The organism is Xanthobacter sp. DMC12 (genome assembly GCF_056314105.1).
On sequence record NZ_JBQUYZ010000002.1, the window covers coordinates 905,243 to 962,290 of the forward strand.

The window sequence follows — 57,048 nt, forward strand, 5'->3', positions numbered from 1 at the left end:
TGCCCGAACGGGTGATGGCGGTGGCCGACGTGTTCGAGGCGCTCACCGCCTCGGATCGCCCCTACAAGCCGGCGAAGAGCCTGTCGGAAGCCATGCGAATCCTCGTCTCCATGGGCAGGGAGGGACATCTCGATCCGGAGGTGGTGGCCTATTTCCTCAGGTCCCGGCTGTGGGAGACCTATGCCGGCCGCTTCCTGCGCGCCGACCAGAACGATGCGGTGGATGTGGCGGCCCTGTGCGGCCAGCTTCAGGCGGTCGCCTGAAGCGCCCCAGCGCAGCCTTTGCAATAGAGCTGGCGCGGGCGGTGCGCGGCAGCCATGATCGGGGCATGATCGAGACGGTGAATCAGGCTTCCTCCCGCCCCTTCAACCTTGCCCGCTTCTGCCTCGCGTCCGCCGGTGCTGACGCGGCTAAGCCCGCCTTGCTGGTGGCCGAGGGGCCGAAGGGGCGCATCATCGAGCGGTGGAGCTACGGCGATCTCACCGCCGCAGTGCTGCGCGTGGCCGGCGGCTTCGCGGAATACGGCCTGCCGCGCGGATCGCGGGTGCTGCTCCGGGTGGGGAACACCTCCGAGTTTCCGATCATGTTCTTCGGCGCCATTGCCGCGGGGCTGGCGCCCATCCCCACTTCCACCCAGCTCACGGGGCACGAGGTGGAGATGATCCTCGACGATTCCGGCGCGGTCCTGGTGGTGGGCGACGGATCGGGCGTGATGCCGGCGCCGCGCGCGGGGGTGCATGTGATCGATGCCGCCGGCATGGCGCGGCTCGGCGCCGCAACGGCCATCGATTTCGTCGCCACGGATGCGGACGATCTCGCCTTCCTGGTCTTTACCTCGGGCACCAGCGGCCGGCCCAAGGGCGTCGCCCACGCCCAGAGGGTGGGGCTCGGGCGCGTGCCCATGCGTGCCGGCTGGCATGACCTGAAGGGCGACGACCTGCTGTTTCACGCTGGCGCGTTCAACTGGACCTATACGCTGGGCGTCGGTCTGATGGACCCCTGGGCGGTGGGGGCGACCAGCATCGTCCATCTCGGCGATCGGCCGCCCGGCGCCTGGCCCGACCTGCTGGAGGAGACCGGCGCGACGATGTTCGCCGCCGTGCCCGGTCTCTACCGGCGCATCCTGAAATATGCGCAGATCACTCCCGGGCGCTTTCCCGCCCTGCGCCACGGCCTCACCGCCGGCGAGGCGCTGAAGGCGGCGCTGCACGGCGAATGGGTGGAGGCGACGGGGCGCCCGCTCTATGAAGCGCTGGGGATGAGCGAGATCTCCACCTACGTCTCCTCCGGACCCGCGGTGCCGACCCGGCCGGGCAGCCCCGGCAAGCCGCAGGCGGGGCGGCGGGTCGCCGTGCTGCCGCCCGAGGGCGAGGCGCCGGACGCGCTGCATCCCCTTCCGGCCGGCGACACCGGCGTCCTCGCCGTCCATCGCTCCGACCCCGGCCTGATGCTCGGCTATTGGGGCCTGCCGGAAGAGACCGCGGCTGTCCTCCGCGGCGAATGGTTCCTCACCGGCGATCTCGCCCGCTTCGATGCGGACGGCTACCTCTGGTACGAGGGCCGGGCCGACGACCAGATGAACGCCTTCGGCTATCGCGTGGCGCCGGAAGAGGTGGAGCGCGCGCTCGCCGCGCATCCCGATGTGGCGGAGGTGGCGGTGGCGGAGGCGCAATCGGGCGAGGTCTCCCTCGTCACTGCCTTTGTCGTGCTGCAGGCGGGGGCTCAGGCGGACGCCGCGGCGCTCGAGGCCTACGCCGCGGAGCACCTCGCCGAATACAAGCGCCCGCGCGCCTACGTCTTCATCGAGGAACTGCCCCGCACCGGCTCCGGCAAGGTGATGCGCCGCGCGCTCAGGGGGTAGTGTCGCTCGGGGGCGAGGGCCTTGCCGCCGGGATCGCCTCTCAATCGTCCCGGGTGCTGGGGTGGAAGCGGTCGGTGAGCGCCAGCACCGCGTAGGCGGCGACGAAGATGATGTTGGCGACCACCAGCCATCGCACCTGCGTCTCGCTCACGTCCGTCTCCAGCCGCATCAGGGCCTTCAGCAGCGTGATGCCAGTGATGGCCATGAGCGAGGCGAACAGCTTCAGCTTGAGGCCCGAGAAGGAAATCCGCGTCATCCAGGCGGGAGAGGCCGGGGTATCGGCGCGGTCGATCTTCTCGACGAAGTTCTCGTAGCCCGAGGCGATCACCACCACCAGCAGCCCGCCCACCAAGGCAAGGTCGATGAGGGTGAGGATGCCCATGATGACGTGCGTCTCGTTCATCCCCGGCAGGGCGATGGCGAAGCGCACCAGTTCCATCAGGAACGCGACGACGAGCAGCGCGAGGCCCACCGCGAGGCCGGCGAACAGCGGCACCATGGCCCAGCGGCTCAGCGTCACCAGCCGCACGATCGCTTTGCGCATCGCCGATCCCCTCAGAAGCTGCCCAGAACGGTGCCGAGGCCGATCACCACGGCGAGCGCGATGAGGGCGCCCACCACGGCGGCCATCACGATGTCGAGGTAGCCTTCCTTGTGGGTCACGCCGCACACGGACAGCAGCGTCACCACCGCGCCGTTGTGAGGCAGGCTGTCCAGCGTGCCGGAGCCGATGACGGCGACGCGGTGCATGAGGGACGGGTCCATACCGATCTGTGCGGCGATCTTCATGTAGGTCGGCCCCAGCGCGTCCAGGGCGATGGTGAGGCCGCCGGAGGCCGAGCCGGTGAGCGCGGCGAGGATGTTGGTGGCCACCGCCAGCGACACCAAAGGCCCGCCGCCGATGCCGAGCACCCAGTTGCGCACGTCCGCGAAGGCCGGCAGCGCCGCGACGATGGCGCCGAAGCCCACGAGGCTCGCCACCGCGAGGATGGGCAGCACCGAGGCGTTGGCGCCCGCCGTCATGGTGGCGCGCAGCTCGGGCACACTGCGGAAGTTGATGATGATGCAGGTGACGATGGCGGCGGCCAGCGCCACGATCACCGACCACACGCCACCCACGGCCGAGAGGGTGACGCCGCCCCACTGCGGATCGGCGAGGAAGCTCACATCCATGCGCGGCAGCACCACGAAGGACATGAGCAGGTTCACCACGATCACCACCACGATGGGCAGCGCCGCCAGCAGGATCGGCGGCGTGCGAGGGGATTCATCGCTGGAATGGATCTCGGAGGGGTCGAACGGGCCGGCCGTGGAGGCGCGCTCGCGCACGATCGGGTCGTCCGCCGCAAGGTCCGCGCTCTCGTCCGGCGCGGCGATGAGCGAGCCGAAGCCCTCGCCGGCGGCACGCGCCGCGTTCTCCCGCCGCTTCAGCCACCACATGCCGAAGCCCAGCATGATGAGGGAGGCGATGATGCCGAGCCCCGGCGCCGCGAACGGCGTGGTGCCGAAGAAGGGCATGGGGATGGCGTTCTGGATGGAGGGCGTGCCCGGCATGGCCGACATGGTGAAGGTGGAGGTGCCGAGCGCGATGGCCGCCGGCATCAGCCGGCGCGGCACGCCGGCCGCGCGGAACAAAGCGACGCCCATGGGCGCCAGCACGAAGAAGGCGACGAACAGCGACACGCCGCCATAGGTGACGATGGCGCCGGCCAGCACCACCGCGAGGATGGCGCGGCTGGGGCCGAGCTTCTCCGTCATGGTGTTGGCGATGGAGGTGACGGAGCCGGAATCCTCCATCAGCTTGCCGAACACCGCGCCGAGCAGGAACAGCGGGAAGAATTGCGCGACGAAATCCGCCGCGTTGCGCATGAAGGTCTGCGTCCAGCTCGCCAGCAGCGGCTCGCCGGAGAAGGCGGCCGCGATCAGGCCCGCGATGGGCGCGAGGATGAGGATGGACGAGCCGCGGAAGGCGAGGAAGATGAGGACGGCGAGGCCGACCAGAATGCCGATGAGACCCATGGATCAGAGCTCCGCCATCAGCTGGTCGAAATTGACGGTGGAGGCCTTGCCGATGTCGTGCCCGTGCTCGGCGAGGAACACCTCGGCGGCCTTGCGGCCCTCGTCCCTCAGCCAGGTGAGGAAGTCCCATTCCGCATTCAGCTTCGAGGAGAAGCCGAGTTCGTTCATGATGGGATTGCGCACCACATGCACGCGCATCCGCGCCCAGTTGCAGGCTTCCGTATCGCCGGAGAGTTCATGCACGTGGCGCTGGAGCAGCGCCATCATGTAGAGCTCCTTCACCGCCACGGAATTGAACGAGACCTCGTTGAGGCGGTTGAGGATCTCGCCCGGCGTCTTGGGTGTGCCCGGCCGCTCCAGCGGGTTGATGGGCACGAGGATGGTGTCGTCGGATTTCAATTCGCTGACCAGCGGTGCCAGCGTCGGGTTGCCGGAATAGCCGCCGTCCCAATAGGCCTCGCCGTCGATCTCCACGGCCTGGAACAATGTGGGCAGGCAGGCGGAGGCCATCAGCACGTCGGGCGTGATCTCGGCGTTGCGGAACACGCGCGGCCGGCCGGTGCGCACGTTGGTGGCGGTGATGAACACCTTGATGGGGGAGGAGCGAAGGCGGTCAAAATCGATCTGTTTTTCGAGGATCGGCGCCAGCGCGTTCCCGCCCAGGGGATTGTACTGGTAGGGCGAGAACATGCGCGTCATGAAGTCCATCATCAGGAAGCCCGGCGCGGTGTCCATGGACCAGCGGCCGAGCATCTTGTCGAAGGGCGAGCGTTTGAACGGGCTGAAGCGCGCGGCCTCGGAGACGTGGGTCCAGTAGCTCTCCAGCGCCAGCTTCGCGCCCTCGCGGCCGCCGGCGGCGTAGCCGTCCGCCAGCACGGCGGAATTCATGGCACCGGCCGAGGTGCCGGAGACGCCCTCGATCTCGAGCCAGCGTTCGTCGAGCAGCCGGTCGAGCACGCCCCAGGTGAAGGCCCCGTGGGAGCCGCCGCCCTGCAGGGCGAGATCGACGAGTACCGGTTCCCGTTCCATCTTGGACCTCATTCACACACGGGCCGCATCGGGTGCGGGCCGGTTGCCGTTGGCGTGGCGGGCTTTTCCTCGGGCCGTCTGTTCTCGTTGGCGGCGGCGGGTCAGGTCCGCCGTCCGCGCGCCGGTCACGCCGGCTGCGTCTTGACCGGCTGCGCGACGCGCTCCGGCCCGGTGTCGGGGCCGAACCATGCCACATAGAGCGCCGGCAGGAAGATGAGCGTCAGAAGCGTGCCCACCAGAAGCCCGCCCATGATGGCGAAGGCCATGGGCCCCCAGAACACGGTGGGCGCGATGGGGATCATGCCCAGCACCGTCGAGACCGCCGTGAGCATGATGGGCCGAAAGCGCATGGAGGAGGCGGAGACCACCGCATCCCACACGTTCTTGCCCGCCGCGCGGTCCGCTTCGATCTGGCCGATGAGGATGACCGCATTCTTGGTGATCATGCCGATGAGCGCCAGCACGCCGAGGATGGCGACGAAGCCCAGCGGCCGCCCGGAGGCGAGCAGCGCCGCCACCACGCCGATGAGGCCCAGCGGCGCCACCGACAGCACGATGACCAGCCGCTGGAAGCTTTTCAATTCGAACATCAGCACGGTGAACATGAGCAGCAGCATCACCGGCACCACGGCGACCACCGAGGCGAGGGATGAAGCGCTCTCCTCCACCGTGCCGCCGGTGGTGATGGCGTAGCCGGCGGGAAGGGTGCGGCGCAGGGCCTCGATCCGCGGATCGAGCTTCTCCACCACGCTCTCGGGCAGCACGCCGCTCTTCACGTCCGACTGGACGGTGAGGGTGGGCACCCGGTCGCGCCGCCAGATGGCGGGATAGTCCTGCCCGTACTCGAAGGTGGCGATCTGCGAGAGCGGCACGGTGCGCCCGTTGGGCAGCGGCACCTGCAGGGTGGCGAGGGAGGCCAGCGACACGCGCTCCTCGTCGGTGGCGCGGGCCACCACGTTGACGAGATAGATGTCGTCGCGCACCTGCGTCACCGGTTGGCCGGACAGCACGGTGTTGAGCACGCCGGCCAATTGGGCGGTGGAGAGGCCCAGCAGCCGCGCCTCGTCCTGGTCCACGCGGATCGACACCTGCCGGGCGGGCTCGATCCAGTTGTAATTGACCGTCTCCACCTCGGGGTTCTCGGCCATCACCTTGGCGAGGTCGAACGCGATGGCGCGCACCTTCTCGATCTCCGGGCCGGAGACGCGATACTGCACCGGCCAGCCCACGGGCGGCCCCAGCTCCAGCGGCGAGATGCGCGCCACGAGCTGCGGGAAATCGGTGGCGAGCACCTTCTCCAACTTCACCCGCAGCCGCTCGCGCGCCGGCACGTCCTTGGCCACGATCACGCTCTGGGCGAAGAAGTCGTTGGGCAATTGCACGTCCAGGGGCAGGTAGAAGCGGATGGCGCCACGGCCCACGTAGGTGGACCAGCGGGCCACGTCCGGATCGTTCGCCAGCACCTTGTCGAACGCCTCGGCCACGCTCTGCGAGGCGTAGATGGAGGCGTTCTGCGGCGAGGCGAGGTCCACCAGCAGCTCGGGCCGGTCGGAGGAGGGGAAGAACTGCCGGGGGATCAGCGGCAGCGCCAGCACGGAGAGCACGAACAGGCCGGCGGTGACGGCCAGCGTCACCCAGCGCAGACGCAGGCAGAGGATGAGGAAGGAACGGTACATCCCCATCACGCCCTTCGGCGGGGCGTCGGGATCCGGGATCTTGTCCTTCGCCGGCGGGCGCAGGATGAGCACCTGGAGGAGCGGGGCGAACAGGACCGCCACGATCCACGAGACGAGGAGGGCGATGCCCACCACCGCGAACAGGGTGAAGGTGTATTCGCCCGCCGAGGAGGCGGCAAATCCCACCGGCACGAAGCCCGCCACCGTGACCAGCGTGCCCGCCAGCATCGCCGCCGCATAGGCCTTGAAGGCGTAGGAGGCGGCGGTGGGCGGATCGTCGCCGGCCGCGAGGCGGGTCAGCGTCGCGTCCGTCGTGGTCATGGCATCGTCCACCATCAGCGCCAGCGCGATGATGAGGGCACCGAGCGAGATGCGCTGCATGTCGATATGCGCGAGCTGCATAAGCGCGAAGACGATGGCCAGCGTCAGCGGGATGGCGAGCGCCACGATGGCCCCGGCCCTGACCCCGAGCGCGATGAACGACACCACGAGGATGATGCCCACCGCCTGCCACAGGCTCTCCATGAATTCGGAGATGGCGCTCTTCACCGTCACCGCCTGGTCGGCCACCAAGGTGGCGTCGATGCCCACCGGCATGTCGGCGAGGATGCGCGTCATGGCGCGGTCGATGTTGGCGCCCATGGCGAGGATGTCGCCGCCGTCGCGCATGGCGATGGCGAGGCCGATGGCGTCCTTGCCGTTCACGCGGAACATGGGCTGGGGCGGATCGGCGAAGCCGCGCCGGATGGTGGCGATGTCGGCGAGGCGGATCAGCCGGCCGTTCACCGCGAGGTTCACGTTGGCGATGTCTTGCTCCGAGGCGAAGGCGCCGGAGACGCGGACGGAGATGTTCTCCTTGCCCGTCTGGATCTCGCCGGAGGGCCGCACGATGTTCTGTGCGGCCAGCGCCTGAAGCACCGCCTGCCGGTCGATGCCGAGGCTGGCCAGCTCCTGCATGGAGAATTCGATGAAGATGCGCTCGTCCTGCGCGCCGAGGATCTCGATCTTCGACACGTCCGGCACGTGCAGCAGTTCGGAGCGGGCCTCCTCCACATAGTCGCGCAACTCGCGATGGGAGAAGCCGTCCGCCGTGAAGCCGTAGATGATGCCGAAGGTGTCGCCGAACTCGTCGTTGAAGAACGGCCCCACGATGCCTTGCGGCAGGGTGTGGCGGATGTCGGCGATGCTTTTGCGCACGTGATACCAGATGTCCGGCACCTCGGCCCCGGTGGCGGAGCCCTTCAGGTGGACGAACACGGTGGTGACGCCGGGCTTGGTGTAGCTCTCGAGGTAGTCGAGCTTCGGCACTTCCTGGAGCTTGCGCTCCAGGCGTTCGGTCACCTGCCGGAAAGTCTCTTCCAAGGTGGCGCCGGGCCAGTTGGCCTGCACCACCATGGTCTTGATGACGAAGGTCGGGTCTTCCGCCCGGCCGAGATTCTTGAAGGCCATCAGGCCGGCCACCACCGAGATGGCCATGAGGTAGAGGATGACGGAGCGGTGTTTCAGCGCCCAGGCGGAAAGGTTGAAGCCGCCGCTCACAGGCTGGCTCCCGCCGGCGCCGCGAGGAGGCGCACCTTCTGGCCCGGATGCAGCGCCTGCACGCCCGCCGTCACCACGATCTCGGAGGGCTTCAGCCCCTCGCCGACGCTGACGGACGCCGGCCCGAAGCGCAGCACCTCGATGGTGCGCAGCGCCACGGTCTGGCTCTTGGGATCGACCACCCACACGGCGGGCTTGTCGTTGAGGCGGGTGAGGGCGCTCGCCGGGATTTCCACCACCGGCCCGCGATCCACCATCACCCGGCCGACGACGGTCGTGCCGAGGCGCAGCGCCTCCGGCGGATTGTTGAGGCCCACCCGCACCCGGAACGTGCGGGTCACCGGATCGGCCTGCGGCGCCACCTCGCGCACCCGGCCGGTGGCGGTCACGGCGGGATCGGTGGCCAGGGCCACCGTCACCTCGGGATCTCCGGGCAGGCCGGAGAGCAGCGCGGCGGGCACGTCGAACACCGCATCGCGGCCGTCCTGGCGCGCCACCTCGATCACCGGCTGGCCGGCCTGCACCACCTCGCCCGGCTCCGCCCGGCGCTGGGTGACGACGCCGGCGGAGTCGGCCTTCAGTTCGGTGAAGCCGAGGCGGTCCTCGGCCATCTGCAGGCGGGCTTCCGCGTCGTCCACCTGCGCGCGGGCGTTCAGGAAGGCCTGCTCGGCCTGCTCATACTGGGCGCGGGGGGTGAAGCCGCGGGCGAGGAGCTGGCGCTGGCGCTCATACTGGTTGCGGGTCTGGGTGAGGTTGGCATTGGCCGCGCCGAGCGCAGCCTGCGCCGAGCGCACGGCATTCTGCTCGTCCTGCGGATCGAGGCGGGCGAGCACCTGTCCCGGGGCGACGCGGTCACCCACGTTCACGAGGCGGTCGATGATGCGGCCGGAGATGCGGAAGCCGTAAGTGGCCTCGTTCTGCGCCTCCACCACGCCGGTGAGGCTCAACGTGTCGCTTGCCGCGCGGTTGGTGGCGACCACGGTGCGCACCGGCCGCGGCTCCTGCGCCTGAGGCTTCTGCGCCTCGCCGCAGGCGGAAAGGAAGAAGCACGCACCGAGCACGCCCAGCAGCATGTGCTTACCTTTGAGCACGCCAGCATCCTGCCCGCGATATACCCGATGGTCGCGCACGAGCAGCTCCTCTTCGCAGTGCAACTAGCGTGGCTATAGAGGAGACTTGAGCATTAGACCAGCGAGTTAACTCAAAGCGCCTTCCTATACGTGGCCGTTTCTGCCATTCCCGTGATCGAACGGTGCGATATGCGCCAAAAGGAGAATATGAACATGGCAGAGGTCAAGGTCGCCGTCGTCACCGCGGGCGGTTCGGGCATGGGTGCGGCGTGCGCGCGGCGCCTTGCGGCGGATGGCTATGCGGTGGCCATCCTCTCCTCGTCCGGCAAGGGCGAGGCGCTGGCGGCGGAGCTCGGCGGCCTCGGCGTGACCGGCTCCAACCAGAAGGCCGAGGACATCGCGCGGTTCGTGGATCAGGTGATGGCGCGATGGGGCCGCATCGACGTTCTGGTGAACAGCGCGGGCCACGGTCCGCGCGACACCATCACTGCCATCACCGACGAGCAGTGGCACCAGGGCCTCGACGTTTATCTCATGAACGTGATCCGCTCGGTGCGGCTCGTCACCCCCGTCATGGTGGCGCAGAAGGGCGGGGCGATCGTCAATATCTCCACCGCCTGGGCGTTCGAGCCGGCGGCCATGTTCCCCACCTCCGCCGTGTTCCGCGCGGGGCTCGCCGCCTACACCAAGATCTTCGCCGACACCTACGCCGCCGACAATGTGCGCATGAACAACGTGCTGCCGGGCTGGATCGACAGCCTGCCGCAGACCGACGAGCGCCGCGCCGGCGTGCCCATGGGCCGGTACGGCACCAGCGCCGAGATCGCCGCCACCGTGGCGTTCCTCGCCTCCGAGGGCGCGGGCTACATCACCGGGCAGAATTTGAAGGTGGACGGCGGGCTGATGCGCTCGGTGTGAGCGGGGCGCCCTTCTGCTTGGTGATGGATGCGCCCCGGTGCCGCTTGTCAGCGCCGGGGCTGACCCGGCTTGGGAAGCGGTGAGCCGGAAAACCGGATAGGCAGGATCATCGGCTACAAACAGGGGTTCATCACCGGCTCGCGCGGGATCGACAAGAGGTCGGCAGTCTGTGCCCGAAGCGCATCGGGGCCACCGCGGCGGAGCATCTGGTAAAGCTGCTCCGCACTTCCCGCACAAATGCTCCCATGCATCTGCAATCCGCGCAGCCCTTGTGCGCGCCGGGCGTCAAGCTGCTCCTTTGAAACAGGAGGCGTGCTGTTCGCGATAATGAAATCGTCGATGCGCGCGATCGATTGCTCCAACTCGGCCTGAAACAAAGCGTCCTGCCCGGCATGGCATTCTCGCCCAACCAGCCGGACGGCATCGTAGATGCTCCAGATACACAGGACCGCGCCTTTGCCTGAATTATCCACCTGCACGGTCTTGTCGCCCAGGCGCCGCGTTTCCACACCGCCTGACTGAGAGGGCGGCAGTTGATCGGCGTTGGCTACTGCCATGAGAGCAGGAAGAATGGCACCGGCGAGGGCGAGAGAAAGCGCCGAGCGGTGGAGCATCGTCATGCCTCTTCCCATTGCGGCAAGTATCCACGCATCGTGGCCATCTTCGTGCCGCAGGCGGAAGTCGCGCGAGCATCATCCTCGCAGGAATGCACTCAAACTCGGTTTACGGTTGTGGGAATGGTCCCGACGGCCGGTCATGGGGCGTCACGATCATGTGGGGGTTGGAGAGCTGGCACCCACCGACAGCGGCCAGCATTGCGACCACGATCACGATCCGCCCTATCCGGCCCATTCTCGCCCCCAACCTTGCCCATGCAACCATAGCGTTATCGCCGTTGCGGAACATGCGATCAAGGGGCGTGTCGGAATATCGGCTCGCTTTCCCGCCTCATCCCGCATGATCCCGGCAAATCACCCAATCGATCCCTTGGTCCTCTCGGCCCGCGCATCGCGCGCGACGTGGATCATCATTCCATGGCCCGTTTTTGACGAAGCGCTACTGTGCAATATCAAACTTGCGCAATTCCTACGGTCATCACAAAATCAAATGGCCCAAGTTGGAGTGAGGTTGCCCGAAATGGCTCCTCCGTGATGACCGGGTGATGACCGAAAGCGGGGGGCGGGAGAGCGTCATGGCTGCGGAGCGGGTTGCCAAGCTCACGAAGAGGGTAATTGACGCCACCGCGTCGGAGGGCGCTCGGTTCGTCCTGTGGGATGCAGAGGTGAAGGGGTTCGGCCTCCGCGTCGAGCCATCCGGCGCGAAGTCGTTCCTTGTTCGCTACCGGGCGGGCACGGGTCGCGGCGCTCCCCTCCGGCAACTGAAGCTTGGCGCCTATGGCGTCCTGACGGTCGATCAGGCGCGAGCGAAGGCAAAGGAACTGCTGGCACAGGTGGCCGCTGGGCAAGACCCCGGCCGGGAGCGCGCGGGTTCCCGGGCGGCGCTGACATTGCGTCAGTTGGCCGCGTTGTTCATGACGGATCACGTGGCGGTCAAGCGGAAGCCGAACACGTTCCGCAGCTACCGGCTGACTCTAGACAATCACCTTATCCCCGCTTTGGGGACGCTTAAAGCGGCGGATGTGACGCGGGCCGATATCGCCGGCCTGCACAGACGCATGAAGGCAATTCCCTATCAGGCGAATCGGATGGTCGGTGTAGTCGGTGCCATCTACACGTTCGCGGAGCGCTCGGGGCTGGTGCCAGAGGGGGTGAACCCAGCCCGAAAGGTGGAGCTGTACAAGGAGAATAAGCGGGACCGCTTCTTGACCATGGGTGAATTTGAGCGGCTGGGCGCGGTTCTGTTGAAGGCCGAAAGCGATGGGGTGCCATATGTGGAGCGCGGTAAGCCGGTGGTGCGGCGGATTTCACCCTATGCCGCCGCTGCAATCCGCCTTCTCCTTCTCACCGGAGCTCGCCTGCGCGAAATCACGTTGCTGCGGTGGGAATACGTGGACCTTGAGCGGCGTTGCCTGCGGCTCCCGGACAGCAAGACGGGGGCAAAGGTCATTCCCCTGAATGCGCCGGCCATGAAGGTGCTTGCCGAACTGCCACGCGAGGAGGGCAATCCCTTCGTCATCGTGGGGCAGAAAGCGGGGCGGCCGATGACGGCACCGCATAAGGCTTGGGACGTGATCCGTGATGCTGCGGGGCTCGATGGGCTCCGCATTCATGATTTGCGCCATAGCTTCGCCTCGGTCGGCGCTGGTGGGGGCATCGGCTTGCAGATCATCGGCAAGCTGCTCGGTCACACTCAGGCCTCCACGACGCAGCGCTACGCTCACATCCACGACGACCCGCTGCGGGTGGCCAGCGAGCTTATCGGCGGGCGCGTGGGCGCGGCGCTTGGGCTTTCGGAGCCGGCTGCGGATGGTGGGGCGGAAGTGATGTCCATCAAGGGCGGCAAGGCGTAGCTGCGGAGTGTGCAGCCCCTAAAGGCGTTCGGCCCGGCCCTCGGGGAGTGAGGGGACCGGGCCGAAGCCTTTTTCAGCAGTGCAGACTTGTCATGGACAGCCGTTTCTAAACTGGAAGCCGGGAAAAAGCAAGTAGGTTTCGAAAAATTAGCGCCTGGACACCAATTAAGCGTCTATATATCTAAATATTTCTTCTTAAGTTCTTGTATTAAGATATGTTTCTGCGGAAACAGTTCGTGTGAATTGTGGATTTTATATTCGAAATGTGGTAATGATGAAGGAATAGGCGAGCGCTTTGCCTTTTCATCCATTGCAGCATTCGGAATCGTGGACATGGGCGTTTCACTTGGTGTCGGCGGTAGCTCGTCTAATACTTCGGGGTATTCGATCACAGCCCCGCCGAAGTACATTTCAAACGCCTATAAGGCCATCATCCCGCAGGCTCAGGCGGCCGCCGCTACGCCCTATACGCCCTATACGGGACAGCTTACGGCCGGCCTGACGGATGCGCAGAACATCGCGATTGCCGGGCTCGGGAATGCTCAACACGCATATCAGCCTTATTACGATCAAGCGGCTCAATATGGGCAGCAGTCCACGACTGCCGTCACGCCCATGGAATTTAACGCGCAAAACCTCGCGCAGTACCAGAATCCTTACATTCAGGATGTGGTCAATTCCACGCTTGGCGATTTAACGCGGTTATTCGGCCAGCAGCAAACGCAGGTGACTGGCAACGCGATTTCCTCGGGCGCATGGGGCGGCGACCGGGCCGGCATCGTCAAATCGAACCTCGCGAACAATCAGGCGAACACGGCGGCATCGACGCTCGCGAAGCTCTATTCCGACTCCTTCAACAACGCGGAATCGCAGTTCAACACCGCGAACAACGCCCAGATGACGGCGCAGCAGCAGAACAACGCGAACGCGCTGGCTGCGGCCGGGCTGTATCAGGGGCTGGGCACTGGAGCGTCTACGAACGCGATCAACCTCAATCAGGCGCTCATGGGGGCCGGCACGACGCAGCAGGCGACCAATCAGGCCGGGCTTGATGCGCAGTACCAGCAGTTCCTAAATCAGCAGCAGTACCCGTTTGAAACGCTCTCCTGGCTCACGGGCATCGCGACGGGGGTTGGCTCGAATGCCGGCGGAACCACAATCGGCAACTCGTCCACCTCGGGAAGCAGCTTCGGCGCTGGCGTCACGAGTAAGGCTGACGGCGGTCGGGTGCTCGATATGGAGCCGGACGGGGTAGGGGTCTATACGCTTTCCGATGTGCTGCGCGGGTTCGCCTCTGGCGGCGACGTGATGCCGTATGCTTCACAGGCGCACGGGAGGCCAACGGGTCTGTCCCTGCCGATCCAGGCGCCGGCTCGTGGGTCTGGGCCGCCGCGCGGTGGCATTCCTGATCCTGGCCGCGCTCCTCCCGTTCCGTCCGTTGGGGCAAGCGGTGGTGCGCCGGATCTCCAGCAGGGGCTAGACCGGATCAAGGACAGCATTGCCCCGCCTCCTGAAGCAGCTTCGGAGAATGCGGCACCCTCGGCCGTGCCTCCCGCTCAGGGTGGCGCGGCTCCGTCCTATTCGCCTCCCCGTCTCCTGACGCTTGGGTCTGTTCCCACGTCCGACGCTGGAACCGTCAACAACGCGCTCGGGCTGGCGAAAGCCTCGGGCTTGTCGTCTACCCTCCCCGCCTTCGGGCTGGGCATGAACTACGCTGCCGGCGGCGCGGTGGGTGGTGATGATGTCGATGATGAGGGCGTGCCCCTGATCTTCGGCCCCCAGCCGATTGCGGGGCTTGGGGCTTATCCCTCGACCTATGATCCGAACACGCTTGGCGCTCTCGCTTATGGGCGAACCGATCCGCTCCCGTCCCGTCCTGGCGCTGAACCGCCTGGGCCTCCTCACAATCCAGAGGCGGACGGTCTGGTTGGCGATGCGCCGCGCGGCAATATCGAGAATGCGCACCCCTATTGGCGAGCGCAGAAAGAACAGCGCGATCAAACCGAACAAGGTGGTTCGCTGCCCATCTACATCTCCCGGTATGAGGGCAACGACACCTCGGGCGATTTCGTGGCGCCTCCTGCCGCTGGATATGGTCCCGGCTCGGTTTCGGCTCCCGTCGCTGGGCTTGGCGCGGCTGGGGCGTATGCTGCCGCGATGCCGCAGGCTGGCCTTGGTGCTTCGCAGGCGGCTCCTACGGGCGGCAATGTCCCGCGTACGATCCGCACCAACAATCCCGGCGCCATTGAAGACGGCCCGTTCGCCCGCTCCCAGTCCGGCTATGTGGGCTCTGATGGGCGGTACGCGGTGTTTGATAGCCCGGAGTCCGGGTTCGGCGCCATGAACAAGCTTCTAAGCGCCTACCAGTCCAAGCACGGGATTAACACCGTGGCGGGCACGGTCGGCCGCTGGGCTCCCTCTGCCGTCGATAACAACGACACGTCCGGGTATATCGGGTACGTGGCAAAGCGGCTCGGCGTAGATCCGAATGCCCCCCTTAATCCGCAGCAGCGCGCGGGCCTTGCGCAGGCCATGGCGTTCTATGAGGCGGGGCGGGAATTTCCCACATCGGGAAACCCTCTTGCCGTGACCGATGCTAACGGGCGTATCCAGCCGGGCGCTGCCCAGCCTCGCGCCGGCCTCGGTTCCGGTGAGGATGAGCCGGAAATCCCGGCCTATGCCCAGCCCACGGCCGGCAAGAATCCGCCTCCGGTTGCTGGCCTGGGGATGCCTCCGCAGGGCGAGCCGGTGGATGATGGGAAAGCGTTCGGTGCCGCCATGCAGGCGGGGCTCTATGGCCTTCTGACAACCGGCAATATCGGCACCGCTATTCAGGCCGGGACGCAGACTTACAACGATATGCAGTATCGGTTGCGCGGCCTTCTCTCGCCGAATGAGAGGACGCAGGCGCTTCAGCGCGAAATGTACCAGTCGCAGGCCGACAAGATGCGCGCGGACGTGGACAAGACCCGCGCCGAACGCATGCAGGTTGTCACCAACCCCAACACGGGACGCTCCTATCTCCTGGATAAGGTGACGGGCGCGCGGCAGCTTATCGATGAAGGCCAGACGGCGGACCTTGAGATTGTGAAGGATGTGGCCGGGAACTCGATCGGGTCGTTCAATAAGCGCACCGGACAGTTTACCCCGCTGCCGGCGGCGGCTGCTCCTCGGGTGCCGGGCCTTCCTCCTGGCGTCAAGCCTACGTCTGACTTTGACAATTGGCAGATTGCGGTGGCGGGCGGCGATACGCGCACCTTTGCTCAGTATCAGGAGGCCATGAGAAAAGCGGGCTCTGCGGCTGGCGAGGGTGCCGAGGTCAAGGCGCTTGGCGAGGAGCGGGGCAAGGCGGCGGCCGGCGTGGAAGCTGCCGGGCGGCAGGCTACGGACACCATTGCAAAGTTGGATCTCTTGGGCGGCCTTCTCCGCAGTGTAAAGACGGGCGCCCTATTCCCTGCTGAGGCAACGGCCGCGGATTGGATGCAGGCTTTCGGGATTGACCCCGCGAGGTCTGGCCTTGATCCGAAGGCGCCCATGACGCAACAGGTCGCCCAAAAGATTATCAATGAGCTGACCGTGGGCATGATCGGCCCCGGCGGCTTCCCGGCGAACAACTTCTCGGATGCGGATCGGAAGTTTATTTCGGATATTTTCCCCAAGATCAGCAACCGCCCTGAAGCAAACGATTTGGCGCTTGGTGTCCTTCGGAAGATCCAAGAAAAGAAGCTCGATTATTCCGACGCTTGGTCGGATTATCAGGACGCCGCCAAGGCTAAGGGTGAGGTTCCTTCCTTCTCTGCCTTTGAGCGGGATTACCGGCGCCAGCACCGCAACGAACGCCTCTTTGGTGATCTGGAAACGCAGTTGGGGTTTGGGGCTCCCTCGGGCTCTTCGGCGGGGCCGGCGCGCTCCGGCTCCTCTCTCGGCGACGTGGTGGGGCAGTCTCTCGGCTCGCAGGGCTCGGGCTCCAGTGGGCCGCCTCGGGTGAACAGTCCTGCGGAGGCAATGAAGTTGCCGCCTGGAACCGTCTTCCTCGATAGCGAGGGGCGCACTCGCCGCGTCCCTGATCGTCGGCCCTGAGCGCGGGAACCTCTCCAATGACCATCGCTAGCACTTCTCGCCCCGCCTCCTCTCCCTCGGAGGGGCAGAAGGTCGCGGGCAACTATCGCAAGGGCCACATTCGGTTTCATGGCCTGGATCTGACCGTTGAAACGGTGAAGGGTGCCCAACGCTCCGGGCGGGACAGGTCCGGGAAGCGCTGGGCGGTCACGATGCCGGCGACCTATGGCTATATCAAGCGCACCAATGGCGCGGACGGCGATCAGGTTGATTTCTACCTCGGCCCTTATCGGGCGGGGCAGGATCAACGGGCCTTCGTAATCGATCAGGTGGACCCTGCCACGGGGGACTTTGACGAACATAAGGTGATGCTCGGCTATCGCGATGCGAAGGACGCCATTGCCTCATTCTGCCGTGCCTTTTCTGATGGGCGCGGCGCGCACCGGGTCGGGTCTGTCGCAACGCTCACACTGCCGGAGCTGAAAGGCTGGCTCAAGCGGGGTGACACTACGGCGCCGATGGTGCGCAAGGCGTATGCTACCGGCGGTGCGGTGGGTTCGGATTGGGATGCCTTCCCGCTGGTCGATGCCGGGGGCGGTGGGGCCGCTGGGGGCTGGGATGCCTTCCCAGTGGTGAGCCAGTCCGCGCCGGCCTCGGGGGCGTCTTCCGGGGGCTGGGATGCCTTTCCAGAGGCCGCGCCGCAGGCTGATCCCCTTCGCAATGCTCTCCGGCCCTATGCGGTCGGCCGGGCAACTCCGGGGGCGCAATGGGATGTCATGGGCAATCCCATGCCGGAGGCTCCTCCGGCGGCGAATCCGAACGCAAAGGGCGGCATCTGGAATAATCTAACCGGGGCCTTGAACCAGTCGATTTACTCGGCGCTGGGGGCTCCGGCGGAAGCGGCCAACGCGGCATTGCGCAATGTGAATGCAGATGCCAGCCGCAAGACCGGCGTTGCCCCTACCCAATATCCGGCAAGTCCGCTTTTCGGCTCGGACTGGTGGGCGCGCCAATTCAATCAGGTCGGGGTCAACAAGCCGGAGGACGTGGCGGCCAACACCTTCGGGGAGCGCATGGCCCGCGCCATCGGCTCCGGCGTCGGAATGACAATCGTCCCTGAGGCTGCGCTGGCGGGCCTCGGGCGTGCTGGCGTGCTTGGCGAAGGCGTCGTTAATGCGATGGCTCCCTATGTTGGGCGCTCCACCTCGCTTTCTGATCTGGCTGCAAATACCGCTCTCGGCGGCCTGAGCGGCGCGGGTGCCGAGTTCGCGGGCGGGGCTCTCCCGGATCGATATCGGCCCCTTGGGGAAGCGGTGGGCGGCCTCTTGGGCGGTGGTCTGGGTGCCCTTGGCTTGGCGGGGCTGGGCGCGGCTGCAAAGGTGCCTGGGGCGGTGCGCGATTTCCGCCTGTCTTCTTCTGAGGCTCAAGAGGCGGAAGCGGCGCGGCGCCTGCGGGCGGCGTCGGAGGCTGGGCGGCCTGAAAGGACGCTTGCGGATGCCCTTTCGGAGCCGGAAAAATTCGAGCTGGTGCCTGGCTCTCGTCCGACCACGTTTCAGGCGACGGGCGACATGGGGATTGGCGCCCTTGAAGCCGTTTCGGCTTCGGCGGATCGGACTCCCTTTCTCCAGCGGCGAGCGGAACAGAACGCGGCGCGTCGGGCGGCTCTGGAAGATATCCAGCCGGTGGGCGCGCCGGAGGCTGTCAGCAACGAATTGCGGGCGGGGCTCGGGCGCCTGGATGCGTCTTCGGCTCGCGCGGTAGATGCCGCAACGGAACGGGCGGCCGGGCTCGCTGGCAAAATTGGCGGGGAGCTGCCGCAGGACGTTTACGGCGCCCAACTGCGGGGGCTTGAAGCGCCTCGGGTTGAGAATGCACGTTCCGCCGCGCTGGAGGCCATGCAGGGGCTTGGTGGCCTCGATACGCCCGAAGTCTACGGGGCTGGGCTCCGTGATCGGCTTTCGACGGCTAAGGGTGCCGAGAAGGCGGGGGAGCGGGCGGCATGGGATGCGGTGGACCCTGATCGGTCCCTCTACCTGCCGGCCAGCGAAATGGCATCCACCGCGCGCCGGATCGCGTCCGATATGCCGGCGACGGCAAAGCCCCTGGCAGGCGAGGAAGCGCAGTTGTTCGGCATCGCCTCGGGGCTCGGTGACGGGGCGGTTCCGTTCCGGGATCTGGACGCCTTCGCGAAGCGCTTGAACGCGGCAATGAAGGAGGAGCGGCGCACCAACGGCGAAACGCCCACGCTCTACCGGCTGACGCAGCTTCGGGCTGCGGTGGCTCGCGACATGGATATTGCCACCATGGAAACCGGCGCTGCCGCTGGCGAGCGGGCGGCCGGGGTTCCGCTTGAAGAGACGTTCGGCGATCAGGGCCGCGCGGTGGTGGGCGGTGCCGACGAATGGCCCGGCCCGGTACCTGGGGCGACCATGGGGCCGCGAGGGGCCGCTGCTGAAGTTCCCCGCGCTCCCGCCTCTGGTGCTGCCGATGCCATGATGAATGAGGCGGCCGATATCGCTCTCGGCCGCAAGGTGCCCTATCGGCCCCCGTCCTTCCTTAAATGGATCGAGCGCAACGGTGGAATTCGGTATGACGATGATGTGGCGTCGGTGCTCGATGCTGCGGACAAGCGCCACGGGAACCTGCTCAATACCTCCGGCCGGAGCGTCGATGATTGGGGTACGGCCATTGCCGAGCGGGCGGGCTGGCAGGATCGGCCGGAACAGAATGAAATTCTCGACTGGATCGCCGATGCGGCCAACGGGCGGGAGCCGGATTGGTGGAAGGATATCCACGTCAACCCGGATCGGGAATCCGCCGCGCGCCTTGCCGAGCACCTGACGCGGATCGCTGCCGAGGAGGGCATTCCCCTTCGGTCGCGAAAGGCGGCTCTTGACTTGCTGCGCCGTGATGCCGAGCTATACGGCCTCGGCCCGTCTGATGATCTGCGGGCCGCCATTGCCGGCGAGGGTCGCGAATATGGAGCGGGAGCCTCCTCCGCAGGGGCGGATATGGGGCGCGGCTCTGGCGCTGGAGCTTCTGGATATCCCGGAGGCTCGGAGAGCGGGTTTTCTGGATTTTCTGGAGAAGCGGGCTCGGGTGCGCGGCGACCTGAATATTCTGCGCGAGGTTCGGGCGTTCCGCCGCAAGGGCTGGGAGGTTCTAACTTTGATGAGGAAGCCTTAGGGCGCCTTCAGGCGGCGCGCGAGGCCACGAAAACCCGTGCCGAGAAATTCGGGGTCAAGCCGATCAGCGATATCCTCCGCAGTCGGGGATTCGCTGAGCAGTTCGCCATGGATAGCGCCTCCGTTCCGGGGCGAATCTTCCAGCCGGGGGCCATCGGTTTTAGCAACGTCCAAGCCTACCGGCGAGCGGTGGGTGATGAGGCGGCCACGGCGCTTTTGCGGGACTACGCGATTTCCAGCCTCCGGCGCGAGGGTGGGGTGAGGCCGGACGGCACCCTTGATCCTGCCGGCTTCGCGCGGTGGCGGAACAAGTACAGTGACGCGCTGCGGGCGCTGCCTGGGCTCCTCTCCCGCGTGGGCACGGCCGAAAATGCTTCGCGTCTCCTCGATGCTGCGCAGATCATCCCGAACGGCCTTCTAGACGGTGATGTCGGGCGCCGGGTTTTCCGCACCGGGCCGGGCGGCTATGAGTCGGTGAACCGCTTTATCAACGCGGTGGGCGATGAACGGGCACGCGAGCTGCTAACCGATTACGCCATCCGCTCCCTGCGGGATTCCGGGGCCATGCGGGGGGACGGGACGCTAGACGCGGCGAAGGTGGCGACCTGGGGTCGGCAACATGCTGACGCCCTTCGGGCGCTCCCGGATGTTGCCCAGCGGCTGGCGGACCCTCTCAAGGCGTCGCAGGCCATTGCCGAGGTCGCAGTGCTGCGTAAGGCCGCGCTAGACGATTTCCAGCGCGGTTCTATCGGGCGCCTGCTCGGGGTCGATGACCCGGCGGACGTGACGCGGATCGTGGGGGGCATCTTCTCCCGTCAAGATCAGGTCAAGGAAATGGGGCGGCTGGTGCGCGAGACGGCGAACAATCCGCAGGCGCGCGAAGGGCTTCGCAAGGCGGTGGCCGACTATCTTACGCAACGGGTTTCCTCCTTTACCGAGGCCGGCACGAGTGGGGAAAACCTCCTCAAGGCCGCAGAGTTTCAGAAGATGATGGCACAGGCGACACCCGCGTTGCGGCAAGTCTTCTCGCCTGAGGAGGTCGCATCCATGCAGGCCATCGCTGCGGATCTTCACCGGGCGAACCGCTCGGTTGCCTCGAACAAGCTTCCGGGCATGTCGAACACGGCGCCGGAGTTGATCGCGGCGGCCAAGAATGCCGGGGGGCAGTCCTGGCTTGGGCGGCTTCTATCGCCCGAGGTCGCCAGCGGGGCGGGCGCTGCGGCCGGAAGCATGGTTGCCGGTGGGCTGGGTGCTGCGGTGGGTAGTGCCCTGGCGTCCCGTGTCGGCCGGGCTGCGGAGGGGATGCGGGCGGCCGGGCTCTCCAGCGTAGAGGACATTATCCGGGATGCCCTCCTAAACCCTGAGCGGGCTCGGGCTCTCCTCGCAAAGGTTCCGGTGCGGGTTTCGCCTGGGGCCGAAATGACACTCGGTCAACGCTACGTCCGTAGTTCTGTTCTGCCCACGCTCGGGACGCTGTTGGACAAGTAGAGGCTTGCGCAGCGGCCGGCTTTAATCGGCCGCTGCGCTAGACCTTCCAGGGCAATTCTGGCATATTGCTTTCAAGGCATCTCCTCGCGCTGAGGATCTGCCGGGCGCGTCCCGACAACCGCCCCGCCGCGCTGGTGATCTGGTCGCATGTTGCAGAGGCTTCCGCACGCTGCCGGGCCAAGAGCAATGCCAAAGCTGGGAATGGTTAGCCTCCACGCTTGTGCGTCGGCGGCTTTTTGTGTTTGTGGGTCGATGCCCTAGCGGTCACTCCATTGTGTCGCGTACCAGGATCTGCTCCTAGGTCGTTTGCGCCACTCGGGCCTCAGCTTTCCATGCGCGTCATCACTGCGACTATGCTCACTAGGGCAAATGCAATCGCGGAAGGCCGGTGAAATGGATTCTAAAACCGTATCGCGCCAGGAGCTTCTTGAGCAGGTGTGGCAGAAGCCGATGCGGACACTCGCGGCGGAATTCGGCATCTCGGCAACCTACCTGAAGAGCATTTGTGTATCTCTGGATATCCCCGTTCCGCGCCAGGGGCATTGGAATAAGGTGGCGGCCGGGAAGGCGGTCGAGGCTATGCCGGCGCTTCCCCCAGCAGATGGTTCGCTGGGCAACGTCACCATCATGGCCAGCGGCGATCGATCTTGGCGTGGCAGGCGTGCTCTCGTTGCTGATTACGCGGCAAAAATCGGCAAAGTGCGCCTGACAAAAACTCTTCACCCGATCATCGCACCATTGGCGACAGACGGGGAAGCGCGTCGCGAACATCGAGGCATGATTGCGAACGGTACGTTGGCAGAGGCGGTAAGGCGCTCGGAGCAGTCAAGCACGGGGAAGCGCCGGCTCATGCTGGTCAGCTCCTTGTTCCGGAAACTTGAAGAATGCGGATTTTCCCTAGAATTAGCAAGGCATAGAGAGTTTGTAGCCTCTCATGAAGTTGGGAGGATATATTTTAAACTGCAAGAAATTTTGAAAATCGAATTTGTAAAAACAGATTATTCGAAGGATCCGCTGGCTAGGCTTTTAGGAAGGGAGCGGCATCAGATTTACCACCTGACCGGACTACTGTTTTTTGAAATCTCTTCCTATGACGCGGGTGCCGGTACGCGGTTTGTCCGAGAGACCCGGCCGGGGGAATTAGACGAGCGACTCTCCGAGGTCGTTGCGATGCTGCTCGTTGCCAGAGATGTGCAAATTGATGATGAAGAGGACAATAAGGCTCGGCGGAAGTGTGAAGCAGAAGCCCGCGAACGGGCTGCACAAGAGCGTCGGCTTCAGGAGGAACAGGCAAGGCTCGTAGCGCTGGACCGTGCCCGGTTTAAAGCCTTCGTGGATGCCGGAGAGCGTTGGCACCGAATAAGTCAGGCGCGAAGCTTCCTGAACGAGATTCGCAGGATCGCGCCAGCCAAGGCCAGCCCTATTGAAGGGCGATCCCTCGTAGAATGGTGCGATTGGGTGGAGCAGCACTTGAATGAGAGGGACCCGCTGAAAGACGGAGCTAGCGCATTCGTTGTGGACACCCTGCTTTCTGTTGCTGAAAGAAAATGATCGGTCGCTACAAGCTCCGGTGCTGGGCCGGCGCATTCCCCAACTCGCTGCGCTGCTCGACCTCACCTTCGGCGAGGGAGAGGCGGCGCATTTTGAGCCGGACGGCGATTGCGGTCCACCGTCCGGCTGCCTACCCCGTGTGAAACTCGGGCCGTGGTAGGCGCAGCACGCCAGCCCAACCTAAAGCATAGCAGCAAGAGTCGGGCGCTCATGCGGCGAAATCGCGCCAGACTCGATAGAGAAATGGTGTCATTTAGGCTGTTTCAGTTGGACCTCGATGCGCTCAAGAATAGTATTCGTCCTTGCACTATTGACGTCAAGAGCCTGCATGCGACCATCTATTGTCTGGAATTTTGCATCGGACGACTTTTTATATTCTTTATAGTTTTCAATCATTTCTTTTTTAAAATCAATAAATTGCCCCATTGAACTATTGTAAATTACACCGCACAGCACCAATATTGCAGTGAGCGCTACGCCGCCGAACCATACGGCGCCCTTAAAGAATGAAATGTTCTCCCGGATGGTGGAAACATCTGATTTTAGAGTGCTCACATCGGGCTTCATGGACCCGACATCAGTTTTCAGCACAGCAGTGTCAGTCTTAAGCGTCGCGATATCGGCCTTGACGTCGGTGATTAATGACGAGAGCTTGTTTACGCTTTCATCTATCTTTGCCGTCTCTTGTGCCATTTTATAGACCGCCAGCTTATTGCCGAGGAGGAGCCGCCAGTAAATCGCCGCATAGGACGATTTCGGTCGAGCCCCAAGCGTGATCGAGGCGCTGAACGCCGAGATGTTATCACGGGGGAGAAGCCGAGGCATCATCTCTATGTTCACCGGCTTAGCGCCGGCAAGCAAGTGCTCAGGAAGCTGTATCTGCGTCATCGTCGGTCTCGGAAATGGCCGCGCGGCGAGCTGCGAGCAGGTCTTTGGGAAGCTCCCCCTTTTGGATCAAATCGGTAATTGCGTGCTCCATAAACGCGAAGGTAGTGAGGAACCCATCCACAGGCATTATGATCTGCGCGCAAGGCGTGACCTGCTGGGCCATCTCTCCATCTACGGTCGGGTCGACCCTATACAGATAGAACTTAATGACGTTTGGCCCGTTCGCGATGTTCATAATCCCATCCGCATAGATGGTTGGGATCAGACGCGGGACCGCCTCTGGCGGCGGTAGAGTTGACGCAGTACCACGTTCGACCAACGGCATTTTATCCCCCCAAGGTTGAGCGGAACGCTAACACCACCTTGGCCGTCGGTTCAACGCCTACCTGAGACGCATTTCGGGACAAGCTGCCCCTTCTCACTCTGTCGCGGTCATGATGTTGACGCCGCCTAGCGAGCCCCGGCAGTTTTTGCCGCATCCTTCTCGCGCCTCCATGCGTCCCACGGGTTTTCCGGCTCCGCAGAAGCCTCGCGCAGCCCGCTCGCCTTGTCGAGGGCGGCGTCCAGCGCCTTTCGGTCCCATCGGTTCGTGCCTGGGATCGGGCCCGGCACCAGTCCCTGCCGCTGTCAGATTTACCATTCATCTTGCCTGCTGGCCCCTCCTAGCCCAATACTTAGCCGGCCACCATTTTCGCCGATCACCCACGGAGCTGCATGGCATGAGCTTCTCCGTCACCCTGCTCGATCTCGCCGGTTTCGCGGCCCTGCTGCTGTGGGGCATCCATATGGTCCAGAGCGGCGTGATGCGCGCGCTCGGGCCGCGGCTGAAGATGGTGCTCGGCCACGCGCTGGCGGGGCCGCTGAGAGGCTTCTGCGCCGGCGCCGTCGTCACCACTCTGCTGCAGAGTTCGACCGCCACCGCCCTCATGGTCTCCAGCTTCACGGCGGCGGGGCTCGTGGCGCTCGTGCCGGCGCTGGCCGCAATGCTGGGGGCCAACATCGGCACGAGCCTGATCGTGCAGGCCCTGTCCTTCAATGTGGCAGCCCTTGCCCCGGCGGCTTTCCTTGGTGGTCTCATCCTGTTCCGCCGCGGTGCCGGCACCAGCATGCGTGACTTCGGCCGCGTGCTGATCGGCCTCGGCCTGATCGTCCTTGCGCTGCACGCCCTCGTGGACCTGCTCCGGCCGTTAGAGGATGCGCCGAGTATCCGCATGCTGCTAGGCGCCATTGCGACCGTGCCGCTGCTTGACGTGATGCTGGCAGCGATCCTGACATGGGCGGTGCATTCCTCGGTCGCCGTGGTGCTCATCACTGCCTCCCTGGCAGCGCAGGGTGTGGTTCCGCCCAATGCCGCCATCGCCCTCGTGCTGGGTGCAAATCTCGGCAGCGCCATCGCGCCTGTCGTTGAAGCCATGGGCAAGGACGACCCCGCTGCCATGCGCTTGCCCATGGGCAATTTCATCAACCGCGCCATCGGCGTCGCAGCGGGCGTGGCGCTGATCGAGCCCATCGGCCGGCAGATGGTGCTCTGGCAGCCCGACCTTGCGCGGGTGGCTGTCGACTTCCACACCCTCTTCAATATTGTCACCGCGCTGGTCTTCCTGCCCCTGCTCGGGCCGTTCGCGCGCCTGCTCGAACGCCTCTATCCCGACCGCGAACTCGCTGACGACCCCACCCGGCCGCGCTACCTCGCCTCGGCGGTGTCCGAAACGCCGGTGGTGGCGCTCGGCGCCGCGACCCGCGAGGCCTTGCGCCTCGCCGATGCGCTCGAGGAGATGCTCGACACCGCGTCGCGCGCCCTTCTCGACGGCGCGCGACGGCACATCGCGGAGACCCGCCACGGCGACGATGTGCTCGACCGGCTCAACAGGGAAATTCGGTCCTATCTCGCCTCTCTGGATCCCGACGACCTCTCGGCATCCGACCGGCGGCGGGTGGAGGAGATCCTCACCTTTTCCGCCAATCTGGAGCAGGCGGCGGACGTGGTCTGCGGCCGCCTGATGGCCGACGCCGGCAAACGGCTGAAGCGCGGCATCGCCTTCTCGACACCGGAGGAACGGGAGATTTCCGCGCTCATAGAACGGCTGAAGGCCAACGTGCGCCTCGCGGCTTCCCTCTTCATGACGGCCGATCCGCGGGCGGCGCGCCTGCTTGCCATGGAGAAGGCCGCTTTTCGAGAGAGCGAGACTGCAGCGGCACGCCTACATTTCGACCGGCTGCGTCACGGCCTTGCAGCGCAAGCCGAGGCAAGCGGCCTGAGCGCCGACATCGTGCGGGACCTGAAATTGGTGAACTCCCACGTGGTGGCAGCCGCGGCCTATCCGGTTCTCGCTCGCTCCGGCGAATTGCGCGAAAGTCGGCTGGCGGACCCGGAATGACGCTAGGCCCACCGCAGCGATAGGTGGTATGCCATCAGGCCAACGCCTGGTCCCCTGGAGCTAGGAGCACGCCCGCTTCCGGCGCCCTTTCCTGTCGCACCCGTTGGTGGCAACGACGCCGGCCGAGCTCCGGGGGGCGCTTCGAGCCCTCGCGCACTCCCACCGGAGCACCGTGTCACCGTATGCTTCGGGAACGAGGACGAGGTGCGAGCGTTCATGCGCCATTCGCAAGGCGAGCTGGTGCGTTCCGGCTGGGCGAACGTAAGGGTAGACGCGCGCCAAATTTCGCGCGAGCTTCGGCGCCTCTGCAATTTGGGGGCGCAGGTGGTCAGGGTAATCGTCGCGGCCATGCTGACATCGGCCATCAGCGCAGCCAGCCCTGCTTTTGCTACCAACACGCCCTGCTCGGGATCTAAGGGTGGGATCGCCCATTGCCGAGGGAACCTTTTCGTTTGTGAGGACGGCAGCACGAGCGGGTCGCAAAAGGACTGCCGAACCTATGAGAGAGGGATCCACAACGTTGCGGCTCCCGCCTCCCCGTCGTCAGGCTCCGGCGGACGGGCAGGCGAGACACCGGCAGGTGATGAACCTCCCTTGACCGCCCCTCGCCTGCTCAGCGCTCCCGCCGCCGCGGACACCGCGCCAAGCGAGCCTGCAGGGAGCGTCCCGAACCCAAGTCCGCTCGCCGGCCGGGCCTCGGTGATCGATGGCGACACCATCGAGATCCACGGCACCCGCATCCGCCTAGAGGGGATCGATGCGCCCGAAAGCCGCCAGACCTGCGCCGACAAGGCCAGCGGTGAGGCGATCCGCTGCGGCCAGAAGGCGGCCTTCTTCCTTGCCGACCTGCTGGCCGAACACACCGTCGCTTGCACCGAGGACGGCAAAGACCGCTATGGACGCACCCTCGCCCATTGCGAGGTGAATGGGCAGGATGTGGGCGCCGCCATGGTTCGCGCCGGCTGGGCGCTCGCATTCGTCCGCTACAGCAGGGAATACCTGCCGCAGGAGGAAGAGGCTCGCGCCGCCGGTGCGGGCATGTGGGCCACCGAATTCGTCACGCCATGGGACTGGCGCAAGGGCGCTAGATAAATCAGAGGAGGAAGGACCATGCGCGCTCTCGCGCTCGCCGCTGCCCTGCTGTTGGCGACTTCGGCGGCCGGCACCGCAGGCACTTACCGAAAGGCGCACGGTTTTGCGACGGGGACGTGCAAAACGTCGAGCTGCCGGTCAAAGCATCCCAGCGGGCGCTACGTGCACCCGATCACCTCGAAAAGCCGGCGCCATTGATGGCACGTGATGACCAGCCGTGGACGTCGTCCGACGCCCCGCGCTGGAAGCGACGGATCGCCGAGGCCGCGCTAATCGCTGCTAGCGGGGCAATTCTCATCGTGGAGTTCTTTCGGCCGCTCGCATGGGCTTGGCACTGGCTTGAGGACGTCATGCGGCGGTGACGTTCCGGCACCGTCGTACGTCGTCTCGGCCGGTGATAGCCTCCCGTCACCATCTGTGGGAGGGAATCATGAAGACGCTCGCAATCGCGTTCGCCCTGCTGTCGCTTTCTGCCGCCGCCGCCTCGGCTGACACCTGCGTTGCCAATGCTGACGCGAAGAAGCTCGCCGGTGCGGCGCGCACCAGCTTCCTCACCAAATGCCAGAAGGACGCGACGGCGGCCTGCAGCACCCAGGCGGCCGACAAAAAGCTTCACGGCGCTGCGCAGACCAGCTTCACCACCAAGTGCGTGAAGGATGCCGTCGGGCAGTGACCCCTCGGCCGGTCAGGTCGCCGGCTGGGCGGCGGGCTCGCCCGGCCTGGCCATCGGGGCGTGCACTGCGGCCAGACGATGTTCGGCGCTGCGTCGGCGGGCTTCCCCTTCGGATAGAGAATGATCCGCAGTGGGTTCGCGTTTTTCTTCGAGGGTAGCTCTGGCAGCGTATCTTGTCAGATCGGAGTCGCAGCAATTTCCTGCGCGAAATAGAAACGGATCGATTTTTCCATCACACTCCGGTTGAACCCGCGGAGACTCTCCAACTCGACAATGCCGTCAGGATTATTGCCAAAGAGCATAATCGTGGGAGCTACGGGTACCATCATTGCAAATGGCCGATCGGGCACAAGAAACTGGCCATCCTCCGACTTCGCTATGCCCCACGGAATATGGCTCATCTCTTCGGCTAGACGGTCAATGTTCATTTGAATGTTTAGGCCTGTCAGGTGCCGTTCAGCAATGGTCCCGTCTGGCTGAACCGCGCTCGAACCCAGTTTTTCGATGAACTCAAGTTCGTCGTCCGAGAATGCGTGACTTGGCGCACTAACACCATTGAGTCGCAAGGTACGGGATGGCTCTTCTCTGAAATGACATCGAAAGCCCCAAAGAGAGGAGAAGCGCTGGACGATATCACGGGCAGCATCGTCCAGCGTCTTCACTTCTCCCCGGATGATACATGCGGAAAGCCCTTGAAAGTCATCCTCGATCCCTCGCATGAAACCAGTCTCTGCGCGCTGGTCCCACTTTCTCATTGCTATAAAAAGGCTGTCGTCAGTTCGCGCCGGCCGCTGCTTGCCTGACACCTTGTCGAAAAGATCCAGTCGCCCCTGCGGATCACAGAATCGCTCAAGACTGGCCCGAGGCAGAACGTGCTGCCTGATGGTTAAGACATGCGGGTTGCCCCTCTGAGGCCGTTCATAATCTCGCGCCATATGGCTCACCCTATGGGCTTGGCCTTCCTCAACCTCACGCCCGGCCCCGCACACCAAGATGACGCCGACGGCATCGAGGGCGGCGATAAGCTCCTACTCGTCGCCCTGCTCCTGCCACTCCAAATCTGTGCTGATTGATGCATCGACGGTAACCCCATCCCCGAACAAATGAGAGTGCTCCGCCAGCATCTCTCGGGCCCTATCTATCGCTTTCGCCTTGCCGTCGCAGGCCTCGGAGAATGTCTGGATACTTTCTCCGGATTTTCCGCGCTCGTCCCACCGAAACACCTCGACGATGGCATACCATGTGCCTTTGCCGCTCTTACGCCGACGCTGGATTTCGCGGATCTCCTCGACGCGATTGGCAACCCCTTCCGATATGGCCCGCTCGGTTTTGAAGTGTCGGGCCTGCCTGCGAAGCTCAGACAGGACGCCTTTCAATGCGTGCTCAGACAGGTCCTCTATAGCGCTCTCGATTTTGTAGATCGCCTCATGGATGGTCTGAACCGCTCGGCGGGCATCAGAACTCACCGGATGCGACTTTGGTCCGCCACCTTGAACGCTCGCAATCCGTTCATCCTCCCCCCGCGTCGGCCATATCGCGCGAGCTATCAGCTCCAACTGATCCACGGTCGGAGTCCAGCGATGGCGCTCCTGCCACTGCCGCCGCTCGATGACGGGGCTGATGTCCACGATAGGGCCATCTCGATTGGGCGTGGGCAGCTGAGAGAAGAAGTACCTGTAGGCGTCCGGGTCGCGCTCGTGGACGCCATTCTCGTTGAAGCTCCACCAAGAGCCTCGAACATCGAGGAGGCGCAGGGGCGTGCGACCGTCCATCTCCACCACACACTCGGCGAAGCGAACGCGCTTGCCAGCGAACTCGGGGACGGTGCGCTCGCCAAATACGCAATCTTCCAGAAGCGCTTTCGGGAACAGCTTGATCTCTAGATCATCGGGGAACGCGAAGAACCGCAAAGACGTGGACATGCATGGCCTTTCCCAGCCCCAAGCAAGCGTCGCGGTGCAACTCAAGCATGTAGGAGCGGCTCGATCAAGGGACGCATTGACCCGGGCGGCCTGCTTCCTGAGTTAACGGTTGTGGACATCGCATGCGATGCGTTGCTGAGCCCGGATGCGCCCCCGCACCGAGACCGCTTGTGAGCCCTTCGGAGGTTCTCCATGACTTCAAAGCCATTATTGCTTTTGACGCCGCTTGAGCCCAGCATCTTGAGGGGGGCGGGCGGCACTGCTCGGGGCCATTGGCATCTGGAGACAAAGTTGGCAATCCGCGACTGGAATCACCTGCGTGAGGTGGCCCTGCATGGTTACGATGACGGTATAATCTGCCTGGCCAGCATCGAATGCATTCAACGGTCAAACATTGATGCGGTGATAGCATCCATTAATTTGCGCGGAGCTGCCTATGCGGCTGCCTTACTTATCCAGTCAACCTTATTCCGGTTGCATATGTATACGGTGCGGGCCTATGACGATTCAAAAAGGCCGGACGATCAGAATCTTTGCGCTGCCATTAAATTCGTCGAGATTAATCTCAGGGACGAGCGCGACAGCCAAAGACGATCAGATCTCCAATCGGCAATTCTATTGTTCAATCAATCAAAAACGGATAATAGATTGGCGCGACTTCGGCATATTAGGAATAAATTGATGGCACACGTTGCCAGGCCGGATCCTACTCTACGGAAATTGACCTACGATGAGCTATTTGATTTCACAAAAATAACGACAAAAATATGGGAAAGATTATCTTTTGGGGCGGGAACCATTTTAGTGCCAATCGATCACCAAATAGATATATATCGGGAAAGTGCGGATAGTTTTTGGGGAATGTGGGGTGACGCAGTAGCCACCGATAATTAAGTTTGAGCTATAGAACAAGAATCTCCCAAATTGATGCGAGTGAGCGCGAATGTCGACAATACAAGGGAGAGAGTTGTGGAAGAACAAGATCCACAAGCTGTAATACCCCACCTTGGCGACATTAATGCTGAGTTGTTCTGGCACTTCGCATCCTATGTCGGCGGTCTAATGATCGAGTGGGGTCGGCTGGAGCGGGCTATCGACCTCATAATTTTTTATGGTTTTCAATGGCGCCGTCGGAACGGATTCGAAGGAAAGGCTCCGGGAGATTTTAGCGGGAAACTGAAGGTTCTTCCCGAAATTTTAGCAGAGAGCGAACAGACTAAAGGTGCGGTCAAATGGGTGGAAAAACAGATTCCGAGAGTCTTGGAGATAAAAGAGGCGAGGGACACGCTGGTTCATGGATATTTGGGCTCTGTATCCGATAACCCGGCGACCATAACCTTCAATAGAAGGCGCTTTCGTCACGCGCACGAGAGCCGTCGTTCGCTCTCAATAAGCGAAGCCGATTTTCGGGGTATCATCAAGGATGTTCGCTTCATCGAGGGTCATCTGGCGATGTACGTGGCTGCATTTCTTACAGGCCCGCACGGCAGAGGGTAACCCCAATTGGCTGGCCCGGTAGGGGCTGGTAATTCAGTGGCTATTGTTTCTTCCTAAGCCTCACTCCCGGCCCCTCGCCGTTCTCTGCGACGAAAATTACGCCTGCGGCTTCGAGGGCGCGCACGACAGCAACGACGTTGTTCGCCATACCTGAGGCTTGCCCCTCGCTGGCTTCCATCCTTCTCAAGGTCGGGATCGAGATTTGCGCCGAGGCAGCTAGGTCCGCCTGCGAAATTCCAGCGAGCGTCCGGGCCGCTGCAATCTGACGGCCCGTCGGATGATATTTTTCGCTCACTGTGATTGATTCCTATTGATATCGTGCATGTTGAGCGATATATATCACTTCAGACGTAACCGCTCAATCCGAGCCGCCGCATATGCCCAACCTCTCTCACATCATGCGCCGCGCCTGGTCGCTCCTGCGCCAGTCCATGCATCCCTACAGCCGGCCCGCCTTCGCCGCCCATCTGCGGCAGGCGTGGCACGAGGCCCGCAACGCCCCGGTGACCGACTGGGCGGTGCTTCAGCGCTACATTGTCGTGTCGCGCGGCGCCCACCGGGCCGAGGTCATTGGCAAGCTGGAGAACGCCTTGGCGGAGGCCCGTTCTCGGTCGGCCAAATACAGCCGGGCCGGCGCGCCCACCTCGTGGACGGCGGGCAAGCACCGCTCCAACGACTTGATGCGCGTCGCCAACGTCGAAGCCATCCTGCGCACCGAGAAGGCCGCGCTCGGCCTCGCTGCCAGCTACACCGCGAAGCGGGAGGGCCCCGCCTTCGTCCTGAAGCGCAACGGCGTCGAGTTCGGCCGGCTGATCGGCGCCGCCGACCGGCTCGCCTTCACCAGCAACGACCCAGCCCTCGCCGAGAAGGTGCGCACCGCCGTCGTGCCGTGGGGCGGTGTCCCCGCTGCCCTCGCCAAGGTCCGGGCGGCCGACGAAGCCCTGCGCCTCGCCCGCATCGCCTAATCCGAGGCGGCCCGCCGCCTCCCTCTTGCCACCTGTCAAATCAGTCGGAGCCTACCCATGCCGAAGCCCATCGCGGCGGCAAACGCCGCCCCTATGCCTGCATCCTCCCGTCGCGCCTTCCTCAAGGCCGGCGCAGCCCTCGGAACCGTAGCGGCGCTGGCCGTTCCGGTGGTCGTCCTTCCGAAGGCGGAAGCTGCGGAACCCGATCCCGTCTTCGCCGCCATCGCGGCCCACGCCGCCGCCCTGGCTCGCGTGACCGACTTGGACAGCACGGATGCCGGCTGGGATGCCGCCCTCGATAAGGAAGGCGACTTGTGGGATGCTTTCTGCGCCTGCCGCCCAATCACGCCCGGCGGCCTCACGGCCTATGCCATACACGCAGCCGCGTATCCCGACCTGTGGTGGCTCGCGGGCCGGGATGGTCCGGAGCAGATCATTGCCAACATGGCCAGCGCCCTGCGCACCCTTCAGTGGGGAGGCGCGAATGCGTGAGCGTCGCTCTTCCCCTTCTCGGCGCAGCATCCCCAAGGGTGCCGTTGCCTCTGCGCTGGTGGCAAATTTTGCCGGCGCTCTCGTGGCCGGGCCTGCGGACGCGGACTTGCTTTCGCTGGGCCGTGAAATGGAGGCCGCTTGGTCAAAGGAGCAGGCGGCCGTCGAGGAGGCGGATCGGCTGGCCAACGTCGCGGAGCGCATCAGAGAGGCGCCAGCCGAGGTTCTGCTGGCCTATCATCGCGACGGGGTTCCGCTCTTTCGTTTCGAGGCTGGCGCCTATCGCATCAATCCTGCTGTGCTCGCCCATGTGAAGGATCTGGAGCGGGTTTGGCGGGTTTGCGGCTTCCGCGAAGGGCCGTGCCCGGAGGCGGAGATGCTCCCCCACCTCGCGACGTGGCATGCGGGGCGGGACAAGGCGTGGAAAGCCAGCGGATTGCAAGCGGCCGATGAAGAGGCCGAGCGCCTTTCGGAAATGCGCGCCACCTTGTGCGCCCGCATTGTCGAGATGCGCGCGGGCACGGTAGCCGGCATCGCGGTCAAGCTTCGGGCGCTCGCCATCTGTCGCGGTGATGGTCCCGATGATGATTGGATCGGTGCTGCCGTCACCAGTCCCGGCTTTTCGACGGCCGAGCGGGCGGCATTCAGCGCTCTCCGCGATGCCATCGCAATTCTCGGCGTGGGAGGTTCCCGTGGTTGACCACTCTCATTCTCCCTCTCGGCGCCGTGTCATCAAAGGCGCCGTTGCCGGCATGGTGGTGGCAAATTTTGCCACGGTTGCCGCTGCCGATCAGGCCGACGCGGAATTGCTCGCCATGGGGCGCGAGCTGTCGGCGCTGGAAGCGCAGGAAGACGCTGCGGATGTCGCTTCGGATCGTCTCCATGAGGAGGCTAAGCGCAGTTGTCCGGCTCCTTCTGCTGCCCTCCTGGCCTATGCATATCAGGGCGAACCGCTGTTCCGCCCGTTGGGCGACGGCTTCACGCTGAACACGGCGCCGTATGGCCACCTGCTGGAGCGGTGCCGACTGTGCAACTCCTTGGGCGCCGTTGCCGACCGTTGGCCGGAGGTGTCCCTGATGGCGGATCTCAAGACCTGGGAAGATGGGCTGCGGGCAGCCGGTGAAGCGAACGGCTACGCTGCCGCGATGCAGGAAATGGAGCGGGCCGCTAAAGCCGCTTACGCCCTGTGCGAGCGCATCGCGGTCACGCCGGCCACGACACCGGCCGGCGTCCGGGTAAAGCTCCAAGCGCTGGCCCATTGCCACCGGGGCGAGCCCGGCGATGGCTCCGAATGGATTGTGGAAACCATCAACAACGCCCCGCCCTATGGGCGCGGGTTCTCCATAGACGAACGGCTCGTCTACAGCGCCTTTCGCGATGCCTGCGGCATCTTGGGAGCAGGGGGCGCACATGGGTGACGCGGCTTCTGTTTCCCTTGCCAACGTCTTTCTCGATCCCGCGTCGCTTCCCGCTCATTACGGGATGCAGGTCGTGGGGCGGCATCCGCTGCCGCCGCTGTCTCCCAGCTGCGTGGCCTACTTCGACGCTGGTGCCGTCGCGACTGACGGAGATCTGGGCTTGATCTATTTCCGGCCGGAAGCGGTGGCCCGTGGGCGTCCGTGGCGCGCGATTCGTCGTGTTCTTGTCGGCGTCCCGGTCCATGTTCGTCTGCCGCATCGGCCTGGGCCTTCCGACAATATCGCTCCGGGGGTGCTCCTCCTGTCCGATGAGCCTGACCGGGCGGTGTTTGTCCCGTGCGAGGATATCCTTGCGCTGCATCGCTGCATTGGGTTTGCGGCGCGTGGGCGGGAGCCGGTGCGGCTCTAGATCCTGCGCTCTCGCGCGTGCGCGTGCGCGTGCACTCGCGTGCGTGAGGGTTTCCAGCCAGCGAATAGATAAGCGCGGGCCTGCGGGTCCGCGTTTTGCGCATGGCGACATGTGCGGAAGGCATAGAGGTGCCATAGGAAGTATTCGCCACAATTCCCGGCGGCCAGAATGTGGGCAACCTGGGGATGACGGGCATGGCGGATCAAGGGGTTATTTCGATTTAGTTGACCGGCGCCGGCTGTTGCGCCGCGTGCAAGCTGCATTAATCCTTTGCCAGAGAACGGGAAATTCCCTATCGCAACAAATCTTCCCCCCATCGGCGAGACAACCCGTCCTGAAACCAATGGGCCGCGTGTGGATGTCGGGCCGCCGTGCCCTTTCATCCCCCCCTGTTATCGGTCATGATCGTTTTTGACTGATTTGGGAGCGGGTGTTGACGCATCAAATCAGCATTTGGCGCCCGTGTGGCCGTCACTGCGGAAATAGTGGAGCAGCGATGATTGATAAGGCATCCGGCCCCGCGCGGCCGGTTATGGAAGTCCTTCCAGATGGTTTGTATTCGCCCGACGAGGCGGCCAGTTACTACGGGAGGTCCATCCACACTCTGAGGAGGTGGCGCCGCGACGGCTACGGTCCGAAGGCGTTCCGCCTGGGCGGCTCGATCACCTATCAGGGGGCCGATCTGATCGCCTTCAAGGAAGAATGCCGGATGGCCTGAGTTTTGGCGAGGCGGTGTGGGGCGGCGTGCGTGTAGATGGAAAACAAAACAGCCCCGGCCGATGGGGGTCGGCGCGGAGCTGTCGTGTGCAGTCTTGCCCGGCTGCTGTGTCATACAACGGAGATTGCTGTGACCGGGAAACCCTACGCGAAAAAGCCCGCAGAATGCAAGTTTGATTCGTTCTTGGCGCCGCTCGGGGAGCAATTGACGTTGCCGTCATTGCCGGAGGACTGCGCCTTTCTTGACGTGGCCGTGGATGTTTTCGGCGTGGTCGGGTTCACGGTGACGGTGCGCCTCGATAACGCCGATCTGCTGGTCTGGCGCGGGCGCGAGTATCAAGATGCGCTGGCTGATCTGGCCCGGTGGGACATTGAAGGCTTCCCCATCCGCAACTTGGCGCTTGAAGCGCTGGAGGAAGCCGAGCGACAGGAACGCGCGACGTGACCCCCTCTGATTGGTGGGCGCGGCGGTGGCTTTGGCCTTTGGACCACGCAGGAAAGGTTTACCTGCCGAGGGCGTTGGATTTACTCGGCCGGGCGCGGACGGGCGACGACTGGCCCGGCGTCGGGTTTCCCGCGCTCGACCGTCAGGACCGAGCCGCGCACGATGCCGCCCGCGAATGCAACTTGGATCTGACGACCTATGCCGGGTTTTACCCCGAAAGCGGGCATTGGGCGCCTACGGTTTGGGATGTCGCGCGCGTGATGCTCGATGGGCTGGAGCGGGGCGACTTGCAGGCGTGGGCGCTGGTCGGTGGCCAGTTCGTCGATATCCGCCCTGTTGAGTGGAGCGGTGGCCATGGCCTTGTCATGCTTCGCGAGCTGCGGCCGGACACGGCGCTAGTGCGAGCCACAGAGTTGCAAGGTGATTTCTACCTATCAAAGGCTTCTTTCGATCGGTTCCTGAAGGCTGAAAGTCCCTCTGCTGAAGAGCCGTCACGACGCGCGGTTGGACGCCCCGTGAAATTCCCGGATCTGCCCGCCATCATTGATCGGATGTGGAGCAGTTATTGCAGTTCCTCGCAGCCTGTCGGGGCGACATTCAAGGAAGTATTGAGGCGGGCGCAGGAGGAGGAAAACCGGGGCCGGGCCGACAACGGCTTGCCCCCTGTCGTGCTTCCTACGGATCGGCGGATGAGGCAGCTTTGGGATGACCGGGTGAAGAGGGAAAAGGCGAAGTGAAATAATGGAGTGAAATAATGTCGAGTGAGAAAGAATATTTACTTCGCCCGAAAAGCTGGACGGCGCCCCCGTCATCGAAAATATTGAATGCTACATGGTCGGCATAATGCCGCACAAATTGGAGCTAGAAATGGAGAAATCCTTGAGCGGTGGGCCTGCGGGTATTGGAAGCATCAACCCGGATGCCTTGTATCGCGATTTTGAGGCGGCTGAGTGGCTGCGGTGCTCCGTGGCGAAGCTGGCGAAGCATCGTATCTCGCCGCTGCCCAATAACCCTGTGCTGCCGTATTGTAAAATCGGCCGGAGCGTCCGGTATCGGGGCCGGGATATCCTCAACTTCATCGATCAGACGGTGCGTTCGTCCACTACTTCGCCGGGCATGTGACAGGGAAGGGGAGAGCCCCTCACACGCCTAAACGTCCACAAATCTAATCAGCAGATCTGAAATAAGCAGGTGGCAGAAACTAGTCATGGAGCGAAAAAATGAAATCGTGTCCCATTCTCGGCCCGGCCGTCTGTGCCGCTCGCCGATCTGCATCCTCTCCCCGCATCGCAATTGAGGCTGAGCCCGAAGGGCTCGCGGTTGTCGTCCACGGCAGCGCCGGGGCCGCGACCGTCTGGCGCGGGCACGATCCCCTTGCGGCTCGCTCTGCGGCTATCCGGTGGGCCTCGCCCTCGACCGTGGGGGGCGCCAATGGCTGAGCCCTCCATCATCTCGATCAAGGCTTGGGTGGCCGCTCCGCTGCCGCTGCCGTCCGATGACCATTCCGAGTTGCCGCTTCCCGTGGCCGGTGCTTCTACGGGGGCGGCGTCGGAAGCTGGAAGCGTCGTTACCTTCAAGGGGCGAGCGGCCTGGGCGCTTGCCCAGCTTATGGAGGCGGGCGAACGTGGCGTGACGCCTATTGAGCGTCCGGCGCCCCGATGGTCGCACTATGTGTTTCTCCTCCGGCGCGGTGGCGTCTCGGTCGAAACCGTGGATGAAAGCCACGGCGGCCCATATAGCGGCACCCATGCCCGCTACGTTCTCCGTTCGGCCGTCAAGGTGATGGAGCGCAAGTTCGCGGGCGATGAGGTGGCCGCATGAGCCGGCGCCGCTCTTCTTCTCCCGGTGGTGATCTGCCCGATGCGGCGGCGCGGTTCGCCGCCTATGTCGCGGCGGCCAAGCGGGCGCAATCCACCTTTGACATTCGCGACGGTAAGGCGGCTGGCGAGGCGTGGCGGGACTTCCTGGCCGCGTTCATCCCGGCGGACGGCGCTGTCTCTGTCCACAACATCGGGGGGCGGCCATGAACATGCACGCTCCGATTTCTCCGCCTCCGTTGGCAAATGTGGAAGTCGAACAGGCCCTGCTCGGTTCGCTCCTCGTCTATGGGCGGCAAGCATTCTCCGCGGCTTCTGGCATCGTCGGCCCTGAGCATTTTTTTGAGCCGATCCATGCGCGGATTTTCGAGCTATGCGCGGCGGAATTTCTGGATGGGCGCACGCCCACGGCGCCCGGCCTTAAGGGCCGATTGCCAGCGGATTTGGACGTTGCGGGCCTGACCGCGCTTCAATATCTGGCCCGCCTCATGACGGAGGCGGCGCCAATGGTGTCTGTCTCGGACTACGCCAAGACCGTTCGCGAGCTGTGGGCGGCGCGGCAGGTGGTCGAAATCACGCAGGCCGTGGGTGAGGAGGTTGCCCAGCCCGACGCAAATGTGAAGGCCAGCATTGCCGCTGCCCTTTCCGATCTGGACCGCGTTCGCGCCGATCTGGACGATAAGGGGGGCGGCCGCCAGCCCATCGCCGACTGCCTGTCGGATGTCCTCCTCCGGGTGGACGCCATCAAGGAGGGCCGGCTGGAGCCGGGGGCCACGACAGGCCTTGCCGATCTGGACCGCATGATCGGTGGCCTTCAGCCCGGCCGCCTTATCATTGTGGCCGGAAGGCCCGGAACAGGAAAGACCATCGTAGGGGCAAACCTGGCGCGCGCCACCGCGGCGGCAGGCAATGGCTGCCTGCTATTCTCGCTGGAAATGCCTAAGGAGGAAATCGGCGCCCGTCTCCTTTCCGACCACGCCTTCCGACCGGATACCCCCATCTCGTCGAAGGCAATCTTCGAGGCCCATCTCGACGCCCGCCAGTTGCGGGAGATTGAAGTGGCCGCTGAGCACCTGGCGCTGCTTCCCCTGCACGTCGATGCCTCGGCCGCGCTCTCCGTGGGCGAAATCCTCGCCCGCACGCGCTCGGCGGCCGATGAGATGAAGGCCAGAGGTGTCCCGCTTCGGGTCGTCGTGATCGATTATCTGAAATTCGTTCGCGCTTCCGACCGGTATCGCGGCCAGCGCGTCTATGAGGTGGGCGAGATTACCGCCGGCCTCAAGGCGCTCGCCAAGGACCTCGGCGTCTGTGTCGTACTGCTCGCCCAGCTCAACCGGGCGGTGGAGCAGCGCGCCGACAAGCGACCCGAACTTTCCGACCTCCGGGAGAGCGGGGACATCGAGGCGGACGCCGACGTTGTGTTGCTGCTCTTCCGGGAAAGCTACTATCTCAAAGATAGGACGGACCCAGAGTCCATGGCTCGCCTTCTGGCCTGCGAATTCGCTCTGGAAATCATCATTGCGAAATGCCGGATGGGTGCCGTAGGCGTGACGGAGGTCTTCTGCCATCCAGCCGCCAGCGCGGTGCGGGATTTGGGCGCCGGGGGCTACGGCCGATGAAGGAGCCGTGGTCGAAATTCTTCTGGTCTGACTGGGAAGCTGACCACGGCCTGCGCCTCTGCTCGTTGGCAGCGCAAGGTCTGTGGATGCGGATGCTCTGCGTCTGCGCGAGACACGAACCCAAAGGCTATCTCGCCATCAATGGCCATCCCCTCGCTGTTATGGACATCGCCCGCTTGGCCGGTGTGACCGAAACCGAGGCGGAGAACCTGATGGAGGAGCTAGACCGCAACGGCGTGTTCTCCCGCAACCGTACCGGCACCATCTATTCCCGGCGGATGGTCAAGGATGACAAGCGCTCGAAAGAAGGGCGCAAATGGAAGAATTTCGGCCTATCGCAAGTATCTGAAAAAGAAGGAGGAAATTCCACCCCTTTAAGGGGGGCTGCAAGGGGGTCTTCTCCCCATATTCCAGAAGCCAAAGGCTTAGAAGAAAAAGAAAATATACGTGCTGCCGAAGCGATCCGTCTGGATGCTCCTGCAAAGGCGGATCTGACCGAGGCATGGGACCAATTCCGGCGCGCTTACCCTAGCCGGGAGGGTTCGCAAGATTGGGCACGGGCGAAAGACGTGTTCGCCAAGGCCGTAAAGGCTGGGGTGAGCGCGGATGCCATCATCGGCGGGGGGAAGCGGTATCTGGCCGAATGTCGGCGCCAAGGCATTGAGGGAACCCGGTTTGTGAAGCAGGCCCGCTCCTGGCTGAACGGCCGGCTATGGGAGGAATACGCCGGGCCGCCCGCTGAAGCCACTTCGTCGGGGGCGCCGGTGGAAATCGATTGGCGCGGGGTCGTGCGGAGCTTCACGAGCAACGGGAATTGGCCGTTCCGCATCGGTCCGTCGCCGAGCCAATCCGGTTGTCGGGCTCCTCCTGAAATCCTCGCTGAGTTCGGCCTGCCTGCTGGTGGCGAAGCGCGGGAGAACGCCTGATGACTGCGGAAATGGCCGGTCCGAACCGCTCCGATGCCTCCCCGGAAGCGATGCGGGAGTCGCTGGCGGAAAAATCGGGCGCATCGGCTCCCTCGGGGATTTCCGCGGCAAATTCGGCCGCTGGTGACGCTCTGGCGCGATTGGACCGCTACGAGGAGCGGGCGGCGGTTCTGGAATACGACGCGGGCTTGCCTCGGGCGCGAGCGGAGGACCGGGCGCGGCTGGAAGTCTTCGGCGGGGTCGGGCGCCCGGGTGAATGGGGGGTGACACGGTGACTCTGGATCTCGACAAATTCGGGAAGGTGCTCGGCCTTGTGGAGGGTGGGGCGACTGACGGCGAGCGCGCTGCGGCACGTTCGCGAGCCGAGGCGATGGCGGGTGCGGCCGGGCTCTCCTATGACGATGCCCGATTGCAGGCCATGGCGTCGGCCACGTCCTCCAGGTCGGAGCAACAGGCGGACGGCTGGTCGGACTTCTTCGGCGGCATCATGCGCCAGCGCTGGGCGGAAAACGCCCCTCGGCGCGAGGAGGCTCTGCGGAAGTACGGGTCGAAGGCGGCCATTTTTGCCGAGACTGAGCGCGAACGGCTGTTGCGGGAAGCCGTGGCCGGCATGGATTGGGATGTCGGGGGCGAAGAGGCGCCAAAGGAGGTCCGGGACGCGGCGATGGGGGCTTATCCCATGCCGGATAACTTGCCCGGCGCTTTTGCCGAGTGGCGGGAATGGCGCGACTTGTGGCGCCTTCGGTCGCTCTTTGAACCGCAATACCACACACCCGCCGGCATTTGTGCTCGGCAGGATCGCCTAGAGTGGATGCTAGATAACTGGTCGGACCCGACCTTTGCCGGGCTGATCGCGCGCATCTCCTGGCTGAATTATTGGGAGAAAGAGGGGCGCGGCTACGGCACGCGGGAAGCGCTGCTAGCTCTCCTCTCGGATGTGTTCATGCTCAAGGCGGATTGCTCGGCCGCAGCGACTGACGGTGGCAAAGTTTGCCGGCCCGGTTCTGAGGCTTCGCCTGCGCGGCGCACCAATGCCGAGAAGCGGGCGGCTGTCCTCGACATGCTCGCGACGCATCCCGACCTGAGCGACGGCGAGATTGCTCGGCGCTGCGGCGTGTCTCGGCAAAATGTCAGCAATCATCGGAAGGTTTGGGCGAAGGGGACCGGCGAATGAATGCCAGAAGCGAGAAGCGGCGCCGCTGGCGCAGGCGGCTACAGGAGCGGGCGGCGATGGCAGATGCGTGGGCGGCGGTTTCCAACGCCTATGCGTCCACCTGTGCGAATCTTCAAAAGGATCTGGCCAGCGCCATCGAGCGCGCGGAGCAGGCGGACGCCATCGCCGCTTATTGGGTGGAGCGCTACCAGTGCCTTGCTGCGGTGCTTCACGTCACGAAAGAGGATCAGGAGGCGCGAGCGAAGATCCTAGCCCTCGATGCCGTCCCGTCCACGCATGAGGCGCTGACGCACACGTTTGCCGGCCTGACGCTCTACCAGTGGGCGACGCTGCCCGATGATCTAACGCAGTTCTTCGCCATGCACGAAGCTGTTGCGATGTGGCGTAAGCAAATGGCATCCGCACGGCAACCTTTGACGCTGTACGAGAACGGAAAGCCGAAGTCATTCTATATGCCTGGCAGCTTCACCCCGCAGTGAGGCCGCACCGGCTAGATGGGGGATGCCATGGGGCGACCGTCGATCTATTCGGAAGCGGTGGCGTCCGAAATTTGCGACCGGCTGGTTGAAGGTGAAAGCCTCGCCGCAATTTGCCGCTCGCCTGGGATGCCGGGGCACTCGACGGTGTTTCGCTGGATCGCCCAACGCGAGGACTTCCGGGAACGCTACGTCCAGACGCGCCAAATGGCCGAAACCTTTGACCGGGACATAATGTCGGACATGGCGTTAGGCGTCGGTGACCGTGGCACGGAACGGGAGGTGCATTCCATGATCCAGCAATACCGGTGGCGGGCTGCGAAACGGAATGCGCGGAAGTATCGGCCGGAAGTCCTGACCCGTCTTGCGGCACCTGAGCCTGATCTGGGCTGGCTCACTCCAGAGGAACGCCAGCTGTTGGCGCACATTTCCCGGAAGGTGTCACGTCCATTGTAATGCCTTCACCGGGAGGGGAGCTTTCCTTCCCTTTTTGGGGGCAATTTTCGCCACCAGAACGCGCATGCGCCCGCGCACGAGCATTGCGTTAATGCAGGCTGGGTTTGATCGCTTGTTGGGTGCGTTTGCAATTTCGACACCATTACGCGCACACGCGCGCGCACGCGGGGAGGCAAGTTTTCCGTATCTGGAAAAAGGGGCCGCAAATTTTGCCCCCCATTTGCGCGCGTGCGGTGGTCTTGGGGGGCAATCGTTGCCAGTCCCTGGCTTGATGGGGCCTTGATAGCTGCGCTGGCCTATCCTGGCGTTTTTGTCGGGCTTGACGGTTTGCAACGTACTTAGGGGCGCGCTGCGAGGCGGTGCATTGAGGTGAGCCGGGCGGTCTGCCCCCATAGGCCGCCCGGCTTCCGCCCGCCCCGGTCAGGGCTTGGAGCAAACGCGCCAAACTCTCATGGAGCAGTAGAGTTCAGGGAGCTTGTTGGCGAATGCGCGGGAGACCTGAAACTCTCGCTCTGCTCGCCCGTTGTTAGCTCAGGAAGCAGTGAGGGCACGTTCCCGTCTGGACCGTGGAGCGGCAGATCTGGAGGGCGCTGCGGTGGACACCCATACGGATCAATGGGGGCATGACCGCGGCCGGGAGGCCGGCAGCCCACTTCAAATCCCGCGCCGGGGCTGGCGCGACATCCTAATACGGGTCTTCCACGAATTCTTCGACGACCGGATCCTCAGCCTGTCGGCGGGCGTGGCCTTCTATGCGCTGCTCGCCATCTTTCCGGCCATCAGCGCCCTCGTCTCGCTCTATGGCCTGTTCCTCGATCCGGGTGGGCTGCGTGACCAGTTGGAGGCGGCATCGTGGTTCCTTCCGTCGGGAGCAATCGACGTCATGAAGGATCAGGCGCTGCGCGTCATGTCGCAAGGCTCGGCGACCCTAGGCTTCGGTTTCGCTCTGAGCTTCGGGGTGGCCCTGTGGAGCGCCAACGCGGGCACCAAAGCGATGATCGAGGCGCTCAATATCGCCTATGAAGAAAAGGAGACCCGCTCCCTGGTCGGGCTCACGCTGCTGACGCTCGGCTTTACGCTCGCGGCTGTGGTGTTCGCCTGCATTGCGCTCGCGGCTGTGGTGGCGCTGCCGCTGCTGCTAAAGGCACTCTATCTCGATGCTGCGGCGGGATGGTTCATTTCGCTGTTGCGCTGGCCCATCCTCGCGCTGATCGTGGCTGCGCTCATCGCCGTTATATATCGCTACGGCCCTTGCCGGGCGCCGGCGCGGTGGAAGTGGCTCAGCTTGGGCAGTCTGGCGGCATCAGTCCTGTGGCTCGCCATGTCCGCCGGCTTCTCCTGGTATGTGAGCCGCTTCGGCAGCTACAACGAGACCTATGGCTCGCTCGGCGCGGTCATCGGGTTCATGACGTGGCTGTGGCTATCGTTTAGCGTCATCCTGTTTGGCGCGGAGCTGAACGCCGAAATTGAGCACCAAACGGCCCGCGACACCACGACTGGTGCACCGCTTCCCTTGGGTGCTCGCGACGCAGAGATGGCCGACACCGTCGGCCCGAGCCATTAGCGCAGGCCTCTCACATTCCGCGACGGCGAAGCTGCTGAGGGAGGGCCGGACGGCGATTGCGGTCCACCGTCCGGCCGCCTACCCCGTGTGAAACTTGGGCCGTGGCAGGCGCCGAAAGATAGTGAAAACTTAAGCTAGGTGGCAAGAACATCGAGATTGAGCCTGCCTTCATGAGGCGACATCTCGGCAAAGGACCCATCTCGGCGCCACACGATCTGTTGCGGGGCGTCGAGCTTCCTATCGATTTCGGCCGATCCGGGTCCGGCCATGATCAGTTGGTTTCTCGCGAGGGCCCGGCTTCGATCGGCGCTATTTCACATCGGGGTCCGCAGTCCATAACGTCGGCCCATACTCATGACAATTCCGCGTGTTTCCCACCAGCGGAAGAAGACATGCACCAGCGCCATCGACGCGATGAGCCACATCAGCTTGCCCAGAGTGATGCCGCCCGCCAACAAGCCCCAGGCGACATATTCGCGGGAATCGCCGCCCTTCACCCACATCGCCAGCGTCGGCAGGATCACCTCGTTGAGGGCAAAGCCTAGCCCGACCACGCGGACCCAGTGCCGTATCGTCCGATATCGCGGATTGCGGGCCGCCCGGTGCTCCGGGAACAGCGCAATCAGATAGATCGGAATGCAGATCAGAACGGTCTCCACAAGGTTCGCGATTCCCTGGTCGGAGTAGAGATCGATACCCACGACCAGCGAGAACACATAGGCGAGAACCAAGGTGATGATGCCCGCGACCGGATAGAGTGGCACCGCGACGACGTAGCCGGCAGCGAGCAGGATGGGAATGAAGGCAAGGAAGAAAACCGGAAACCCGGCCCCGCCGTTGCCCCAATTGACACTGCGTCCGGCGCGCCCCTCGCGTTCGGCAACCCCGCGGTCATATTCCGTACGGTCGACCGGCACGTAGTGGGTGGCGCCGTCTTTGCCGGCGAGATAGTCCGGATCGAAGTTATTTCCCATGGTGGTCCAGCCCTGTCGCCGCGATGGAGAGTGGGGGCTTTCCTCGTTTGCAGCGGCCGCCTGGGCTCAAGCAAAACACGTGCCGAATACAGTCATTCAGCGCAACCCGGCACGGCATTGCTCCCGCGCACAGGATAAGCCAGCGAATTACGTAGCGGATGAACTGCACGTTCGAGCTTTGCAAAGTGCCTTGAGAAGCTTTGCCTTGAGCGTGGGACCAACCCACCAGATCCAGGCACGCTCAGTCCCGGATCAACGAGCTTTCCGGCATTTCGTTGAGCGGCGCCTTCACCGGCGCGGGCTTGCCCACGATATAGCCTTGGATGGCGGTGCAGCCGTGGACCTTCAGCCATGACCACTGGTTGTCGGTTTCAACACCCTCGGCGACGCTCAAGATCGAGAGTTTGGCGCACAGGTCGATGATGGTCTCAACCACATCGCGGGCCCGGGTGCTGGTCTCGATCTCGTCAACGAACGACTTGTCGATCTTGAGCTTGCTGATGGGTAGACGGTTCAGGTAGCTGAGAGAGGAATAGCCCGTTCCAAAATCGTCGATCGCGACCGACACGCCCATGGCCCGCAAGCGCCCGATCTGCTTGGCCGCCAAAGCGTGGTCTTCCACCAGCGCCCGTTCGGTAACCTCGATGCACAGGCGTTCAGCAGGAAGACCGGTTTGCTCCAGTGCCGCGCGCACCTCGTCCACGAGGTTGCCCACCATCAGCCAGCCTGGAGACATGTTCACGGAGATCCAGACGTCATTTTTCCATTGAGCCGCCTCAGTGCATGCCCGCCGCAGCATGTGGGCGTCGAGCGTCGGCCAGAGGCCCGTCGCTTCGGCCCTCGGGATGAAGCTGTTTGGCATGATCAGGCTACCGTCGGGCTGAACCCACCGGACGAGTGCCTCGCGCCCCAGCAGTTCTCCATTCGAGGCGGCGCAAATCGGCTGCCAGAACACTGCCAGTTCGTGACTGTCGATGGCATGGGCAAGCCTGAGGTCGAAAGCCCGTCGCTCGCCCCGCTGGACCTTCAGCTTGAGGTTGAAGCAGACAACGGCGGCCTCCTTGCCGCCTCGGGCCTCCTCGAGCGCAGCCGAGGCCGCACGCACGACGCTCTCCCAATCGGTGAGGTCGCTGTCACGTACCACATATCCCGCGTCAGCCCGCATGGGCACGAGCTGTCCGGACAAGCGAAAGGGTTGCGCGACCGCCGCAATCAAGTCGGCCACGAGAACGTCAGGAGGCACAGCCAAGGCGGTGTCATCGAGATAGATGGTGAATTCGTCGTCCCCGGTTCGCGCCACGATGCCTTCGGCTGGCGTCGCCTCCCGCAAACGGCGGGCGGCCTCCAAGAGACGCTCATCGCCGCCGCTGCTGCCAAACAGGTCATTGACGAGCTTGCTGCTGCGCAGATCCATGACCATCAGCAGTCCGGAATGGCCGCTGGTGAGGTCATCGTCTGCAACGAGGTGGCGAAGCCCCTGGCGGTTCGGAAGTCCAGTCAGTGGGTCGTGCTCAGCCGCATGCAGCGCGAGGCGTCGCGCTTCTTCCGCCTCGGCCTCGGCAAGCTTGCGGTCGGTAATATCGATGGCCACGCCTTCGGCAACGGCCCGGCCTAGTTGGTTGGAAGCCTCCAGGTTCACCTGCGACCGGGATTGAACCCAGATCATCCGGCCATCCGGCCGAATGAAGCGACATTCGAAGACGATGGGCTCTTCGGGGTGGGTCTGCGCCTTGAGAAGCGTCTGCTTAAGAGCCTCGCGGTCGTCGGGGTGGACGTGCGAAAAGAACAAATCCGCATCTGCTACGATTGCTTGGGCCTCAAGACCGAACAGACGCAGCGCGCGGGGGCTCATGTAGCGAAAAACCGTCCTGCCCTCTGCGTCGGTGCTTCTCTGGTAGAGGACACCAGGAATATTCGCAGCGAGCGTCGCCGTTCGCACCTCCCCGGCGAGCAGCCTTCGGTCGACCGCGCGCCGGCGCTTCGCGTCCATCACCAGCGCCCCGGCCACGAAGGTCGCTCCCGGGACCAGCAGGCCATGAAGGATCCACGTCAGCGTTCCGTCGTCGGTCGCGCCGGAGGTGCCACTGACGTGGAGAAGCCCGGCAGGCAAGGCAGCGAGAGCCGCGCCTGCGGCCAGCGCGAGGAGATGGCGCGGTCGTAATGGATGCGGGTCCTGCTCGGACGCCGCGACCTGCCAGCCCATCCACCATGCAACCGCGAAACCACAGGCGGCAGCCGCCACCACCGAAGCCAGACCCGGAGCATGCGGCGGGCCGGCAATCGTCAGTTGACCGACCGTGGCGATCACAAAGGCAACCGCCCCGGCCCAAAGACCCGCGACAGGCGCTGCCAGGATCAAGGGAATGACCCGAAGGTCGGTCGATTGTGTGGAGGAAATGGGGAGCGGCAACCCGATGGCGGCGAGGGAGAGAAGGCCGAACAGCAGGCCGCAACCAAATTCAACGTATTTGGGATCCAACCGCTCCAGCCGCGGCTTGGCCAGCCGCACGGCTACGATAAGCACCAAGGCTGCGAACAGGCCTCGCAGGATGCCGTCAACAAGTTCCTGTAGGAAGGATTCTTGGTACATGGCCTCCGATCCGGAAGCCTTCTTAGCACTCCTTTCCGACCCTGCGATACGCACGTTCAGCTGAAGGTGCACGCCGTTACCGCTTTTTGCCACCGGACGGTTAATCTCCGCTCGTGTCACCACGCGCCCGCAGCTACGTCAGGCGGACTATTGATCAAAGCCGCGGCGGAAAATTCAAAGAGGAATGGTAAGCCGGGCGACCTACGGGGGGCAGACCACCCGGCTTCCGCCCGCCTCGGTCAGGGCTAGAGGCGGGCCATCAGAATATACACGCAACACCTCAGCTCGCCGTCAAAGTGCAAGCAATCGTGACTTTGTTCAACGGCGGGAATTTTTCTTCAGTGATCGGAGCGGAGCCGGGAGTTGGCGGGGGCACTCATCCCGGCTCCGCGTCCTCCGGCCCTTGGGGGTTAGGCCGGATCCCGGGCATGGGGGATGCCGGGAGCGATAGGCTGGGCTGAGTGCCAGCTACCGCTAGGGCATCATGTATTGCGCCTTGGGGGTCGGCGCTAGATCATACCGTCGAGCGAGTCCACGCCGCGCCAGAATGCCGCTCGCTTCTCCTGCCTCCGTTTCTCAGTACGGTTGTCATTTCACAGGCCAATGTGCATGTTTCGGGCAGTCAGGGTGTCGTTCTGGTTGCTCCGGGCAGGTCTAAGATGCGGCGTCTGGTTGCCGGGGCTTATGTGCCGCTGATTGTGGCAGCTCTGATTGCGATGATCCTTCTCGCGCAAGGGCTTACGCTCTGGCGGTCATACCAGGCCACGTGGTTGCTCGCAGTCCATTCCGCACAGAATGTCCTGAACACAGTGGCTGCCAACATCGAGCGAAATCTGACCGTCATCGATCTGACCCTGCGCGGCGCTGAGGAGGCCTTCGCGGCGGATGGGGTGGGAGATTTGACGCCTGAGCTCCGGCGGATGGTGCTTTTCGACCGTGCCGCCAGCGCGCGGTTCCTTGGAGCGCTCGTGATCATTGATCGCAGTGGAGACCTCATTGAGGAATCGGGATCGCCGCAGCCGCGACAAATGAATTTTTCCGACCGCGATTATTTCAAGGCCCAACTGAAAGAGGACGCCGGCACCCATGTGAGCGCCCCCTTCAGGAGCCGGTTGCGTGACAATGACCCGAGCATAGCCTTGAGCCGGCGCATCTCAGGACCGGACGGCAGTTTCGAGGGAGTCGTGGCTGCGGCTCTTCGCATCGCGTTTTTTCAGTCTCTTCTCGACACCGTCAATCTCGGTCCCGAAAGCGTCATCGCCATTACGCGCACCGATGGCACGGTGATCCTTCGGTCGCCATCGACTGACGGGAAAGGGAATACGGGCCTCAACGTCTCGGGCTCGCCCGTATTTCAACGGATGATGGCGAAGCCCGGAGACCAGTTCAGTGAACGGTCGCAGCTAGATGGTGTCGACCGCTATTATCTCGACACCATCATCGGGGACTTCCCGCTCCTTCTTTCCGTGGGCATATCGCCAACGGCGGCCATGGCTGAATGGACGGAAGGCGCACTGATCTCCTCGGCGCTGACGGCCGGCATGTGCGTGCTGCTCATCGTTCTGATCCGCACGCTTCGCCTCGCGCTGATACGCAGCCAGGAAGTCGAGGAGCAGTTGGAAATTCTGGCTGTCACGGACGAGCTCACAGGCCTGCCCAATCGCCGTGCGTTTGATCTGGCGCTCGCTTCAGAGGTGCGCCGCGCCGCCCGACACCACGCGTCCCTTGCGGTGCTGATGGTCGATGTCGACCACTTCAAGCGCGTCAACGACCGCTTTGGACACGCAGTGGGCGACGTGGTGCTGGCCCGGATCGCCAAGGAAATCTCGCGCTCCATCCGCCGGCCCGGCGACTTCGCCGCACGATATGGCGGCGAAGAGTTCGTCGCGCTCCTTCCTGCGACGGAGGCCGGCGGAGCCAGCTTCATTGCGGAGCGCATACGCACGGCGATTGCTTCGATGGACCCCTGTCCGAATGAGCCGGCTCTGGGCAAGGTAACGGTGAGCATCGGCGTTGCGGCGGCAATGACGCCGCCGTCTTCAGGCACCGATCTCGTGACGCAGGCGGATCGCGCGTTATACGAGGCCAAAGGCGCGGGTAGAAACCGGGTCGTGGTTTATCATCACGACGGGCCGGCTGTCGGCGCTGCGGCCGAGGCACCGGTTGGGGCTTAGCGCGAAGACAGGATGCTGACCTCTGGCGTTCGATCACCGCAAACGCGGCGCCCACGCGGACCCGATTTCGAAGCCGCCTCAGGTACGAGGCTTTGCCGACGAACGCAGCCAGGGCGCCGTTCGAGGAACTGGACCGCCGCATTCGCCAGTTCGCTGCCGCCCTGGGCCTTACGATTGGCGAGGGCGAGGCCGTGCATTAAGGGGCAAGCCGAGCGGAACTGCGGGTTAACCGCTCGGCCCCCCATCGGCCCCCCCATCTGAGCTGGAGGCAGATGCCGACTTAATCAGCTTCAGTTTGCCCGTCCGCCAACGAGAGGCCGGCTGTCTGGAGCGTCACGGGACGCGGAAAAAGCCCTTCTCTCGATCGGAGTGAGTCCGAGTCGGAGATAATATCCTCAAGAAGAGACAAAATCAGAACACGCTCGCATGATGTTACCGATCTCTCGATCGACATAAACAGATTCATTGCCCGCGCCATCGCTGCCGATTTTTTCATGATTTATCTTTCTGCCGGGCAGACAGACGGCTTTTTATGCGCAGACAATTGCTGTCCGAGAGATCGGGCGACTCCAGTTCTGATTATCCCTTAGGGGTCGCGGCGAGGGGCTTGGACGCCTTTTCTTCCGCAAGTAGACGAACGAGCATTCGGCGAACAGCCGGGTCCGTTTCGTTCTCGATCTTTTTCTCAAAGTTTTTGATGTTTCTTAGATGGACGAATTCGTCGAAGCTGCGGGGCATGAGGTATCCCTTTGTCAGGGTCGTCATTCAGCCATTTGCATTCGATGCTTAAAGGAGAACGCCCCAAAGTCCCCGGAAAAATCCCGTACCATCCCCCAGTGCGACACGAGAACGAGATGGCGGATTTTTCGAACTCCAAGATTTTACTATGCGCCGGCGTGCATGGATTGGCAAATCAATTAGAAAGCCACGCCAAGCTTGAGCGGAACAATTTTGTCTCCGGCCGAGTTCTATTTCTCGTCAGCAGGAGACGGCGATGTCTACGGGTATTATTATCCTGCTAATCGTCGTCAGCCTCATCTGCATTCTTTTGGTCGCGTGGTTGACTCGGTAGGCTCGGCCGAGACGCCGAGAAGCTGCTCCTCGTCGATGACGAAACGGTAGGTTCCCGGCGGAAGGTCGCCATCCGCCTCGCTGAGGCGAATGGCGTGATCGAACGTGACCGTGATTTCACGGTTTCATACGTTCAAGACGGCACCTCAACCCTTCTTCTTGGGCGGGCTCAACGATACCGGGGACCCCTTCACGAAAGAAGCTGGCGCGTCCGGCACCTTGATCTTCTTTGGCTTCTTTGCCTCGCGATTGCCGCGCAGCTGTCCTTTGGCCATGGCCGTTTCCTCTCGGGCACGTGGGTCGATCCTGCCGGCGAAACGAAAAACGCCCTGCGACCGTCAAGGGCCACAGGGCGTCGGGCGCTCTGCTAGGCAAAGGGATGGCACATCACCACCGGAGCTGCCGGTACATCCGCGGTCAGCTTTCGGCAACAATGATCAGTCCGGCGCTCCTGAAAGACTCAGGCTGCCGGCCATCAGGTCAGCTCAGATCCCTGAGCATGTCCGCGGACATCTTCCCGCTCTTGCGATCGGCGACAAGCACAAAACCCACCTTCTGGCCTTCGCGCAGCTCGCCGAGGCCGGAGCGCTCGACAGCGCTGATATGGACGAACGCGTCATTGCCGCCTGCATCAGGGGCGATGAATCCAAAGCCCTTCTGGGCGTTGAACCACTTCACGGTTCCCTCAGTCATCGGAAACCCTCTCAATTTCGATAATTAGCTCACCGGCCCATGGCCAGTCGTCGACATCGCATTTTCTGGCGAGAATTTCTGGATGGGCGCAAAATAAAAATCTGCGCAAAACCAATTGATCAGGCTTTGTATCGACCAGACCACTATGCGCCGATATTCGCGAGTGTGCAACATTATTTATCTGTCAATCAATTCAACGAGGGAGCCGAACGGCAATGTGCTAAGCTGATGTCCCCGCCCCCTTGGAGCTGACCTGAACCCAGGCGAGCCAGGTACGCTCTTGTTTGCGCAGCCTGTCCAGACCTTCGAGCGCGGCAGACCCCACGGAGCGTCCTTGATCCCTCTCCAGATTCGTCACACCACCACCTATCACTTCCATCGACCCGTGACATTCGGGCCGCACAGACTGATGCTGCGCCCCCGTGAAAGCCGCGACCTGCGACTGATGTCGAACGAACTGGCGCTGACCCCGGCGGCAACGGTGGACTGGGCCCAGGATGTCTTCGGCAACGCGGTCGCCACGGCGACTTTCGCGACGTCCGGCGATCAACTGGTCATTAAGAGCACGACCGAGCTCCAGCTTGATGCCGTGCCATGGCCGGTGTTCGCCATCGAGGGCTCCGCCACGTCTTTTCCCTTCAACTATTCCGCCGACGAGTGGACCGATCTCGGCGCTCTGGGGACGCCCCAGTTCCCCGATGCCAGCGGCCGGCTGCGGAGCTGGGCGATGGGCTTCGTCCGGGGAAATTCCACTGACACTCTCTCGCTGCTCAAGGATCTGAGCGCCGGCGTCTCCCGGCAGATCTCCTACCAGAGCCGCGACGAGGAGGGGACACAGTCGCCAACCCAGACGCTTGATCGTGGTTGGGGCTCATGCCGCGATTTTGCGGTGCTGTTCGTCGAGACGGTCCGCAGCCTAGGCTTCGGCGCGCGTATCGTATCGGGCTATCTCTATAACCCGACCGGAACTGTCGTGGGCACTCAGGGCATGGGCTCCACCCATGCGTGGGCGGAGGTGTTTGTGCCCGGCGCCGGCTGGATCCCATTCGACCCCACCAACCGCAGCATGGGCGGGTTCAATCTCATCCCGGTCGCGGTGGTGCGCGACATTCGTCAGGCGATCCCCGTGCAGGGGAGCTTCATTGGAGACAGCAGCGCCTTCGGCGGCATGACGGTTGAGGTCCACGTCACCTCATGACCGGACGCCTTAGCCCAGGCGGCCCACAGTTCACCTGGCTCCCTTGGGAACCATCCGTAACCGATGACGTTTGTTCCTTGGTCGCGGTATTTTGTAACCGCAAGCCAGAGCCGCAGGCTCCGATGGATGCTTCCCGTGCTGCGGCTGCCGTGGTTGGCGTGACTGTAGTGTGCCTTGCGCTTGTCATATGGCTGTCGATTTAGCTTACCCTTCAAGATGGTAGTGCTTTCAAGGACGTTGTCTGTGGTCACAGGCTAGCGGCTGCCGCAACGCTTCTCTGGCATGCGCACATAGTTGTTGCTTGTAACATCTGGACTATGGCGCCACACTAAAGTGAGGACGTTGATAAGTGCTGCTATTTAGCTGAAGCAGTGCAGTTTAGAGGGGAGTAAGCATGGAATTCGGCTCGCTCCTGGTACTCGGCGTAGTCGTCTTCGCGATTTTTTGTGCCGCCGCCTCATTCTGGGTCGGAACGAGATCCTGAACAGGCAAGCACCGACCAGCGCTGAGGTATAGCGCCACGGGGTTCATATTCAGGCAATGGCCTTGCAGCCTTCTACATGCTGGCCGCAGGAGGCTCATGTGCCGGGAAAGTTCGTGCCAGATCAGGTCGTCGAGTTCTCCGGGGATTTCCTATCTCCGGCGGGCCCTTTCCGCATCCTTCGTAAATTGCCGCCCGACGGCGGCGAGCCCGCATATAAGGTGAAGGGTGAGCGCGAGCCGTTCGAGCGGGTCGCACGGGAATCCCAACTCCGGGTGCCCGAACGCCAAGGCTGAGCACACCTCCTCTTCCTGTCTCCCCGAGTCCTTCGGCTCGAAGCACCTTCGCGCGGTCATCGTCGCCCAACTGCTGCGCCGCCGGCTGCTGGCCCAGGGCGGGCAGGCGGCGCTGGACGGCCTGCTCGCGCGTCTCGGGCCGCTGTCCCTCGTGGCGCTGCTGGCGACTCTGGTGCTGCTCTTCGGTTTCTAGGGCGAGGCGATCATCGCCCAGCCGCTCGTCATCGCGCTGCTGGCGGCCTGGGGCGCCGGCGCAGCGCTCTCGGCTTTGATTGCCCTGTGGCTCACGGCGGCGGGACTGCTCGCGCTGCTGTGGCGGCCACGTTAGGCTTTCGATGTCGACGCCGATCTCGTCAATTGCCACGGTCCGGGCTTCTTCCATGTCCTGGACGATCTGATGGCCACGCGCGGCTTTGGACGGGTGCCGCCCGATAACCTAAAACAGAGCAGCAGCAGCCCGGCGCACATATGGGAATGACGCTCGGCTCGCTATCCGGCCGAATGAAGGTTGGGGCAGACAATTTCCCTTTCCACTAAGAATGGGCATCTCGGTACCCGCTCGGACCGAAGGGCCAGGTTAGCCACGCCTCGCGGGGCGAAGCCCTTTGTGGTACATGTATGCAAGCTCTAACGGCGCCTTGAGGACGCCATGCATCGATTTGAAGTGAGCGAAATTGGCGAAGTGGACAACGGCGAAATTTCTGGGCCCGGATTCATCATCGTGCGCGGTCCAGCCCGGACGCCTGTCGTCACAGTTGTCATGCCAGACAAAGCCCAGGCCGAAACGGCGCGCCTTGCTCTCCGCAACATCATCGAGGCTGGAGGCATCTTCCTTTCCTCGGATGGGCGACAATAACGCAGCAGCGGGTGTCCCGACCGCGCGCATATCGTTCCGATTTGGATCGAATTGGACTGGTGGGAGCCGGCTTGCGTCACTACTGAAACGGTTTAATTGATTTGCCTTAGGGCATGAGCGGCGAGAACCGATGCCCGAGATGATATCAGCCAGCTTTGCGGGATCCAGCAGCTACGCAAGCGTTCGCCTGCGCCGAGCTGAGCTTGTGCTCATGGCAATGATGGTGGCCCTCTTCGTCGTGACAGTGAGTGTCGGTGCAAAGCTGGCGTTTGACTTGGCAGGGTACGGGTTGCCCGCCCAGATGGAGATTGTCCTCGAAGGCAGCGAGGCGCCGGAAGAAGAAAACTATTAGTTCGTACCTGTGATTGCGCAGCCATTTGAATGATTTGCGGTCGCCAAGCTTGGTTATTATCCTGTAGGCTATGGATATGTAGATCGTTTTTTATATAGCAGTTGCGCTGGTAATTCTCGCAGCCTTACTTCTTTCACCGTCGGTCCAATCGGACGCGTACTTGCGGCCACTTAGTTCACCTCTTCGGCTGCATGGGCCGATACTGTTTGGCCTAGCTCTCAAAGCTTGGCAAAACCCGCCCCATGCGGGGCACACCCGGCACGTCGGCCTGGCGTATTCTCTAGGAAGACATCCCCCGGCGATGCCACGCCGGCCGAACTTGAACCTTGCGGCTGCCACATGCCGAGCACCTGAAGTGCCGTGCTAACCCTGGTATCGTCTCCTCGCCACTCCAGCGGTCTGCCAATACGTCAGCCGAATGGTGGCAGGCGATGCAGAAGGCGATAACGTGACGAACTCCGTTCTGCCTCATGTTGGCGAGGTCCATAGGGGGAGGGGGTGGCGGCTTAGGCGCCATCCTTCTTGACACCCCGCGCCACAATCTGGAGCGCGCTGGCCGGGAGCGGGCGCTGGAGCGCCTTCGCTTCCTCCCATGGAGCGCCCATCCAGGCGTCAATCTCTTCCGGCTCCGTGAGGATGACCGGCATCGCCTTCGGGTGGATGCTGGCGACCGGCTCGCTTGGCTCGGTCGTCAGAAACCCGAATAGGTCGAGCGTCTCCAGGCCTGTCTTCATCTTGCGGACGCAGGTCCATCCAGCCGTCCAGATTCCCGCGAACACGGCCAGTGGGCGTGCCTCCGAGAAGGCGAACCACACGTCCCCGCCTGCGGCTTTGTTGAACTCGCTGAAGCTCGTGAAGGGCACGACGCAGCGGTTCTCGGGCCCCAGCCAGCGCTGCCAGTGCTTGCTCGCTGTGTTGCGGACGTTGGTCGTGCCAGCATCCGGCTCCAGGCGCAGGAGCTCCTTGAAATCGACCGCCTGGCCCTTGGCCTCCAGCTTCGCCGCGCGCTTCTTTGCAGCTTCCATGAGCGCCAGCTGCGACGACGGCATGCCCCATCGGGCCATGGCAATCTCGCGTACACCGTCGGCGCCGGTGCGAACGATCGGCGCCTCATGGTCTGGGAATATCCCCGGCTGCGGCGGCAGGTTGCCCCCGAGGTTCCGCGTCGCGCGCACCAGATCGATGATCGCCTGGACGTTCGAGGTGTGGCTGTAGAGGTTGCACATGGGCCGAGGCTACGGCACAGCGCCGGGCGCGCAAGCTATTAGGACAGACGACGCGGGTCAGCCCTCATGCGGTGCCCCTGCCCAGGCCTTGATTTGGTCGTCCAGCTTGGTCCACGACAGCTTGTCGTGGATGAACCAGTTCTCCGATGGCGGGCAGGCGTTAGGGTTGTCCAGAGATCCTGCTGTGACCCAGATGGTTCCGGGGTCCGAATCGAATGTGAAAGTCAATGGGCTGCCACAGGTGCCGCAATGCGTGCGTACTGCTTGCTCAGACGACCGATATTGGACCAAGTTCCCAGTCTCGACATGGAACGACGTTTGGTCAACGGCGACGTAGGTTAGAAAAGAAGCGCCGCTATGGCGACGACACATTCCGCAGTGGCAGTTAACCGAGATAGCTGGTTTGCCTTTCAGGTGGTACCGGAAGGAGCCGCACAAACAACCTCCTTGCATGGCATAGTCCCCTGGTGGTCTGCCTTAGCGCCCCTGGGAGGGGGTGGCACTTCTACCACAGCGCCCAGGCAAGGCGGCAACTGCGAGAGCTCGGGGGCCGCTCACGGCAGTTGCTACAGCCACCGCGCCGGCTGAGCCCCTATATCTCGTACCTTGTTCTATTTTTGTTCTCATGGAATCGATGGGCGGGGGAGTGTCCCGCCTATGCGCCTTGTCGAGTATCCTCATATTGTCGTTCGCGTGGCCTGTGTCCTCTGCCAGAGGCGCGGGCGGCTCCGGCTTGCTCGGCTGGCCGAACGCTACGGCGCGGATGCGGATATCGGGGCGGTGCTGGACCGGCTGCGCTATCCCTGCCCTTATCCCCTGCCTGATCCGACGCGGCGAGCGCAACGCAAGCTGTCGCCAACGTGCGGCGTCTATCTCCCGGATCTGGTGACGCCTCGGGCTCCAGACTTGGCTCGGCCTGAGCTGCGTGTGGTGCCTGGGCGGGAGGGGTGAGCCTGTGCCGCTTGATTTCAGCCGCTGATGGGGCGGTGATGAGCGTTGTAGGGTGCGGAAACGTTCCGCACCTTCGGGCTTCTGGCCGTGTGGCTTTAAATTCCTCCAATGGAGGGAGTGGGGCGGCGGCGCGGTGGGCGGTCGGCCCTGGCGGATTTGCCGGCCTGCTCGCGTGCCTCGGTGGCCCGGGCGGCCTCTTGTTGTCGGAACCGGGAGCCTGGGCGCGAGCATGGCCTAAGGGCTGTTATCGGCCTCGATCAGCCTAGGGGGCATTTTGCCGCGAAATTCGTTCCGGTGATGACCGGGTGATGACCGGGCTTTGCGGTGGCCTGGCTTGGCTTCCTCGGAAGGTGCAAAAAATAAATAAAAATCAGCTAGATATACCCTTCTCTCTGT

At 63.7% G+C, this 57,048-nt stretch carries 52 protein-coding genes and 1 pseudogene (2 of these 53 only partly in view); 35 read left to right on the plus strand and 18 right to left on the minus strand.

Going from position 1 to position 57,048, the window contains the following annotated elements; translation table 11 throughout:
* Both ACT535_RS12320 and ACT535_RS12325 read left to right on the plus strand, forming a co-directional pair.
* Positions 1-263: the end of an HD domain-containing phosphohydrolase gene (locus ACT535_RS12320; RefSeq protein ID WP_476364575.1), read on the plus strand. It extends 2,632 nt beyond the left edge of the window; 263 of the gene's 2,895 nt are visible here — the last part of the coding sequence; the start codon falls outside the window, past its left edge; its stop codon occupies positions 261-263.
* Positions 264-328: 65 nt separating this feature from the next.
* Positions 329-1,861 carry a class I adenylate-forming enzyme family protein gene (locus ACT535_RS12325; RefSeq protein WP_476364576.1) on the plus strand — a complete coding sequence of 511 codons (1,533 nt, stop codon included), beginning with the start codon at positions 329-331 and terminating at the stop codon, positions 1,859-1,861.
* 40 nt (positions 1,862-1,901) lie between these two features.
* Here ACT535_RS12325 and ACT535_RS12330 read toward each other — a convergent pair whose 3' ends face one another.
* From ACT535_RS12330 to ACT535_RS12350, 5 genes are all read right to left on the minus strand, one after another.
* Positions 1,902-2,405, minus strand: a complete 504-nt coding sequence (locus tag ACT535_RS12330) for a YqhA family protein (protein ID WP_168461540.1) — start codon at positions 2,403-2,405, stop codon at positions 1,902-1,904.
* Between the two features lie 11 nt (positions 2,406-2,416).
* Positions 2,417-3,880 (minus strand): GntP family permease, encoded by a 1,464-nt coding sequence (locus ACT535_RS12335; protein ID WP_476364577.1) that lies wholly within the window; start codon positions 3,878-3,880, stop codon positions 2,417-2,419.
* A 3-nt stretch (positions 3,881-3,883) separates the two neighbouring features.
* Complete coding sequence (locus ACT535_RS12340) at positions 3,884-4,909, minus strand: patatin-like phospholipase family protein (RefSeq protein WP_476364578.1); 1,026 nt, start codon at positions 4,907-4,909, stop codon at positions 3,884-3,886.
* Between the two features lie 125 nt (positions 4,910-5,034).
* On the minus strand, positions 5,035-8,124 hold the full coding sequence (locus ACT535_RS12345; protein WP_476364579.1) for an efflux RND transporter permease subunit: 3,090 nt from the start codon (positions 8,122-8,124) through the stop codon (positions 5,035-5,037).
* Positions 8,121-9,215: an efflux RND transporter periplasmic adaptor subunit gene (locus ACT535_RS12350; RefSeq protein ID WP_476364580.1), complete on the minus strand. Its 1,095-nt coding sequence runs from the start codon at positions 9,213-9,215 to the stop codon at positions 8,121-8,123. The genes ACT535_RS12345 and ACT535_RS12350 overlap by 4 nt, the downstream gene beginning before the upstream one ends.
* A gap of 192 nt (positions 9,216-9,407) precedes the next feature.
* Between ACT535_RS12350 and ACT535_RS12355 the strand changes: the two genes are divergently transcribed.
* Positions 9,408-10,112, plus strand: a complete 705-nt coding sequence (locus ACT535_RS12355; RefSeq protein ID WP_168461533.1) for an SDR family oxidoreductase — start codon at positions 9,408-9,410, stop codon at positions 10,110-10,112.
* Between the two features lie 113 nt (positions 10,113-10,225).
* On the opposite strand, the gene ACT535_RS12360 is transcribed toward ACT535_RS12355, so the two are convergent.
* Positions 10,226-10,732, minus strand: a complete 507-nt coding sequence (locus tag ACT535_RS12360) for a hypothetical protein (protein WP_476364581.1) — start codon at positions 10,730-10,732, stop codon at positions 10,226-10,228.
* A 572-nt stretch (positions 10,733-11,304) separates the two neighbouring features.
* On the opposite strand from ACT535_RS12360, the gene ACT535_RS12365 reads away from it, so the two are divergent.
* The 4 genes from ACT535_RS12365 to ACT535_RS12380 all read left to right on the plus strand — a co-directional run bounded on the left by ACT535_RS12365 (position 11,305) and on the right by ACT535_RS12380 (position 22,865).
* On the plus strand, positions 11,305-12,582 hold the full coding sequence (locus tag ACT535_RS12365) for a tyrosine-type recombinase/integrase (protein WP_476364582.1): 1,278 nt from the start codon (positions 11,305-11,307) through the stop codon (positions 12,580-12,582).
* Between the two features lie 87 nt (positions 12,583-12,669).
* The gene (locus tag ACT535_RS12370) at positions 12,670-16,662 is read left to right on the plus strand and encodes a hypothetical protein (protein ID WP_476364583.1); all 3,993 of its coding nucleotides are present in this window, start codon (positions 12,670-12,672) and stop codon (positions 16,660-16,662) included.
* 17 nt (positions 16,663-16,679) lie between these two features.
* Positions 16,680-21,314 carry a hypothetical protein gene (locus ACT535_RS12375; RefSeq protein ID WP_476364584.1) on the plus strand — a complete coding sequence of 1,545 codons (4,635 nt, stop codon included), beginning with the start codon at positions 16,680-16,682 and terminating at the stop codon, positions 21,312-21,314.
* A gap of 393 nt (positions 21,315-21,707) precedes the next feature.
* Positions 21,708-22,865 carry a hypothetical protein gene (locus ACT535_RS12380; RefSeq protein ID WP_476364585.1) on the plus strand — a complete coding sequence of 386 codons (1,158 nt, stop codon included), beginning with the start codon at positions 21,708-21,710 and terminating at the stop codon, positions 22,863-22,865.
* Between the two features lie 249 nt (positions 22,866-23,114).
* On the opposite strand, the gene ACT535_RS12385 is transcribed toward ACT535_RS12380, so the two are convergent.
* Positions 23,115-23,753, minus strand: a complete 639-nt coding sequence (locus ACT535_RS12385; protein ID WP_476364586.1) for a hypothetical protein — start codon at positions 23,751-23,753, stop codon at positions 23,115-23,117.
* Complete coding sequence (locus ACT535_RS12390) at positions 23,731-23,988, minus strand: hypothetical protein (RefSeq protein ID WP_476364587.1); 258 nt, start codon at positions 23,986-23,988, stop codon at positions 23,731-23,733. The genes ACT535_RS12385 and ACT535_RS12390 overlap by 23 nt, the downstream gene beginning before the upstream one ends.
* 484 nt (positions 23,989-24,472) lie before the next feature.
* Between ACT535_RS12390 and ACT535_RS12395 the strand changes: the two genes are divergently transcribed.
* The 3 genes from ACT535_RS12395 to ACT535_RS12405 all read left to right on the plus strand — a co-directional run bounded on the left by ACT535_RS12395 (position 24,473) and on the right by ACT535_RS12405 (position 27,896).
* Positions 24,473-26,131, plus strand: coding sequence for a Na/Pi cotransporter family protein (locus ACT535_RS12395; RefSeq protein ID WP_476364588.1), 1,659 nt, complete (start codon positions 24,473-24,475; stop codon positions 26,129-26,131).
* Between the two features lie 594 nt (positions 26,132-26,725).
* On the plus strand, positions 26,726-27,223 hold the full coding sequence (locus ACT535_RS12400; protein ID WP_476364589.1) for a thermonuclease family protein: 498 nt from the start codon (positions 26,726-26,728) through the stop codon (positions 27,221-27,223).
* 430 nt (positions 27,224-27,653) lie between these two features.
* Entirely contained in the window at positions 27,654-27,896 is a 243-nt protein-coding gene (locus ACT535_RS12405; protein ID WP_394029685.1) for a hypothetical protein, read from the plus strand.
* A gap of 176 nt (positions 27,897-28,072) precedes the next feature.
* On the opposite strand, the gene ACT535_RS12410 is transcribed toward ACT535_RS12405, so the two are convergent.
* Together ACT535_RS12410 and ACT535_RS12415 are read right to left on the minus strand one after the other, a co-directional pair.
* Positions 28,073-28,615 (minus strand): hypothetical protein, encoded by a 543-nt coding sequence (locus tag ACT535_RS12410; RefSeq protein ID WP_476364590.1) that lies wholly within the window; start codon positions 28,613-28,615, stop codon positions 28,073-28,075.
* A 309-nt stretch (positions 28,616-28,924) separates the two neighbouring features.
* Positions 28,925-29,818 (minus strand): hypothetical protein, encoded by an 894-nt coding sequence (locus ACT535_RS12415; protein ID WP_476364591.1) that lies wholly within the window; start codon positions 29,816-29,818, stop codon positions 28,925-28,927.
* 192 nt (positions 29,819-30,010) lie between these two features.
* Between ACT535_RS12415 and ACT535_RS12420 the strand changes: the two genes are divergently transcribed.
* Together ACT535_RS12420 and ACT535_RS12425 are read left to right on the plus strand one after the other, a co-directional pair.
* Positions 30,011-30,712, plus strand: coding sequence for an AbiU2 domain-containing protein (locus tag ACT535_RS12420; RefSeq protein WP_476364592.1), 702 nt, complete (start codon positions 30,011-30,013; stop codon positions 30,710-30,712).
* Positions 30,713-30,787: 75 nt separating this feature from the next.
* Positions 30,788-31,315 (plus strand): hypothetical protein, encoded by a 528-nt coding sequence (locus ACT535_RS12425; protein ID WP_476364593.1) that lies wholly within the window; start codon positions 30,788-30,790, stop codon positions 31,313-31,315.
* A 40-nt stretch (positions 31,316-31,355) separates the two neighbouring features.
* Here the strand turns inward: ACT535_RS12425 and ACT535_RS12430 are convergent, their stop codons facing one another.
* On the minus strand, positions 31,356-31,610 hold the full coding sequence (locus ACT535_RS12430) for a helix-turn-helix domain-containing protein (protein ID WP_476364594.1): 255 nt from the start codon (positions 31,608-31,610) through the stop codon (positions 31,356-31,358).
* Between the two features lie 82 nt (positions 31,611-31,692).
* Between ACT535_RS12430 and ACT535_RS12435 the strand changes: the two genes are divergently transcribed.
* The 18 genes from ACT535_RS12435 (at position 31,693) to ACT535_RS12520 (ending at position 43,790) form a co-directional block, all read left to right on the plus strand.
* Positions 31,693-32,280 (plus strand): hypothetical protein, encoded by a 588-nt coding sequence (locus ACT535_RS12435; protein ID WP_476364595.1) that lies wholly within the window; start codon positions 31,693-31,695, stop codon positions 32,278-32,280.
* A gap of 57 nt (positions 32,281-32,337) precedes the next feature.
* Positions 32,338-32,772, plus strand: coding sequence for a twin-arginine translocation signal domain-containing protein (locus ACT535_RS12440; protein ID WP_476364596.1), 435 nt, complete (start codon positions 32,338-32,340; stop codon positions 32,770-32,772).
* The gene (locus ACT535_RS12445; RefSeq protein ID WP_476364597.1) at positions 32,765-33,469 is read left to right on the plus strand and encodes a hypothetical protein; all 705 of its coding nucleotides are present in this window, start codon (positions 32,765-32,767) and stop codon (positions 33,467-33,469) included. Before ACT535_RS12440 ends, ACT535_RS12445 begins: the two co-directional genes overlap by 8 nt.
* Complete coding sequence (locus ACT535_RS12450; RefSeq protein WP_476364598.1) at positions 33,462-34,187, plus strand: hypothetical protein; 726 nt, start codon at positions 33,462-33,464, stop codon at positions 34,185-34,187. Before ACT535_RS12445 ends, ACT535_RS12450 begins: the two co-directional genes overlap by 8 nt.
* On the plus strand, positions 34,180-34,596 hold the full coding sequence (locus ACT535_RS12455) for a hypothetical protein (RefSeq protein WP_476364599.1): 417 nt from the start codon (positions 34,180-34,182) through the stop codon (positions 34,594-34,596). Before ACT535_RS12450 ends, ACT535_RS12455 begins: the two co-directional genes overlap by 8 nt.
* Before the next feature lie 496 nt (positions 34,597-35,092).
* On the plus strand, positions 35,093-35,314 hold the full coding sequence (locus ACT535_RS12460; RefSeq protein ID WP_476364600.1) for a helix-turn-helix domain-containing protein: 222 nt from the start codon (positions 35,093-35,095) through the stop codon (positions 35,312-35,314).
* Positions 35,315-35,443: 129 nt separating this feature from the next.
* Positions 35,444-35,758, plus strand: a complete 315-nt coding sequence (locus tag ACT535_RS12465) for a hypothetical protein (RefSeq protein ID WP_476364601.1) — start codon at positions 35,444-35,446, stop codon at positions 35,756-35,758.
* On the plus strand, positions 35,755-36,495 hold the full coding sequence (locus ACT535_RS12470) for a hypothetical protein (protein WP_476364602.1): 741 nt from the start codon (positions 35,755-35,757) through the stop codon (positions 36,493-36,495). Before ACT535_RS12465 ends, ACT535_RS12470 begins: the two co-directional genes overlap by 4 nt.
* 130 nt (positions 36,496-36,625) lie before the next feature.
* On the plus strand, positions 36,626-36,880 hold the full coding sequence (locus ACT535_RS12475; protein ID WP_476364603.1) for a hypothetical protein: 255 nt from the start codon (positions 36,626-36,628) through the stop codon (positions 36,878-36,880).
* Between the two features lie 309 nt (positions 36,881-37,189).
* Entirely contained in the window at positions 37,190-37,579 is a 390-nt protein-coding gene (locus ACT535_RS12480) for a winged helix domain-containing protein (protein WP_476364604.1), read from the plus strand.
* Positions 37,576-37,785 carry a hypothetical protein gene (locus ACT535_RS12485; RefSeq protein WP_476364605.1) on the plus strand — a complete coding sequence of 70 codons (210 nt, stop codon included), beginning with the start codon at positions 37,576-37,578 and terminating at the stop codon, positions 37,783-37,785. Before ACT535_RS12480 ends, ACT535_RS12485 begins: the two co-directional genes overlap by 4 nt.
* Positions 37,782-39,194: a replicative DNA helicase gene (locus tag ACT535_RS12490; RefSeq protein ID WP_476364606.1), complete on the plus strand. Its 1,413-nt coding sequence runs from the start codon at positions 37,782-37,784 to the stop codon at positions 39,192-39,194. The genes ACT535_RS12485 and ACT535_RS12490 overlap by 4 nt, the downstream gene beginning before the upstream one ends.
* Entirely contained in the window at positions 39,191-40,120 is a 930-nt protein-coding gene (locus ACT535_RS12495; protein WP_476364607.1) for a hypothetical protein, read from the plus strand. The genes ACT535_RS12490 and ACT535_RS12495 overlap by 4 nt, the downstream gene beginning before the upstream one ends.
* Entirely contained in the window at positions 40,120-40,395 is a 276-nt protein-coding gene (locus ACT535_RS12500) for a hypothetical protein (protein WP_476364608.1), read from the plus strand. The genes ACT535_RS12495 and ACT535_RS12500 overlap by 1 nt, the downstream gene beginning before the upstream one ends.
* Positions 40,392-41,294 carry a MarR family transcriptional regulator gene (locus tag ACT535_RS12505; protein WP_476364609.1) on the plus strand — a complete coding sequence of 301 codons (903 nt, stop codon included), beginning with the start codon at positions 40,392-40,394 and terminating at the stop codon, positions 41,292-41,294. The genes ACT535_RS12500 and ACT535_RS12505 overlap by 4 nt, the downstream gene beginning before the upstream one ends.
* Positions 41,291-41,773 (plus strand): hypothetical protein, encoded by a 483-nt coding sequence (locus ACT535_RS12510; protein WP_476364610.1) that lies wholly within the window; start codon positions 41,291-41,293, stop codon positions 41,771-41,773. The genes ACT535_RS12505 and ACT535_RS12510 overlap by 4 nt, the downstream gene beginning before the upstream one ends.
* Before the next feature lie 27 nt (positions 41,774-41,800).
* A complete protein-coding gene (locus tag ACT535_RS12515; protein WP_476364611.1) occupies positions 41,801-42,226 on the plus strand; it encodes a terminase small subunit-like protein in 426 nt (141 codons plus the stop codon).
* Between the two features lie 595 nt (positions 42,227-42,821).
* Complete coding sequence (locus ACT535_RS12520) at positions 42,822-43,790, plus strand: YihY/virulence factor BrkB family protein (RefSeq protein ID WP_476364612.1); 969 nt, start codon at positions 42,822-42,824, stop codon at positions 43,788-43,790.
* A gap of 314 nt (positions 43,791-44,104) precedes the next feature.
* Here ACT535_RS12520 and ACT535_RS12525 read toward each other — a convergent pair whose 3' ends face one another.
* The gene (locus ACT535_RS12525; protein ID WP_476364613.1) at positions 44,105-44,764 is read right to left on the minus strand and encodes a hypothetical protein; all 660 of its coding nucleotides are present in this window, start codon (positions 44,762-44,764) and stop codon (positions 44,105-44,107) included.
* Positions 44,765-45,005: 241 nt separating this feature from the next.
* On the minus strand, positions 45,006-47,354 hold the full coding sequence (locus ACT535_RS12530; protein WP_476364614.1) for a putative bifunctional diguanylate cyclase/phosphodiesterase: 2,349 nt from the start codon (positions 47,352-47,354) through the stop codon (positions 45,006-45,008).
* A 659-nt stretch (positions 47,355-48,013) separates the two neighbouring features.
* On the opposite strand from ACT535_RS12530, the gene ACT535_RS12535 reads away from it, so the two are divergent.
* Positions 48,014-49,528, plus strand: a complete 1,515-nt coding sequence (locus ACT535_RS12535; protein WP_476364615.1) for a sensor domain-containing diguanylate cyclase — start codon at positions 48,014-48,016, stop codon at positions 49,526-49,528.
* Between the two features lie 1,217 nt (positions 49,529-50,745).
* Here ACT535_RS12535 and ACT535_RS12540 read toward each other — a convergent pair.
* Together ACT535_RS12540 and ACT535_RS12545 are read right to left on the minus strand one after the other, a co-directional pair.
* Positions 50,746-50,874, minus strand: a complete 129-nt coding sequence (locus ACT535_RS12540; protein WP_476325749.1) for a hypothetical protein — start codon at positions 50,872-50,874, stop codon at positions 50,746-50,748.
* Between the two features lie 205 nt (positions 50,875-51,079).
* A complete protein-coding gene (locus ACT535_RS12545) occupies positions 51,080-51,292 on the minus strand; it encodes a cold-shock protein (protein ID WP_476325747.1) in 213 nt (70 codons plus the stop codon).
* A 334-nt stretch (positions 51,293-51,626) separates the two neighbouring features.
* Between ACT535_RS12545 and ACT535_RS12550 the strand changes: the two genes are divergently transcribed.
* From ACT535_RS12550 to ACT535_RS12565, 4 genes and pseudogenes are all read left to right on the plus strand, one after another.
* Positions 51,627-52,490, plus strand: a complete 864-nt coding sequence (locus ACT535_RS12550) for a transglutaminase family protein (protein WP_476364616.1) — start codon at positions 51,627-51,629, stop codon at positions 52,488-52,490.
* A gap of 832 nt (positions 52,491-53,322) precedes the next feature.
* A pseudogene (locus ACT535_RS12555) lies at positions 53,323-53,457 on the plus strand (arsenic resistance protein); the annotation flags it as partial.
* A 459-nt stretch (positions 53,458-53,916) separates the two neighbouring features.
* Positions 53,917-54,123, plus strand: coding sequence for a hypothetical protein (locus ACT535_RS12560; protein ID WP_476364617.1), 207 nt, complete (start codon positions 53,917-53,919; stop codon positions 54,121-54,123).
* A 130-nt stretch (positions 54,124-54,253) separates the two neighbouring features.
* A complete protein-coding gene (locus ACT535_RS12565) occupies positions 54,254-54,475 on the plus strand; it encodes a hypothetical protein (protein WP_476364618.1) in 222 nt (73 codons plus the stop codon).
* Positions 54,476-54,981: 506 nt separating this feature from the next.
* On the opposite strand, the gene ACT535_RS12570 is transcribed toward ACT535_RS12565, so the two are convergent.
* The 3 genes from ACT535_RS12570 to ACT535_RS12580 form a co-directional block, all read right to left on the minus strand.
* A complete protein-coding gene (locus tag ACT535_RS12570; RefSeq protein ID WP_476364619.1) occupies positions 54,982-55,701 on the minus strand; it encodes an SOS response-associated peptidase in 720 nt (239 codons plus the stop codon).
* Between the two features lie 57 nt (positions 55,702-55,758).
* On the minus strand, positions 55,759-56,154 hold the full coding sequence (locus ACT535_RS12575) for a GFA family protein (RefSeq protein WP_476364620.1): 396 nt from the start codon (positions 56,152-56,154) through the stop codon (positions 55,759-55,761).
* Positions 56,155-57,022: 868 nt separating this feature from the next.
* On the minus strand, positions 57,023-57,048 hold the end of the coding sequence (locus ACT535_RS12580) for a site-2 protease family protein (RefSeq protein ID WP_476364621.1). Its footprint extends 1,102 nt past the window's final position; 26 of the gene's 1,128 nt are visible here — the last part of the coding sequence; the start codon falls outside the window, past its right edge — the gene reads right to left on this strand; it ends in the stop codon at positions 57,023-57,025.

Bases quoted from the DNA above. Each gene is read 5' to 3' on its own strand.
- ACT535_RS12325 (WP_476364576.1), top strand. From the start codon at position 329: ATGATCGAGACGGTGAATCAGGCTTCCTCCCGCCCCTTCAACCTTGCC.
- ACT535_RS12330 (WP_168461540.1), bottom strand. From the start codon at position 2,405: ATGCGCAAAGCGATCGTGCGGCTGGTGACGCTGAGCCGCTGGGCCATG.
- ACT535_RS12335 (WP_476364577.1), bottom strand. From the start codon at position 3,880: ATGGGTCTCATCGGCATTCTGGTCGGCCTCGCCGTCCTCATCTTCCTC.
- ACT535_RS12340 (WP_476364578.1), bottom strand. From the start codon at position 4,909: ATGGAACGGGAACCGGTACTCGTCGATCTCGCCCTGCAGGGCGGCGGC.
- ACT535_RS12355 (WP_168461533.1), top strand. From the start codon at position 9,408: ATGGCAGAGGTCAAGGTCGCCGTCGTCACCGCGGGCGGTTCGGGCATG.
- ACT535_RS12360 (WP_476364581.1), bottom strand. From the start codon at position 10,732: ATGACGATGCTCCACCGCTCGGCGCTTTCTCTCGCCCTCGCCGGTGCC.
- ACT535_RS12365 (WP_476364582.1), top strand. From the start codon at position 11,305: ATGGCTGCGGAGCGGGTTGCCAAGCTCACGAAGAGGGTAATTGACGCC.
- ACT535_RS12375 (WP_476364584.1), top strand. From the start codon at position 16,680: ATGACCATCGCTAGCACTTCTCGCCCCGCCTCCTCTCCCTCGGAGGGG.
- ACT535_RS12380 (WP_476364585.1), top strand. From the start codon at position 21,708: ATGGATTCTAAAACCGTATCGCGCCAGGAGCTTCTTGAGCAGGTGTGG.
- ACT535_RS12385 (WP_476364586.1), bottom strand. From the start codon at position 23,753: ATGACGCAGATACAGCTTCCTGAGCACTTGCTTGCCGGCGCTAAGCCG.
- ACT535_RS12390 (WP_476364587.1), bottom strand. From the start codon at position 23,988: ATGAACATCGCGAACGGGCCAAACGTCATTAAGTTCTATCTGTATAGG.
- ACT535_RS12395 (WP_476364588.1), top strand. From the start codon at position 24,473: ATGAGCTTCTCCGTCACCCTGCTCGATCTCGCCGGTTTCGCGGCCCTG.
- ACT535_RS12405 (WP_394029685.1), top strand. From the start codon at position 27,654: ATGAAGACGCTCGCAATCGCGTTCGCCCTGCTGTCGCTTTCTGCCGCC.
- ACT535_RS12410 (WP_476364590.1), bottom strand. From the start codon at position 28,615: ATGCGAGGGATCGAGGATGACTTTCAAGGGCTTTCCGCATGTATCATC.
- ACT535_RS12415 (WP_476364591.1), bottom strand. From the start codon at position 29,818: ATGTCCACGTCTTTGCGGTTCTTCGCGTTCCCCGATGATCTAGAGATC.
- ACT535_RS12420 (WP_476364592.1), top strand. From the start codon at position 30,011: ATGACTTCAAAGCCATTATTGCTTTTGACGCCGCTTGAGCCCAGCATC.
- ACT535_RS12435 (WP_476364595.1), top strand. From the start codon at position 31,693: ATGCCCAACCTCTCTCACATCATGCGCCGCGCCTGGTCGCTCCTGCGC.
- ACT535_RS12440 (WP_476364596.1), top strand. From the start codon at position 32,338: ATGCCGAAGCCCATCGCGGCGGCAAACGCCGCCCCTATGCCTGCATCC.
- ACT535_RS12445 (WP_476364597.1), top strand. From the start codon at position 32,765: ATGCGTGAGCGTCGCTCTTCCCCTTCTCGGCGCAGCATCCCCAAGGGT.
- ACT535_RS12455 (WP_476364599.1), top strand. From the start codon at position 34,180: ATGGGTGACGCGGCTTCTGTTTCCCTTGCCAACGTCTTTCTCGATCCC.
- ACT535_RS12460 (WP_476364600.1), top strand. From the start codon at position 35,093: ATGATTGATAAGGCATCCGGCCCCGCGCGGCCGGTTATGGAAGTCCTT.
- ACT535_RS12475 (WP_476364603.1), top strand. From the start codon at position 36,626: ATGGAGAAATCCTTGAGCGGTGGGCCTGCGGGTATTGGAAGCATCAAC.
- ACT535_RS12480 (WP_476364604.1), top strand. From the start codon at position 37,190: ATGGCTGAGCCCTCCATCATCTCGATCAAGGCTTGGGTGGCCGCTCCG.
- ACT535_RS12485 (WP_476364605.1), top strand. From the start codon at position 37,576: ATGAGCCGGCGCCGCTCTTCTTCTCCCGGTGGTGATCTGCCCGATGCG.
- ACT535_RS12490 (WP_476364606.1), top strand. From the start codon at position 37,782: ATGAACATGCACGCTCCGATTTCTCCGCCTCCGTTGGCAAATGTGGAA.
- ACT535_RS12495 (WP_476364607.1), top strand. From the start codon at position 39,191: ATGAAGGAGCCGTGGTCGAAATTCTTCTGGTCTGACTGGGAAGCTGAC.
- ACT535_RS12500 (WP_476364608.1), top strand. From the start codon at position 40,120: ATGACTGCGGAAATGGCCGGTCCGAACCGCTCCGATGCCTCCCCGGAA.
- ACT535_RS12510 (WP_476364610.1), top strand. From the start codon at position 41,291: ATGAATGCCAGAAGCGAGAAGCGGCGCCGCTGGCGCAGGCGGCTACAG.
- ACT535_RS12515 (WP_476364611.1), top strand. From the start codon at position 41,801: ATGGGGCGACCGTCGATCTATTCGGAAGCGGTGGCGTCCGAAATTTGC.
- ACT535_RS12525 (WP_476364613.1), bottom strand. From the start codon at position 44,764: ATGGGAAATAACTTCGATCCGGACTATCTCGCCGGCAAAGACGGCGCC.
- ACT535_RS12530 (WP_476364614.1), bottom strand. From the start codon at position 47,354: ATGTACCAAGAATCCTTCCTACAGGAACTTGTTGACGGCATCCTGCGA.
- ACT535_RS12535 (WP_476364615.1), top strand. From the start codon at position 48,014: ATGCGGCGTCTGGTTGCCGGGGCTTATGTGCCGCTGATTGTGGCAGCT.
- ACT535_RS12540 (WP_476325749.1), bottom strand. From the start codon at position 50,874: ATGGCCAAAGGACAGCTGCGCGGCAATCGCGAGGCAAAGAAGCCAAAG.
- ACT535_RS12545 (WP_476325747.1), bottom strand. From the start codon at position 51,292: ATGACTGAGGGAACCGTGAAGTGGTTCAACGCCCAGAAGGGCTTTGGA.
- ACT535_RS12560 (WP_476364617.1), top strand. From the start codon at position 53,917: ATGCATCGATTTGAAGTGAGCGAAATTGGCGAAGTGGACAACGGCGAA.
- ACT535_RS12565 (WP_476364618.1), top strand. From the start codon at position 54,254: ATGCCCGAGATGATATCAGCCAGCTTTGCGGGATCCAGCAGCTACGCA.
- ACT535_RS12570 (WP_476364619.1), bottom strand. From the start codon at position 55,701: ATGTGCAACCTCTACAGCCACACCTCGAACGTCCAGGCGATCATCGAT.
- ACT535_RS12575 (WP_476364620.1), bottom strand. From the start codon at position 56,154: ATGCAAGGAGGTTGTTTGTGCGGCTCCTTCCGGTACCACCTGAAAGGC.